The sequence below is a fragment of the Peptoniphilus grossensis genome (assembly GCF_001940285.1).
Lineage (GTDB): Bacteria > Bacillota > Clostridia > Tissierellales > Peptoniphilaceae > Peptoniphilus_A > Peptoniphilus_A faecalis.
On sequence record NZ_MJIH01000001.1, the window covers coordinates 1,787,814 to 1,845,484 of the forward strand.

At 30.9% G+C, this 57,671-nt stretch carries 56 protein-coding genes, 1 riboswitch and 1 other annotated feature (1 of these 58 only partly in view); of the genes, 44 read left to right on the top strand and 12 right to left on the bottom strand.

Annotated features, from left to right (window positions below):
• Positions 1–6 precede the first annotated feature (6 nt).
• The 18 genes from BIV18_RS08590 to BIV18_RS08675 all read left to right on the top strand — a co-directional run bounded on the left by BIV18_RS08590 (position 7) and on the right by BIV18_RS08675 (position 16,125).
• Positions 7–1,203 (top strand): M20 family metallopeptidase, encoded by a 1,197-nt coding sequence (locus BIV18_RS08590; protein ID WP_075660192.1) that lies wholly within the window; start codon positions 7–9, stop codon positions 1,201–1,203.
• 53 nt (positions 1,204–1,256) lie between these two features.
• On the top strand, positions 1,257–2,312 hold the full coding sequence (locus tag BIV18_RS08595; protein ID WP_075660193.1) for an L-threonylcarbamoyladenylate synthase: 1,056 nt from the start codon (positions 1,257–1,259) through the stop codon (positions 2,310–2,312).
• Between the two features lie 8 nt (positions 2,313–2,320).
• The gene (rpiB, locus tag BIV18_RS08600) at positions 2,321–2,752 is read left to right on the top strand and encodes a ribose 5-phosphate isomerase B (RefSeq protein ID WP_075660194.1); all 432 of its coding nucleotides are present in this window, start codon (positions 2,321–2,323) and stop codon (positions 2,750–2,752) included.
• Position 2,753: 1 nt separating this feature from the next.
• A complete protein-coding gene (gene upp / locus BIV18_RS08605) occupies positions 2,754–3,380 on the top strand; it encodes a uracil phosphoribosyltransferase (protein ID WP_075660195.1) in 627 nt (208 codons plus the stop codon).
• 9 nt (positions 3,381–3,389) lie between these two features.
• The gene (locus BIV18_RS08610) at positions 3,390–4,418 is read left to right on the top strand and encodes a glycosyltransferase family 4 protein (protein WP_075660196.1); all 1,029 of its coding nucleotides are present in this window, start codon (positions 3,390–3,392) and stop codon (positions 4,416–4,418) included.
• Complete coding sequence (wecB, locus tag BIV18_RS08615) at positions 4,419–5,522, top strand: non-hydrolyzing UDP-N-acetylglucosamine 2-epimerase (RefSeq protein ID WP_075660197.1); 1,104 nt, start codon at positions 4,419–4,421, stop codon at positions 5,520–5,522.
• Positions 5,523–5,592: 70 nt separating this feature from the next.
• Positions 5,593–6,006, top strand: coding sequence for a MaoC family dehydratase (locus BIV18_RS08620; protein WP_075660198.1), 414 nt, complete (start codon positions 5,593–5,595; stop codon positions 6,004–6,006).
• Between the two features lie 13 nt (positions 6,007–6,019).
• The gene (locus tag BIV18_RS08625; RefSeq protein ID WP_075660199.1) at positions 6,020–7,207 is read left to right on the top strand and encodes an acetyl-CoA C-acetyltransferase; all 1,188 of its coding nucleotides are present in this window, start codon (positions 6,020–6,022) and stop codon (positions 7,205–7,207) included.
• A gap of 1 nt (position 7,208) precedes the next feature.
• The gene (locus BIV18_RS08630) at positions 7,209–7,985 is read left to right on the top strand and encodes an enoyl-CoA hydratase-related protein (protein ID WP_075660200.1); all 777 of its coding nucleotides are present in this window, start codon (positions 7,209–7,211) and stop codon (positions 7,983–7,985) included.
• Positions 7,986–7,995: 10 nt separating this feature from the next.
• Positions 7,996–8,832 (top strand): 3-hydroxybutyryl-CoA dehydrogenase, encoded by an 837-nt coding sequence (locus BIV18_RS08635; protein WP_075660201.1) that lies wholly within the window; start codon positions 7,996–7,998, stop codon positions 8,830–8,832.
• A gap of 53 nt (positions 8,833–8,885) precedes the next feature.
• Positions 8,886–9,173: a hypothetical protein gene (locus BIV18_RS08640; protein ID WP_075660202.1), complete on the top strand. Its 288-nt coding sequence runs from the start codon at positions 8,886–8,888 to the stop codon at positions 9,171–9,173.
• A 305-nt stretch (positions 9,174–9,478) separates the two neighbouring features.
• Entirely contained in the window at positions 9,479–10,315 is an 837-nt protein-coding gene (locus BIV18_RS08645; RefSeq protein ID WP_075660203.1) for a DUF2599 domain-containing protein, read from the top strand.
• 324 nt (positions 10,316–10,639) lie between these two features.
• Positions 10,640–10,930, top strand: a complete 291-nt coding sequence (locus BIV18_RS10545) for a thioredoxin domain-containing protein (protein WP_144015213.1) — start codon at positions 10,640–10,642, stop codon at positions 10,928–10,930.
• 373 nt (positions 10,931–11,303) lie between these two features.
• Positions 11,304–11,615 (top strand): hypothetical protein, encoded by a 312-nt coding sequence (locus BIV18_RS08655; RefSeq protein ID WP_075660205.1) that lies wholly within the window; start codon positions 11,304–11,306, stop codon positions 11,613–11,615.
• Positions 11,563–11,892, top strand: coding sequence for a hypothetical protein (locus BIV18_RS08660; RefSeq protein WP_144015214.1), 330 nt, complete (start codon positions 11,563–11,565; stop codon positions 11,890–11,892). Before BIV18_RS08655 ends, BIV18_RS08660 begins: the two co-directional genes overlap by 53 nt.
• A 927-nt stretch (positions 11,893–12,819) precedes the next feature.
• Complete coding sequence (locus BIV18_RS10550) at positions 12,820–13,560, top strand: sensor histidine kinase (protein WP_144015215.1); 741 nt, start codon at positions 12,820–12,822, stop codon at positions 13,558–13,560.
• Positions 13,532–14,134 carry a DNA-binding response regulator gene (locus tag BIV18_RS08670; RefSeq protein ID WP_075660208.1) on the top strand — a complete coding sequence of 201 codons (603 nt, stop codon included), beginning with the start codon at positions 13,532–13,534 and terminating at the stop codon, positions 14,132–14,134. Before BIV18_RS10550 ends, BIV18_RS08670 begins: the two co-directional genes overlap by 29 nt.
• A gap of 584 nt (positions 14,135–14,718) precedes the next feature.
• Complete coding sequence (locus BIV18_RS08675; RefSeq protein ID WP_235860821.1) at positions 14,719–16,125, top strand: radical SAM/SPASM domain-containing protein; 1,407 nt, start codon at positions 14,719–14,721, stop codon at positions 16,123–16,125.
• A 94-nt stretch (positions 16,126–16,219) separates the two neighbouring features.
• Here the strand turns inward: BIV18_RS08675 and BIV18_RS08680 are convergent, their stop codons facing one another.
• The 6 genes from BIV18_RS08680 to BIV18_RS08705 all read right to left on the bottom strand — a co-directional run bounded on the left by BIV18_RS08680 (position 16,220) and on the right by BIV18_RS08705 (position 21,134).
• The gene (locus tag BIV18_RS08680) at positions 16,220–16,918 is read right to left on the bottom strand and encodes an HAD family hydrolase (RefSeq protein WP_075660209.1); all 699 of its coding nucleotides are present in this window, start codon (positions 16,916–16,918) and stop codon (positions 16,220–16,222) included.
• Complete coding sequence (gene ribH / locus BIV18_RS08685; RefSeq protein WP_075660210.1) at positions 16,911–17,378, bottom strand: 6,7-dimethyl-8-ribityllumazine synthase; 468 nt, start codon at positions 17,376–17,378, stop codon at positions 16,911–16,913. Before ribH ends, BIV18_RS08680 begins: the two co-directional genes overlap by 8 nt.
• Before the next feature lie 32 nt (positions 17,379–17,410).
• Positions 17,411–18,616, bottom strand: a complete 1,206-nt coding sequence (locus BIV18_RS08690) for a bifunctional 3,4-dihydroxy-2-butanone-4-phosphate synthase/GTP cyclohydrolase II (protein ID WP_075660211.1) — start codon at positions 18,614–18,616, stop codon at positions 17,411–17,413.
• A 16-nt stretch (positions 18,617–18,632) separates the two neighbouring features.
• Positions 18,633–19,277, bottom strand: a complete 645-nt coding sequence (locus tag BIV18_RS08695; RefSeq protein ID WP_178385787.1) for a riboflavin synthase — start codon at positions 19,275–19,277, stop codon at positions 18,633–18,635.
• Positions 19,270–20,385 (bottom strand): bifunctional diaminohydroxyphosphoribosylaminopyrimidine deaminase/5-amino-6-(5-phosphoribosylamino)uracil reductase RibD, encoded by a 1,116-nt coding sequence (gene ribD / locus BIV18_RS08700; protein WP_075660212.1) that lies wholly within the window; start codon positions 20,383–20,385, stop codon positions 19,270–19,272. The genes BIV18_RS08695 and ribD overlap by 8 nt, the downstream gene beginning before the upstream one ends.
• Positions 20,386–20,431: 46 nt before the next feature.
• Positions 20,432–20,543, bottom strand: a riboswitch (FMN riboswitch).
• A gap of 54 nt (positions 20,544–20,597) precedes the next feature.
• Positions 20,598–21,134, bottom strand: coding sequence for a guanylate kinase (locus BIV18_RS08705; protein WP_075660213.1), 537 nt, complete (start codon positions 21,132–21,134; stop codon positions 20,598–20,600).
• Between the two features lie 112 nt (positions 21,135–21,246).
• Between BIV18_RS08705 and pyrB the strand changes: the two genes are divergently transcribed.
• From pyrB to BIV18_RS10680, 11 genes are all read left to right on the top strand, one after another.
• On the top strand, positions 21,247–22,158 hold the full coding sequence (gene pyrB, locus BIV18_RS08710; RefSeq protein ID WP_075660214.1) for an aspartate carbamoyltransferase: 912 nt from the start codon (positions 21,247–21,249) through the stop codon (positions 22,156–22,158).
• On the top strand, positions 22,155–22,586 hold the full coding sequence (locus tag BIV18_RS08715; protein ID WP_075660215.1) for an aspartate carbamoyltransferase regulatory subunit: 432 nt from the start codon (positions 22,155–22,157) through the stop codon (positions 22,584–22,586). Before pyrB ends, BIV18_RS08715 begins: the two co-directional genes overlap by 4 nt.
• Position 22,587: 1 nt before the next feature.
• Positions 22,588–23,289 carry a dihydroorotate dehydrogenase electron transfer subunit gene (locus BIV18_RS08720; RefSeq protein ID WP_075660216.1) on the top strand — a complete coding sequence of 234 codons (702 nt, stop codon included), beginning with the start codon at positions 22,588–22,590 and terminating at the stop codon, positions 23,287–23,289.
• Positions 23,279–24,184 carry a dihydroorotate dehydrogenase gene (locus BIV18_RS08725; RefSeq protein WP_169969131.1) on the top strand — a complete coding sequence of 302 codons (906 nt, stop codon included), beginning with the start codon at positions 23,279–23,281 and terminating at the stop codon, positions 24,182–24,184. Before BIV18_RS08720 ends, BIV18_RS08725 begins: the two co-directional genes overlap by 11 nt.
• Before the next feature lie 70 nt (positions 24,185–24,254).
• Positions 24,255–25,379 carry a hypothetical protein gene (locus BIV18_RS08730; RefSeq protein WP_075660217.1) on the top strand — a complete coding sequence of 375 codons (1,125 nt, stop codon included), beginning with the start codon at positions 24,255–24,257 and terminating at the stop codon, positions 25,377–25,379.
• A gap of 890 nt (positions 25,380–26,269) precedes the next feature.
• Positions 26,270–27,640, top strand: a complete 1,371-nt coding sequence (locus BIV18_RS08735; protein WP_075660218.1) for a sodium/glutamate symporter — start codon at positions 26,270–26,272, stop codon at positions 27,638–27,640.
• A gap of 34 nt (positions 27,641–27,674) precedes the next feature.
• Positions 27,675–29,075 carry an amidohydrolase gene (locus BIV18_RS08740; protein WP_075660219.1) on the top strand — a complete coding sequence of 467 codons (1,401 nt, stop codon included), beginning with the start codon at positions 27,675–27,677 and terminating at the stop codon, positions 29,073–29,075.
• Position 29,076: 1 nt separating this feature from the next.
• Positions 29,077–30,255, top strand: a complete 1,179-nt coding sequence (locus tag BIV18_RS08745) for a M20 metallopeptidase family protein (protein ID WP_083635567.1) — start codon at positions 29,077–29,079, stop codon at positions 30,253–30,255.
• 149 nt (positions 30,256–30,404) lie between these two features.
• Positions 30,405–31,361, top strand: coding sequence for a threonine ammonia-lyase (locus BIV18_RS08750; protein WP_075660221.1), 957 nt, complete (start codon positions 30,405–30,407; stop codon positions 31,359–31,361).
• Between the two features lie 10 nt (positions 31,362–31,371).
• Entirely contained in the window at positions 31,372–32,553 is a 1,182-nt protein-coding gene (locus BIV18_RS08755) for a pyridoxal phosphate-dependent aminotransferase (RefSeq protein WP_075660222.1), read from the top strand.
• A gap of 23 nt (positions 32,554–32,576) precedes the next feature.
• Positions 32,577–32,735 (top strand): hypothetical protein, encoded by a 159-nt coding sequence (locus tag BIV18_RS10680; RefSeq protein WP_178385788.1) that lies wholly within the window; start codon positions 32,577–32,579, stop codon positions 32,733–32,735.
• A 15-nt stretch (positions 32,736–32,750) separates the two neighbouring features.
• Here BIV18_RS10680 and BIV18_RS08760 read toward each other — a convergent pair whose 3' ends face one another.
• Both BIV18_RS08760 and BIV18_RS08765 read right to left on the bottom strand, forming a co-directional pair.
• Positions 32,751–34,466 carry a vWA domain-containing protein gene (locus BIV18_RS08760; protein ID WP_075660223.1) on the bottom strand — a complete coding sequence of 572 codons (1,716 nt, stop codon included), beginning with the start codon at positions 34,464–34,466 and terminating at the stop codon, positions 32,751–32,753.
• Positions 34,456–35,367, bottom strand: a complete 912-nt coding sequence (locus tag BIV18_RS08765; protein ID WP_075660224.1) for an AAA family ATPase — start codon at positions 35,365–35,367, stop codon at positions 34,456–34,458. Before BIV18_RS08765 ends, BIV18_RS08760 begins: the two co-directional genes overlap by 11 nt.
• Positions 35,368–35,478: 111 nt before the next feature.
• Here BIV18_RS08765 and BIV18_RS11295 point away from each other — a divergent pair, with 111 nt between their 5' ends.
• The 15 genes from BIV18_RS11295 (at position 35,479) to gltX (ending at position 53,028) form a co-directional block, all read left to right on the top strand.
• The gene (locus tag BIV18_RS11295; protein WP_268875154.1) at positions 35,479–35,601 is read left to right on the top strand and encodes a hypothetical protein; all 123 of its coding nucleotides are present in this window, start codon (positions 35,479–35,481) and stop codon (positions 35,599–35,601) included.
• A 273-nt stretch (positions 35,602–35,874) separates the two neighbouring features.
• Positions 35,875–36,037: a binding site (T-box leader), on the top strand.
• A gap of 39 nt (positions 36,038–36,076) precedes the next feature.
• Entirely contained in the window at positions 36,077–37,363 is a 1,287-nt protein-coding gene (gene serS / locus BIV18_RS08770) for a serine--tRNA ligase (RefSeq protein ID WP_075660225.1), read from the top strand.
• A gap of 205 nt (positions 37,364–37,568) precedes the next feature.
• Positions 37,569–40,268, top strand: a complete 2,700-nt coding sequence (locus BIV18_RS08775) for a calcium-translocating P-type ATPase, SERCA-type (RefSeq protein WP_075660226.1) — start codon at positions 37,569–37,571, stop codon at positions 40,266–40,268.
• A gap of 231 nt (positions 40,269–40,499) precedes the next feature.
• Positions 40,500–41,510, top strand: a complete 1,011-nt coding sequence (locus tag BIV18_RS08780) for a CPBP family intramembrane glutamic endopeptidase (RefSeq protein WP_075660227.1) — start codon at positions 40,500–40,502, stop codon at positions 41,508–41,510.
• A gap of 114 nt (positions 41,511–41,624) precedes the next feature.
• A complete protein-coding gene (gene yfcC / locus BIV18_RS08785) occupies positions 41,625–43,337 on the top strand; it encodes a putative basic amino acid antiporter YfcC (protein WP_144015216.1) in 1,713 nt (570 codons plus the stop codon).
• Positions 43,338–43,347: 10 nt separating this feature from the next.
• Positions 43,348–44,535, top strand: coding sequence for a beta-aspartyl-peptidase (iadA, locus tag BIV18_RS08790; RefSeq protein ID WP_075660229.1), 1,188 nt, complete (start codon positions 43,348–43,350; stop codon positions 44,533–44,535).
• 94 nt (positions 44,536–44,629) lie between these two features.
• Positions 44,630–45,322 (top strand): AzlC family ABC transporter permease, encoded by a 693-nt coding sequence (locus BIV18_RS08795; protein WP_075660230.1) that lies wholly within the window; start codon positions 44,630–44,632, stop codon positions 45,320–45,322.
• The gene (locus BIV18_RS08800; protein ID WP_075660231.1) at positions 45,315–45,620 is read left to right on the top strand and encodes a branched-chain amino acid transport AzlD family protein; all 306 of its coding nucleotides are present in this window, start codon (positions 45,315–45,317) and stop codon (positions 45,618–45,620) included. The genes BIV18_RS08795 and BIV18_RS08800 overlap by 8 nt, the downstream gene beginning before the upstream one ends.
• Before the next feature lie 119 nt (positions 45,621–45,739).
• Entirely contained in the window at positions 45,740–46,120 is a 381-nt protein-coding gene (locus BIV18_RS08805) for a GntR family transcriptional regulator (protein WP_075660232.1), read from the top strand.
• Positions 46,117–46,956 carry an ABC transporter ATP-binding protein gene (locus tag BIV18_RS08810; protein ID WP_075660233.1) on the top strand — a complete coding sequence of 280 codons (840 nt, stop codon included), beginning with the start codon at positions 46,117–46,119 and terminating at the stop codon, positions 46,954–46,956. Before BIV18_RS08805 ends, BIV18_RS08810 begins: the two co-directional genes overlap by 4 nt.
• Positions 46,953–47,573 (top strand): hypothetical protein, encoded by a 621-nt coding sequence (locus tag BIV18_RS08815; RefSeq protein WP_075660234.1) that lies wholly within the window; start codon positions 46,953–46,955, stop codon positions 47,571–47,573. The genes BIV18_RS08810 and BIV18_RS08815 overlap by 4 nt, the downstream gene beginning before the upstream one ends.
• Positions 47,570–48,208, top strand: a complete 639-nt coding sequence (locus tag BIV18_RS08820; RefSeq protein WP_075660235.1) for an ABC-2 transporter permease — start codon at positions 47,570–47,572, stop codon at positions 48,206–48,208. The genes BIV18_RS08815 and BIV18_RS08820 overlap by 4 nt, the downstream gene beginning before the upstream one ends.
• Before the next feature lie 139 nt (positions 48,209–48,347).
• Positions 48,348–49,673: an NCS2 family permease gene (locus BIV18_RS08825; protein ID WP_075660236.1), complete on the top strand. Its 1,326-nt coding sequence runs from the start codon at positions 48,348–48,350 to the stop codon at positions 49,671–49,673.
• Between the two features lie 303 nt (positions 49,674–49,976).
• Positions 49,977–51,539: an S-layer homology domain-containing protein gene (locus BIV18_RS08830; protein WP_075660237.1), complete on the top strand. Its 1,563-nt coding sequence runs from the start codon at positions 49,977–49,979 to the stop codon at positions 51,537–51,539.
• 13 nt (positions 51,540–51,552) lie between these two features.
• Complete coding sequence (gene gltX / locus BIV18_RS08835; RefSeq protein WP_075660238.1) at positions 51,553–53,028, top strand: glutamate--tRNA ligase; 1,476 nt, start codon at positions 51,553–51,555, stop codon at positions 53,026–53,028.
• Positions 53,029–53,471: 443 nt separating this feature from the next.
• Here the strand turns inward: gltX and BIV18_RS08840 are convergent, their stop codons facing one another.
• The 4 genes from BIV18_RS08840 to BIV18_RS08855 form a co-directional block, all read right to left on the bottom strand.
• The gene (locus tag BIV18_RS08840) at positions 53,472–54,479 is read right to left on the bottom strand and encodes a polysaccharide deacetylase family protein (protein WP_075660239.1); all 1,008 of its coding nucleotides are present in this window, start codon (positions 54,477–54,479) and stop codon (positions 53,472–53,474) included.
• A gap of 63 nt (positions 54,480–54,542) precedes the next feature.
• Entirely contained in the window at positions 54,543–56,561 is a 2,019-nt protein-coding gene (locus BIV18_RS08845) for a YcdB/YcdC domain-containing protein (protein ID WP_075660240.1), read from the bottom strand.
• A gap of 75 nt (positions 56,562–56,636) precedes the next feature.
• Positions 56,637–56,846 (bottom strand): DUF1858 domain-containing protein, encoded by a 210-nt coding sequence (locus BIV18_RS08850; RefSeq protein ID WP_075660241.1) that lies wholly within the window; start codon positions 56,844–56,846, stop codon positions 56,637–56,639.
• A gap of 32 nt (positions 56,847–56,878) precedes the next feature.
• Positions 56,879–57,671, bottom strand: the 3' portion of a protein-coding gene (locus tag BIV18_RS08855) for a stalk domain-containing protein (RefSeq protein WP_075660242.1). Its footprint extends 116 nt past the window's final position; only the last 793 of its 909 coding nucleotides appear in the window; its start codon lies beyond the right edge, outside the window — the gene reads right to left on this strand; it ends in the stop codon at positions 56,879–56,881.

The following is a 57,671-nucleotide window of genomic DNA, read 5'->3' on the forward strand; positions in this document are numbered from 1 at the left end:
TGAATTATGGAGATATTAAAAAAAGTTGAAGAAATTTCAGAGGAATTAGATGAGCTTAGAAAATTTATTTACGAAAATCCAGAACTCGGATTTGAAGAGTATAAATCTTCAAAGGCACACATTGATTTATTAAAGAAGCATGGCTTTGAAATAGAATTTCCCTACATGGGATGTGAAACTTCTTTTAAGGCTGTGTATGATTCAAAAAAGAAGGGGAGGACAGTTTCCTATTTATCAGAATACGATGCACTTCCAGGTATTGGTCATGGATGTGGTCACAATATTTTGGGAGCAACTGCAACGGGAGCAGGCATTGTCCTTTCTAAACTAATCGGTGAAATTGGTGGAAGAGTAATAGTTTTTGGAACTGCAGCAGAAGAAGTTGGAGGCACGAAAATTGAAATTGCAAATTCAGATGAATTAAAGGATGTAGATGTTGCAATTGAAATGCATCCAGCCTCCTATAATTCACTTACGCCAAATTCACTTGCCCTTTCTACAAGAAGATTTGAATTCTTTGGCAAAACTTCTCACGCATCAGATGCACCTGAAAAGGGAATTAATGCACTAGATGCACAAATAGTCTTATTTTCTGCAATAAATGCTCTAAGACAAGAGACTAAAGACGGCACGAGGATCCACGGAATAATAAAGGATGGTGGCAAAGCTGCTAATATCATCCCAGATTACACGGACTCAAGATTTTACGCAAGAAGTCCAGAGAAAAAAGACTTACTAGAAATTTTAGAAAAATTAGAAAATTGTGCAAAGGGAGCAGCCCTTGCTACTGGTTGTGAAGTTAAAATTTCTGAATACGAAAAGGGAAATGATAATACAGTTAGAAATAATGCCTTTAATGCAGTTTTAAAAGAAAAATTAGAAAAATATCTCGACGAAGAGATAAAGGATATTGAACTCAACAAGGGTTCTACTGACGCTGGGAATTTTTCTCACGAAGTGCCAACTATTCATGGATATTTTAAAATTGCAGATGAAAGTGTAAATGGACATACAGTGGAACTTAGAGATGCAACTATGACAGATTATGCTTTTAGCCAAATGAAGAAAGTAATTGCTGCCATAGTTGAAGTTGGAATTACAATTTTAACTGATGATGAAGCCTTTGAAAAAATAATGGAAGAATTCAAAGAAAATGTGAAAAGTGGAAAAATTATCCCACACAGCAAATTAAATAAGGATTAACTATTAAAAAACACTTCTCTTCTTGGTATAATGTAAAAGATAGAGGTGTTTTTTTGAAAACAGATATTATTAAATTTAAAGGAAATGCAAAAGATAAAATTTATTTAAAGAAAATTAGTGAAACTTTAAGTGATGGAGGTCTAGTTGTTTTCCCAACGGAAACAGTTTATGGACTTGGAGGAAATGGACTCAACAAGAGAGCTTGCAGAAAAATATACGAGGCAAAGGGTAGACCAAGTGACAATCCACTAATACTTCATATTGCAGAAAATTCACAACTTGAGGAATTAGTTTTAGAAATTCCCGATGTGGCAAAAAAGTGCATTGAAAAATTTTGGCCAGGACCTCTTACTATTATTTTTAAGAGATCTGAAATTATACCAGATGAAGCAACTGGTGGACTTGAAACTGTTGCAATAAGAGAGCCTAATAATAAAATTGCTCATGATATTTTAAAATCAGTAAATTTTCCAGTGGCAGCTCCTTCGGCAAATTTATCAGGTAGGCCATCCCCAACTAAAGTTGAACATGTTATAGAAGATTTGGAAGGTCGAGTAGATATAATAGTAGATGGTGGTCATTCTGTAGTTGGAATTGAATCCACTGTGCTTGATGTAACAGTTGATCCGCCAATGATTTTAAGACCAGGGAAAATTACTTTAGAAGATTTAAGAGAAATCGATAAAAACATTACAATAGATAATGCGACAATTGATTCGAAAAGTGGAGTAATCCCAAAATCTCCAGGACAAAAATATAGGCATTATGCACCAAGGGCAGAGGCAATTTGTTTTGGAGGAAGGCTAGATAAAGTTGTAAATGAGATCAAAAAAAATATTGGAGAAAATAAGGACAAAAAGATTGCAGTTCTTGCAACTGATGAAACTTATGACCAGTACAAAAATCTAGATATAAAACTTTTAATAAACCTTGGATCAAGAGAACATCTTGAAGAAGTGGCATCAAATTTATTTGACGCATTAAGAAGATGTGATGAAGAAAATGTAGACATAATTTTTGCAGAGGGTTTTGAACTTAGAGGGATTGGTCTTAGTATTATGAATAGATTATTGAAGGCTTGCAGTGGAAAAGTTGTCATGAGAATTTAGGAGAAAAAATGAAAATAGCAATAGGTTCTGATCATGCAGGATTTTATTTAAAAAAAGATGTAATAAAACACTTAGAAGAAAGAAATATTGAAGTTAAAGACATGGGACCTTTTGATGATAATCGTGTAGATTATCCAGATTATGGGCATGCAGTTGGACACGCCGTTATAGACAATGAAATGGACTTTGGAATAGTTATTTGTGGTTCAGGAATTGGAATTTCAATTTCTGCAAATAAAGTTAAGGGGATAAGAGCTGCACTTTGTTCTGAGCCCTATTCTGCTAAACTTGCAAGGCGACACAATGATGCAAATGTGCTTGCAATGGGAGCAAGGTTAATTGGTCACGACATGGCAATAGAAATTGTAGAAGCCTTTTTAAATGAAAAATTTGAAGGTGGAAGACATATCAACAGAGTAAACAAAATTGAGGAGGAATAACATGGGATATACAATAATAAAGCACCCACTTATCGATCACAAGATGACAATAATTAGAAAAAAAGAAACTAGTTCCATGGAATTTAGACAAATTGTAAATGAAATTGCAACATTAATGGGTTATGAAGTAACGAGAGATTTAGAAACAGAAGATATTGAAATTGAAACTCCCATTGGAAAAGCTATTGGAAAAAGAATTTCCGGCAAAAAAATTGGAATAGTGCCTATATTAAGAGCAGGTCTTGGAATGGTGGAAGGACTTCTTACAATAATGCCAGCAGCAAGAGTTGGCCACATTGGAATGTACAGAGATCCCGAAACTTTAAAGCCAGTTACTTATTATTCAAAATTACCTAAAGATGTAGCATCTAGACAAATGATTATTGTCGATCCAATGCTTGCAACAGGCGGATCACTTATAGAAGCTATTGACGAATTAAAGAGAAATGGTGCAAAAAATATTAAATCAATAAATTTATTAGCTGCACCAGAAGGGCTAAAGGCAGTGCAAGAAGCTCATCCTGATGTAGAAATTTATATTGCTGCACTAGATGAGAAATTAAATGAAGATAAGTATATAGTACCTGGACTTGGAGATGCAGGAGATAGATTATTTGGAACAAAGTAAGAGGTAAATATGTATAATTATTTAGTTCCTTTTTTTGCAGCTTTTATTTTGACTTTTTTACAAATGCCCTTTGTTATAAAAATTGCAAAAAAAAATGGGTTTTTAGATGTGCCAAAGGATACAAGAAGAGTTCATAAAAAGCCAATTCCAGTAGGTGGTGGCATTGCTATGGTAATAAGTGTAACTATTTTAATGCTTGTTTTTTTACCTATAAATAAAACACTTATCTTTACTATAATTAGTTCTCTTGTGATCGCATTTTCTGGATTATATGACGACAAATATGACATTAGTCCAAAATTAAAATTTGGTTATCAAATTATTGCAGCCATAATTCTTGTGGCAGGTGGCATGAAAATTGAATTTTTAACAAACCCCTTTGATTATGAGGATGCATTACTCATTTTAAATATGCTTTCTATACCGGTTACAATTTTTTGGGTGTGTGGAATAACAAATACAATAAACTTGATAGATGGATTAGATGGACTTGCATCGGGAGTATCAATGATATGTGCCATTTCCATGTTTTTTATAACATATCAAATGGGGAGATTTGATGTTAGTTTAGTATGTGTACTTGTTGCAGGTGCTTGTCTTGGGTTTTTGCCTTATAACTTTAATCCTGCAAAAATATTTATGGGAGATACGGGAGCATTGTATCTTGGATTTATGCTTTCATATATAAGCATTTCCGGATTTTTAAAACAAGCAGCAATACTTATGATTTTTGTGCCAGTATTAATTTTAGGTGTGCCAGTATTTGACACAGCTTTTGCAATGTTAAGGCGTAAACTTTCTGGAAAGTCAATGGTTCAAGCTGACAAGGGACATCTCCATCACAGACTTTTAAAAATGGGCTTAAACCAAAGACAAACCGTTGTGATTTTATATTCAATATCGGCGATATTTGGGATACTTGCAAATGTAATTTCAAAGTTTCATTCATCAATTGCACTTATTATTTCAATAGCAGTTATTTTAATAATACTCCTAACGGGAATAGCTGCTGGAATGCTAAAAAATAAGGAGGAATAAATGAAGGTATTATTTGTATTTGGTACAAGACCTGAGGGCATTAAGATGGCTCCAATTATAAAAGAGATTGAAAAAAGACACGATCTTGAGAGCTACACTTGTGTAACAGGTCAGCACAGAGAAATGCTGGACCAAGTGCTAGAAATTTTTGATATAAAACCAGATTACGATTTAAATATTTTTAAAAAAGGTCAATCCTTAACAGATGTAACAACAAAAACACTTTTGGGACTTGAGGATATTTTAGAAGAATTAAAGCCAGACATACTTATGGTGCAAGGTGATACCACTACAGTATTCGCCGCAGCACTTGCAGCTTTCTACAAGAAAATAAAAATAGGACATGTGGAAGCTGGACTAAGATCAGGAAATTTGTACTCACCTTATCCTGAAGAGGCAAACAGAAAACTCACAGGTGTACTTGCAAATTATCATTTTGCACCAACAGAGTCTAATAGAGAAAATCTTTTAAAAGAGGGTTATGATGACAAAAATATTTTCATTACTGGAAACACTGTAATTGATGCACTGAAGTATTCTGTTAAAGAAGATTTTGTATTTGACGATGAAATTTTGAATAATTTAGATTATAATAAAGAAGTAGTATTACTTACTGCGCATAGGAGAGAAAATTGGGGAGAACCAATGGAAAATATTTTTTCAGCAATTAGGAGAGTAATCCTTGAAAGAGAAAATGTTGAAATTGTATTTCCAATTCACTTAAATCCAATTGTTAGAAGTACTGCAAAAAAATATTTTTCTGATTTAGACAGAGTTCATCTTATTGAACCACTTTCCTATATGCCTTTTTCAAATTTAATGGCAAGGGTAAAATTTGTAGTTACAGATTCTGGTGGCGTGCAAGAAGAAGCTCCAGCTCTTGGCAAACCTGTTTTAGTTCTTAGAAATGAGACTGAAAGGATGGAAGGAGTAGAAGCAAAGACAGCTAAACTTGTGGGTACAAATTCACAAGATGTCTATGATAGTATAATTAATTTATTAGATGATAAAAATTTGTACGAAAAAATGTCAAAGGCTATAAATCCTTATGGAGATGGTCATGCTGCAAAAAAAATCGTTAATATTTTAGAAGGGATGGATTAATTTTAAAATATTAATTATTTTTTTAAAATTATGGGTATAGTTTTACAAAAGGCTTGAGGAGGTAGATCACATGGGAAAAACTATTAAAGAAATTAAAATTGGCGATACAGCTGAATTTACAAAGACAATTTCTGAGTCAGATGTATATCTTTATGCTGGTATTACTGGCGATTTGAATCCTGCCCATATAAACGAAGTTGAAGCTGGAAAGGGCAATTTTAAAACTAGAATTGCACATGGAATGCTAACAGCAGGACTTGTTTCTGCAGTTCTTGGCATGAAACTTCCTGGTCCAGGCACTATTTACATGGGTCAAGAAATGAAATTTACTAAACCTGTTTATTTCGGGGATACAATTACAGCTAAAGTTGAAGTGATTGAGATAATTAAAGAAAAAATATTGAAGCTCAAGACAACTTGCACAAATCAAAAGGGAGAAATTGTTTTAGACGGTGTGGCTACTGTATTGCCACCACGCGATTAATGAGGAGGAAAAAATGGAAGATAGAATTGTTATAGCATCAGCTGCAAGAACGGCTGTAGGAAGTTTTGGAGGTCAATTTAAGACGGTTTCAGCAGTGGAACTTGGAGTAGTGGCAGCAAAAGAAGCACTTAAAAGAGCAAATGTAAAATCTGACATGGTTGATGAAGCTTATATTGGCAATGTTCTTCAAGCAGCTCAAGGACAAAATGTTGCAAGACAAGTTGTTCTAGGAGCAGGAATTGACATTAAGACTCCAGCAGTTACTATTAATGCAGTATGTGGATCTGGTCTTCGTGCAGTAAGTTTAGCAGCTCAAGTTATTAAAGCTGGAGATGCTGAAATTATACTTGCAGGGGGAACAGAATCAATGTCAATGGCACCATACGCTCTTACTAATGAAAGATGGGGAGCAAGAATGGGAGACAAAAAAGTTGTTGACACAATGATTAAAGACGGTCTTTGGGATGCTTTCAACGATTATCACATGGGTATTACAGCTGAAAATGTGGCTGAAAAATATGGTATTACTAGAGAAATGCAAGACGAACTAGCTACAAGATCTCAAAACAATGCAGAAAGAGCAAGAAAAGAAGGAAGATTTAAAGACGAAATCGTTCCTGTAGAAGTTAAAGATAGAAAAGGCAATGTAACAGTTGTTGACACAGATGAACATATTAGAGAAGGAGTAACAGTAGAATCTATAGCAAAATTAAAACCATCTTTCAAAAAAGATGGCGGTACAGTTACAGCAGGTAACGCATCTGGAATCAACGATGGAGCAGCAATGCTTGTAATAATGAAAGAATCAAAGGCAAAGGAACTTGGAGTAGAACCTCTTGCATATATTATTTCTTATGCAACAGCAGGTGTTGATCCTAAGATCATGGGTACGGGACCTATTCCATCATCAACTAAAGCCCTTGAAATTGCAGGACTTAAAGTTGATGACCTTGACTTAATAGAAGCTAATGAAGCTTTTGCAGCTCAAGCTTGTGCAGTTAACCAAGTTATGAAATTTGATATTAATAAAGTAAACGTAAATGGTGGAGCTATTGCAATTGGACACCCTATTGGAGCAAGTGGAGCTAGAATTTTAACAACACTTCTGTTCGAAATGCAAAAGAGAGATGCTAAAAAAGGTTTAGCAACACTTTGTATAGGTGGAGGAATGGGAACTGCTCTTATCGTTGGAAGGGACTAATATGGATTATAAATATTTAATTGTAGAAAAAAAGCCTCATGGAATTCTTCTCTTAACACTTAATAGAGAAAAAAGTCTTAATGCTTTAAATTCTGAAATGTTAAAAGAACTCCATAAATTCTTTGCACGTGTAGAAGACGATGTGAGATGTATCATTGTAACAGGTGCAGGAAAAGCATTTGTAGCTGGTGCTGATATTGGCGAAATGGCAAACTTTTCTGCCAGTGAAGCCTATGACTTTGCAAAACTTGGCATGGATACTTTTATGGAAATAGAAAGATGTAGAGTTCCAGTAATAGCAGCTGTAAATGGGTTTGCACTAGGTGGTGGATGTGAAATTTCCATCGCTTGTGATATTAGACTTGCGTCTACAAAGGCAAAATTTGGTCAACCAGAAGTAGGCCTTGGAATCACACCAGGATTTGGTGGAACACAAAGACTTTCTAGGACAATTGGACCTGGGTATGCAAAGGAATTGATCTACACAGCAGAAACTATTGATGCTAAAAAAGCTTTAGAAATTGGTCTAGTAAATAGCGTGTATGAACCAGATGAATTAATTGACAAAGCTCTTGAAATGGCAGAAAAAATTGCTAGGAATGCACCAAAGGCAGTAGAATATTCTAAACAATCAATTGTAAATGGATCTCAAACAGATATTGACACAGCAATGCAAATCGAAAAAACTCACTTTGGCCTATGTTTTGCAACAAATGACCAAAAAGAAGGCATGAAGGCATTTTTAAATAAGGGAAAAACTGAATTTAAAGGAAAATAAGGTGAATAAAATGAAAATAGCAGTAGTAGGATCAGGTACTATGGGAGCAGGAATTGCTCAAGTGCTTGCACCATATCATAAAGTAATTGTTAGAGATATTGCACCAGAAGCTCTTGAAAAAGCTATGGAAAAAATAAAAAAAGGTTACGAAAAAAATGTTTCTAAAGAAAGAATGACTAAAGAAGAAATGGAAACTGCTCTTTCTAATCTAACTACATCATCTGACATTAAAGATGTAGCAGATTGCGATCTTATAATAGAAGCAGCAACTGAAAATCCTAAGATTAAAAAAGCAATTTTCACAGAACTTTGTGAAATTTGTGAAGAAAAAACAGTTCTTGCATCAAACACTTCATCTCTTTCAATAACTGATATTGGTGCAGCTACTAAAAGACCTGAAAAAGTTATTGGTATGCACTTCTTTAATCCAGTTCCAGCAATGAAGCTAGTAGAAGTTATTTCAGGAAAGAAAACTGATCCAAAAGTTAAAGATATGATTATTGAACTTTCAAAAGAAATTGGAAAAACTCCAGTAGAAGTTGATGAAGCTCCAGGATTTGTTGTAAATAGAATTTTAATTCCTATGATTAACGAAGCAATTGGAATTTACGCTGAAGGAATTGCATCAGTAGAAGATATAGACACAGCAATGAAACTTGGTGCAAATCACCCAATGGGACCTTTAGCTCTTGGAGATTTAGTAGGACTTGATGTAGTACTTGCAATAATGGAAGTTCTTAATACTGAATTTGCAGATCCTAAATACAGACCACATCCACTTCTTAGAAAAATGGTTAGAGCAGGACTTCTTGGAAGAAAAACAGGCGAAGGATTTTACAAATATTAATTTAAAGAGATTAAGGGAAGGCAATAGCCTTCTCTTTTTTATAAGGTGACGAGATGAATTTTATAAAAATAAAAAATATTTTAATTTCATTTTTAATTTTGTTTAGCTTAAGTTTAGTTTTAGTTCTAGGAATTCCAAGAGAAAAGACTATTATAAAAATTAAAACTAGTTATGGCAGAAATTTCCCGCAAAATATTACATACAAAGGGGAAAAAGGTTTAATAAAATACAAAATTGATTTAAAATTAAATGAGAATAATATAAAAAAAGATCCAAATTCTGATAAATATTACGCAGAATACAGTGGAACAATAAGACCAGAAGCCTTTACCTTTAAATAAATATGCACAAAAGTTAACTGACAATAATTTATTAACAAGTATAATTTAATTATAGTATTATAAATTTTTTTCATTTATATTTTTATGATCTTTAAATTTACAGAAAGAAAATGTAATTTAAGGAAACTACATTTTTCATTAAAATGTCTTGACTGTGAATTTATTAAAGATTAAAAACTTTGCATAGTTTACATACAATAGTTTTAAATATAAAGGGTTAGAAATTTATGATTTAATATAAATTATTTTGTACACAAAATATAGAAGTCTTTAATTATTTTTTTAGAGGAATTAGGAGGTAGATTATGAAAAAATTTATTTTAGTTTTAACTATAATTGCAATTTTAGCTAGTTTTATTAATCCGACTTTTGCTGGAGTAGAAAAAAATATGGATGCTTTTAAGGCAAGAGGTTGCAAAAATTTTAATGGTGTAAATAAAGTAGATTTTCCTGAATTTAGCCTAAAGAATATAGATGGTCATTTATTAGATAATTCAATGAGTTTATCAAATAAAGATTTTTATAATAATGAATTAATTATAGAAGAATATTTAAATAGTGATAAAGAAAAATCTCTAGAATATGATATTGATTTTAAATCAGAATGTAAAATAATTTTTCCTGAGAGTGTAAAGGAGGATGGTAAATTAAATAACGATGGTTCGTATATTATCAAATCCAATAATAAAAATATTGGGCTTATTACTAATTTGAGTGCCATAGATGCAAATGGACAAAATTTAAAAATAGTAACTAAAAAAATAGGAAATAGAATACAACATAGTTTTATTAACGAAGAAGAAGTTATATATCCAGTAAAAATTACAGTGGGAATAAGTCAAGTTCTTGCAGGAAATTACTATAATTATTTTAGTGATGGATATTGGCAACATAGAACTGATGGAGTTTCATTATCACTATATCCAAGGAAAACATTTTATCTGGATTCAACTTTAGAAGATGCGTGGTCTGAAGTTATATATATGCATGGTTCTAGTCCTAATTGGAGCAATGAAAGAGGTATGTATAAACAATTTAAGTGTCATAATATGTATGCTCCAAACAAAAGACCTTGGAATTTAGAACCATGGAGACCAAATGTTTCTATGAGTCAAACTATATTAGCAGGTTGCAATCCTTAATATTGATATTTTATGGAGATTATTATGAATAGATTTAAAGATAGTAAAATTTTTTTATCCTATGCTTATGGGATATTAATAGTATTAATTTTTTATAACATCTATTTAAGAGGGTATTTAAGGGATTATTCAATTTATAATTTAAAATTCTTTTATATATTAAATTTATTAATATTTCCATCTATTATTCTTTTATATTTATTTTTAAAGTTTAATTTTAAGAAATTAAAAAGTATACTTTTTTTATTATTAATATTCTTGTCTTTTCTAAATTTAACTATATGTTATAAGGCAAAAAAAGAGATCAAGGAATACGAATATGGTATGATAAATTCAGTTAAACTCATAAGTTTAAAAGAAAGCTATATGGGAAAAATATATTTTTATAGAGATGATTGTCCTGCTTGTAAAGTTCTTACAGAAAAAATAAAGTGGTGTAATAAAAAGGGAAAAGAAAAAATTTTAATGTATAATACTAATAGCGATTTAAAAAACAAAAGGAAAATAATAAAAAAATACAATATTTCAACTGTACCTATTGTAATAAATATTGATAAATATGGTAATGTAAAAGATATTACTACTGAAATTATTAAAAAATTAAATAATATATAGGTTTTCATATTATGCATTATATTAAAAATGAAAAAATATTTATTATTATTTTTGTTTTATCAGGTATTATTTTGTTTTTGATTTAAAAAGAAGAAAAAGGTTGTAAAAATTGAGACAAGCTATTAGATTGATATGTATAAAGAAAAAAGGATTTGTTGGGATTTAAATTGATTTAAAATTAAATGAGAATAATATAAAAAAAGCTCCAAATTCTTAGAAGTATTACGCATAATACAGTGGAACAATAAGACCAGAAGCCTTTGCCTTCAAATAAATATGTACAAAAGTTAACTGACAAAATAATTAGAAATAATATAATTGAGTTATAGGATAATAAGCTAACTTAGTGAATTAATATTAAAAGGAGGATTTTATGAAGAGATACTTTGTTAGTTTTTTAGTTTTATTTGCTCTTATGACGACTCTTGTATATCCAGTATTTGCCAATGAAAATATATTAGGTTTTGATGATGACACAATATATGTAAGGGTAGTAAGGCATAGATATGATAGGAGTTTTCCATCTTCTATTTTTTATACTGAATACAGAGCGGGAAGAAAATTTAGAGGTAATTTAAACATTGATTGGAACTCTGTTCAAAGAGAAAGCAACAATATGTATAGTGCAGTTTATGAAGGTATATTGTATGATGTGGGGTATGCTAGTTATGTGTTGGATTACTAAAAATAAAAAAATAATATTCTTTGTTTTATTTATTATATTAGCATTATCATTTTTGTTTAATGGTTTTAAAAGTGAAATGGAAGTTACAAGTGTAAAGAGGAGATACGACGCCTACAGCTTTCCTGAATACATAACTTATAAGACAAATAGGGGCTTGGTAAAATATAGAGGAGACTTAAAATTCAATCCAGACTCAGTTAAAAAGGATAAAAATATTTATTATGCTGAATATTTTGGCACAGTGAAAAGGGATGGATATTCTTTTTTTAATAATTAGATTTACAAAAGGTTCTATTAATTTAGAGCCTTTTAAATTTTAAAATAAAATATATAATAATTATATCTAATAAAAATTGTAAGGGAGGGGAATATGACTAGTGACAAAAAAATTTTGAAGGCAAGTATTTTAACAGCTTATGTTTTTATAGGGTTTTACATATTATTTTATTCTGTAAAAATTTATATCTTTAGAGATTTTAATGGAATGTATTTTTTATTTTTTCTAAGCCTGATAAACAATATTTCTCTTCTAACTTTTTTACTAAGAGATGACAGAAAAATCATTGTGGATCACAGTTCTTTAGTAGTTATATTTTCACTTTGGATTTTATTTGACTATATTTTTCTTTACAAATACAAAATAAATTTTAAATATAGTTCTGAAGTTAGCTTGTCCTTTATTTATCTTTTAATTTTTTATAACTTTTATATATTTTTAAGTAGTGTGAAGGAGATTAAGTGGAGGTATATAAATTATTTTGCACTTATTATTTTGTTAGTGTCCTTTATTTTAAATTATTTTAATAATTACTTTTACATAGGATTATTAAAATTTTCTAGATTTATGATTGCAATTTTTTCAATTCTTCTTATCATTACATATAGAAAAGAAATAAAAAAATATAGTTACAAATTGCTTTTAAATGTAGGGTTTATAAGCTTTATATATTTTATATTATTTATTTTAATGAATATCTTAAAAATGAATATCTTAAAAATTTTTAGATATATTTATATTAGGGAATTTATTATTTTATTTGTGGCAGAAATTTCAATTTTAATTTTTATAATTTCTATAGATAATAATTTAAAAAATACAATTTTTGATTTTTATTCTAGTCCCTTAAATTTTATATTAATTATTATTTCTACAATATTTTTTAAAAACTTTGTCAAAAGTTATAAGTTAGCCTTGCTTTTTGCAATGATTTTTTCATTAAATATTGCAAATATTGAGCTTATAATTAAATTTAGGCAAATTGCAAATAATGAGGCATCTTATGAGAAATTTTTATACAATAATAAAATGGCAAAAGAATTATCAGAAAATTTTGAGAGAAGAAACATTAGTTTTTTGCACGATGATATTTTGCAAGATATAATTTTGTCGAAAAAATTTTTAGAAGAGGCTACGAAAAATATTGACAAGTCCCTAGAAATTCATCATATTTTGATAAAAAAAATTAGGTTTAAAATCAACTTAATAGATCCAGTTTTTAGAGACGGAATAAATCACTATGAGATTTACAGCGAACTTATAAATTCTTTAAAAGAAATGTATGCAAAGGACAAATTCATTGAATTTTATTGTGACAAAAATATTTTTTTGCCAAAGCCCTATGAAAAAATAATTTATAAATTTATTCACGAAATGGTTACTAATTTTTATAAACATTCAAAGGGTTATTTTTCAGACTTAATACTAGAAATTAAAGATGGAATAATATTTTTGACTATTAAAAATTTTGGAGACTACTTAGATGAAGATTTTAACAAGATAAATCACTTGGGAATTAGATTTATAGAGGAGAGCTTAGATATTTACGGCGGAGACTTAATGCTTAAAGATAATGACTCAAAAGGCCAAAACTATGTGAAATTTATTATTGAATTGCCCATTCAAGAGGAGATTGTAAATGAAAATTTTATTAATAGAAGATCATAAGATGATGGCAAGGTCTTTAAAGGAATTTCTAGAAAAGGATAATTTTTTTGAAATTGATTTGTTAGGGGATTTGAAAAAAATAGAAGACATTAAATTTTTAAGATCTTATGATATTTTAATCATTGACATAAATTTAAAGGGATTTGAAGAATCTTTAAATGGTTTAGGTTTAGCAGAAAAAATTTTAAAGACAGATAAAAATATAAAAATAGTAATTTTATCTGGTTACGATTTATTTTTTTATACAGAAAGAGCAAAAAATATTGGGGCCTATGCCTTTATTTCTAAGGAGGAAGATATGGAGAGCCTTAGAATTAAACTAAAAGAAGTCTACTTATATGATAAAAAATTTTTTAAAGAAAAAGAAATTTTAGAAAACTTGACAGAAAAGGAAATAGAAATAGTTAAGCTTTATTGTTCTGGTTTAAATAGGAGTGATGTTGCAAAGAAACTTTTTATTTCCGAAAGGTCTCTTGCAGTTATGTTAAATCGAATTTATCAAAAGCTCTACATCAACAATTACCAAGAACTTATGAAAAAAGCTATTGATCTTGGAATAATTGATTCCTTTTAGACTTTAAGAAGAAATTATATAAAGTGGTAGTTCGACTAAAATTTTGTGTATTAAAGCTAATTGATAATTTTTTATTATTTATATAATCTCGAGCTTGACACTTTGAAATTAAAAAAGCTCTGAAAGGCACTTCAATAGTGTATTTCAGAGCTTTTAATGTTTTTAAATAGTAGTATTTTTATTCTTTATTAAAATTAAGTTTCTCACCTAGATCCAATTGATTTAATTAAAAGAAACATCAACATAAACTTTTTTCTAATTTAGTAAGATTTTTAGCTTCAGTTTTTGGCAAAGTATTACACTATCCTCATTATTATCAAACTTGGTAGAAGAGAAGTCATAGTACCAAATTTAAACACATACTTTATAAGCTTTTATTTTTTTAAAACTAAAATATATTTCAAATTAATTTTTATATTTTAAATAAATACTATAAATATCTTTTAATTTTATTAATTTTGTAGTAAAATATAGATAACAAAATGAACAATGTTCAAAAAGTAAAATTAAAGTTTTAATACATATAATATTAAACACCAATTCAATATAAAATATTTTGATATTTATAATTATGGAGGTATTAAGTGACTACTGCAATTAAGGAAAGAAAAAGTGAAAAATTATTCTCAATGGCTGTAAATCTTGCCTATAAGAGATTAAAAAAAGATCCACAAAGAGGAATGGTGGAGATAGTAAATGTTTTTGACAAATATTTAATGCCTGAATCAAGTGAAACAAATAGTGGCAAAAATGGGTTGGAAAGAGTAAGAAATGAACTTAATGATCCAAATTCAAAATGGGTTTCTTTTGGGACAGATATTGTAAATGGAATCGACGAAAATATTGTAAAGACCTCTGTGAGAACTATTGGATATAACGCTGCTTACAAGGGAAATGCTCTTCGAAATAAATTACAGAAAGAATATAATTGTAATATTCCTTGGATAATTTTATTTGACCCAACTTCTGCTTGTAATTTAAAATGCACAGGTTGCTGGGCTGCTGAATATGGACATAAAAATAATTTAACTTATGATGAAATGGCAAGTATTGTAAGACAAGGAAATGAACTTGGCACATACTTTTTTATTTTAACTGGAGGAGAACCTCTTGTTAGAAAAGATGACATCATTAAACTTGCTAAAGAATTTAATGAAAGTGCTTTTCATATTTTTACAAATGGCACTTTAATCGATGAAGAATTTTGTGAAGAAGTAAAGAAAGCGGGAAATATTTCTTTTGCACTTAGTATTGAGGGTACTGAAGAATCTACTGACCTTAGAAGGGGCAATGGAGTATTTCAAAAAGTTATGAAGGCAATGGACTTAATGAAGGAACACAAGCTTTTATACGGGGCTTCAATTTGTTACACAAGTCAAAATTATAAATATGTTACAGATGATGACTTTATAAAAATGCTCGTGGATCATGGATGTAGACTTGCTTGGTACTTTCACTACATGCCAGTTGGAAAGGATGCTGATTTAAGTTTATTACTTACCCCAGAAGAAAGGGAGTATGTTTATCATAAGGTTAGAGAAATTAGGTCAAGTGAATATCCACAAAATATTTTTACAATTGATTTTCAAAATGATGGTGAATTTATAAATGGTTGCATTGCTGGAGGCAAAAATTATTTTCACATAAATTCTCTTGGCGACATGGAACCTTGCGTATTCATTCACTATTCTGATTCAAATATAAGAGAAAAGACTATCAAGGAATGTCTAATGAGTCCACTTTTTATGGGATTTCACGATAATCAACCTTTTAATAAAAATTTGTTGAAGCCATGTCCAATGTTGGAAAATCCTGGTAGACTTACTAAGATTGTAAAGGATTCTGGTGCCAAAAACACAGATATGATTGCACCTGAAAGTGCTGAGGAATTGCAAGTCAAGACTACACCTTATGCAAAAGCATGGAATAAAAAGGCAAATGAACTTTGGGAAGTAAGTAAAGAACAAAGAGAAAAAGAAGCTTGTAATTAAAAAGGAGGACGCAAAGTCCTCTTTTTTAGTGAAATTTTAAGCTTTTAATAAATTATTGGTTTAAATTTTTATTATTTAATTGTGATGATTATTTTTACAAGATATTTAAAATCTCGCTAATGGAATTTATTTTGTAGTCTGCGTTTTTTCCTTCTTCTTGACTGCCAAAGCCATAGCTGCAAAAAATGCTCTTAATATTATTTTTCCTGGCAGCTTCCATGTCGTGATGTCTATCGCCGACAAATATTATTTTTTCTTTTATATAATGCCTTTCTTTTTTTAAAATTTCATCCTTTGGTATGAAGCCAAAAGTTTCTGCGGCAAAACATTTATTGAAATATTTTTTTATTCCATAAACTTTTAACGCTAAGTCAAGATAAGATTCACGACAGTTGGACAAAATGTATAGGTCATAATTTTTAGAAAGCTTGTCAAGAATTTTTATAGAATCATCATAAAGTTCTCCAATGCCATTTTTCATATTTTCATCCATTTTTCTGCCAACGTGTTGCATTACTTTTTCTTTTAAATTTTTGTCTGAACCCTTTGCGATGAGATCGTAGGCAAAATTTGGTTTTTCTCCTAAAAATTTTGAAACATTTTTTTCGTTTAAGTTAAAATCTTTTGCAAAGCCATATTCTCTTAAAATTTTAACACCAGATGTAAAGGCAGGATAATAAATTTTTATTGTATTGTGAAGGGTGCCGTCAAAGTCAAAAATTATGCTTTTAATATTTTTTAACCCCTCTTTTTCATTAAAATTAAAATCTTTTTGCTTGCTTAAATTATCCACGGATTTCACCTAGCAAGTTTGCCATTTCAATTGCAGCTGTTGCTGCATCAAAGCCCTTGTTGCCAGATTTTGAGCCAGCTCTTTCAATTGCTTGTTCGATATTTTCTGTTGTGATTACTCCAAAGATAATTGGTATACCAGTTTCAAGTGAGGATGATGCGACTCCCTTTGCAACTTCTGTTGAGACAAGCTCGTAATGAGTTGTAGCACCTCTTATAACTGCTCCTAGAGCAATTATTGCATCGTATTTTTTTGTAAGAGCGAGAGATTTTGCTGCAAGTGGAATTTCAAAACTTCCTGGAACCCAAATCACTTCTATTTCTTCGTCTTTTACACCATGTCTTTTTAGTCCATCGATACATCCATCTAATAATTTTGAAACTATAAATTCGTTAAATCTTGCCAAAACTATTGCGTATTTTTTCCCATCGGATTTTAAATTTGCACTGTAAATTTTCATATTTCCTCCAAATTATTATTTTAAATTAGATATTATTTACTAAATTCAGATAAGATGTGATTCATCTTTTCAGCTTTTGTTCTCAAATAAAATTCATCATGCTCAGTTGAATGAATTTCAATTGGAACTCTTTCTTTTATGATCATTCCAAATTCTTGTAGTGAATAAACTTTGTCGGGGTTATTTGTCAAAAGTCTAAGTTCTTTAACGCCAAGATCTTGTAAAATTTGTGCACCAGTGGAATAATCTCTTGCATCTTCAGGAAAACCAAGTGCCAAGTTTGCCTCAACTGTATCCATACCTTTATCTTGTAGGGCATAGGCTCTAATTTTGTTCACAAGTCCAATACCTCGACCCTCTTGACGCATATAGAGAAGAATTCCCCTTCCTTCTTCATCAATTTTTTTCATTGCAAGGTGAAGTTGATTTCCACAGTCACATCTTGATGAGCCAAAGCAATCTCCAGTTAGGCATTCTGAGTGAACTCTTGTAAGGACATCCATGCCATTGCCAATTTCGCCTTTAACTAGAGCGATGTGGTGTTCACCAGTAACTTTATCGATGTAAGCATGTGCTCTAAAGTCGCCAAATTTTGTTGGAAGTTTTGCTTCGGCAACTTTTTCTACGATTTTTTCATGTCTTTTTCTATAAAGTAAAAGTTCTTCTGTAGTTGTAATTTTCATGTTCAATTTCTCGGCGAGTTTAAATAAATCTTCACCTCGCATCATATGACCATCATCTTGCATAATTTCGCAACATAGTCCAACTTCTTTTAATCCAGCAATCTTTAAAAGGTCAACAGTTGCCTCAGTGTGTCCTCGTCTTACAAAAATACCATCTTTTTTTGCAACTAGAGGAAACATATGACCAGGTCTTCTAAAATCTTCTGGTTTTGCATCATCTTCTGTTAGTTTATAAGCAGTTAGGGCTCTTTCCCAAGCTGATATTCCAGTAGTTGTGTCCCTATGATCCACAGAAACTGTAAAGGCAGTTTCATGATTGTCAGTGTTGTCGGCAACCATTTGATTTAATTTAAATTTTTCGGCGTAGGTCTTTGACATAGGCATACAAATTAGTCCCTTTGCAAGAGAGGCCATTGTGTTTAGACTATCTCCAGTAGCAAATTCTGCAGCTTGAATCATGTCGCCCTCATTTTCTCTATCGGGTTCATCTGTTACGATAATTATTTCGCCTTTTTTTAAAGATTCGACAACTTCTTCGATTGTGTTAACTTTCATTTTTTCTCCTCTTAAATTAAAATCCATTTTCTATTAAAAAATTTTTGGTTATTTTGTTTTCGCTTTTTGTATTTATAAAATTGTAGACGTAGCGACCAATTATATCGGTTTCTATATTTATTTTTTCGCCAATTTTTCTGTCTATAAGATTTGTGCATTTTATTGTCGTTGGAATAATTGAAACTTCAAAATAATTTTCACCAACCTTGGAAACTGTTAGGCTAATGCCATCAAGGGCAATGGAACCCTTTTGGGCAATGTATTTAAAATTATCTGAAATAAATTTTATTCTATAGACAATTTCATTACCTCTTTTTAAAATATTTATGATTTCTCCAACTCCATCCACATGACCTTGTACTATGTGACCGTCAAGTCTTTTTGATGGACTAAGTGCACGCTCTAGGTTTAAACTTTTACCACTTTTTAAGTCTTTAAAAGTTGTGGAATTTATTGTCTCTACCATGACTTCTGCTTTGTAAAAATCACTTCCAAGTTCTGTTACAGTTAGACAGATGCCATTTGTTGCAATGGAGTCGCCTATTTTTGTGCCTTCCAAAACTTTTTGACAAGATATTTTTAGCGTAAATAGGTCATTTTCCTTTTTTACATCCTTAAGTTTTCCAACTTCTTCGATTATTCCCGTGAAAATTTTAATCACACCTTCCAGTAATAAGTATGTCATCAAATAATTTTTCGCATTTCATGTCCCTTATCTTTATCGCACCCTTTAAATTTTTAATTTCTAAATCGCCAATTGCAGGGATGCCCTTTGAACCGAGTAAAATTGGAGCCATGAAAATGTAAAATTTATCCACTAAATTATTTTTTAGCATTTCTGCTGCTAAAGTCCTTCCACCTTCAAGAAGGATGGAGGAAATGTTAAATTTCTTTAACCTTTCCATTAAGTCAGTTAAATCAACTTTATTATTTTTTTCTCTACAAATTAAGACTTCAACATTTTTCATTTTCTTTAGTTTTTCAAATTTTTCTCTATTAAAATTTTTTGTAGTTGCAATTATTGCAATAGAATCTAAATCACTTGACAGCACCTTTGCATCTAGGGGAATTCTAAGTTTTGAATCAGTAATAATTCTTATTGGATTTACCCTGTATTTTCCGTGGCGAACATTTAGTGTTGGATCGTCTACAAGAACTGTTTCAATGCCAACCATTATGGCGTCAAGTTTTCCACGAAGTTCGTGGGAATAGGACCTAGAAAATTCTGATGTAATCCATTTTGATTCACCCTTTTCAGTTGCAATTTTTCCATCGAGAGACATTCCAGATTTAAAAACAACAAAGGGCCTTTTCTTTTTTATATAAGTAAAAAATCTTTCATTTAAACTCATACATTCTTCAAGACATACGCCTTCTGTTATAGAAATTCCACTATCTTCTAAAAATTTTATTCCCTTGCCAGAAACCTTTTCAAAGGGATCTGGAGTTCCAATGACAACTCGCTGGATGCCTTCTTTCACAATTCTTTTTGCACATGGTGGAGTCTTTCCAAAGTGAGAGCAAGGCTCTAAATTAACATATAGAGTTGCACCTTTTATGTCTTCTCCGCGATTTTTTGCATCTTCTATTGCATTTACTTCAGCATGGTTTTCTCCAAACTTTAAATGTGCTCCTTCGCCAATTATCCTTTCATCTTTTACAATTACACAACCAACTAGGGGATTGGTTTTTGTATGACCAATGCCCAACTTTGCAAGTTCAATTGCACGTTGCATATAAAAGCTGTCGTTAAAATTTTCTATATACATATGATCTCCTACAAAAAAGAGCCCACGCAGGGCTCAAAAATTTAAAATTAATCTTCTTTCATCCAGACTATACTGTCGGTATTGGAATTGCACCAATTCAGCTTTCGCTCGCGGACTTTACCGCCGGTGAGGAATTTCGCCTCGCCCTGAAGAGTTTATTAACTTATGAATTTATAATATCACTATGGATACATTTGTCAAGGAAAAGAAAATCACTTTACTACACTATGGATTTTAATAATTTTCAAAACATCACTTAAAACTATATCCATATCTTCATCGCTGTCGATTATATAATCTGCATATTCATCTAAATTTTCTAAAACAGAAAGCCTTTTTTCTATAACACTTTCATCTTCGCATCTCTTAATCATTCTTTTTTTCAAAATTTCTTTGGAACATTTTAAATAAATTGAAATAACATTTTTAAATTCTTTTTTTATAGCGATGATTCCCTCTTTGTCTACAACAATTACACAATCATTTAAATCATTATTGTTTTTTTCTAGGTCTTCTTTTAATGTAGAATAAAAATTTCCAGCATAACAAGTTGAACCTATAAATAAATTTTTTTCTTCCATTTTTTTAAATTGAGATTTGTCAATGAAATTGTAATCTACTCCATTAATTTCCCCTGGTCGAGGAGTTCTCGTGGTATAAGTTATTATTTTATTTAAGCCTTTTTTTGTAAGGGCCTCTCTAAGAGTACTCTTGCCAGAGCCTGAATGTCCAAATATTAAGTAAATCATAGCTTCTCCTTTAAATTTTATTATTACAAGTATAACATATATGTCAAGACACTTTACAAATTATAATTTTTGAAGTAATATAAAAAAGATAAAATATTAGATGGAGGTCAAGATGAAACATTTAATAGAGCCACTAGATTTTACAACTGAAGAATACGAAGAAATTTTTAGTCTGGTTGATGACATTATCGCAAATCCTATTCATTATTCTCATTTTTGCGAAAATAAGTTATTGGCCAGTCTTTTTTTTGAGCCATCGACTAGAACTAGACTTTCCTTTGAGACTGCAATGTTAAGACTTGGAGGAGGAGTAATTGGATTTTCTGATGCAGGAGTTAGCTCATCAACAAAGGGCGAGACTCTCCTTGACACAATAAGAGTAGTAGAAAATTATGCTGACATATGTGCTATGAGACATCCTAAAGAAGGTGCTTCCCTTTTAGCATCAAAGGTAGTTACCAAAATGCCAATAATAAATGCCGGAGATGGAGGTCACTTTCATCCAACACAGACATTAGCAGACTTAATAACAATTAGACATTATAAAAAAACCTTTGACAATTTAACTGTGGGACTTTGTGGAGACTTAAAATTTGGAAGGACAATTCACTCACTTGTAAGAGCCTTAAATCGCTACGAAAATGTTAAATTTGTATTTATTTCTCCAGAAGAATTAAAGATGCCAGAGCCTTTTAAAAATTTTATAGAAAAAGAGAATTATTATGAAACTAGAGAACTTACAAGTGCAATTTCTAATTTAGATATTCTTTATATGTCAAGGGTGCAAAAAGAAAGGTTCGTTTCATCAGATGAATATGAAAGATTAAAGGATTACTATGTACTTACAGAAGAAAAATTAAAATCAGCAAAAGATGACATGATAATTCTTCATCCACTTCCAAGAGTAAATGAAATTGCACCTGAAGTGGACAAGGATCCTAGAGCAGTTTACTTTGAGCAGACAAAATTTGGAATGTATGGAAGAATGGCACTTATTATAAAACTTTTGGGGGATGCAAAATGATAAATGTTTCAAAAATAAAAAAGGGCATTGTCCTAGATCACATCGAAGCAGGACGTGCTCACGTACTTTACAAAGCTTTGGAGCTAGAAAAAGTTACTGATGCAGTTGTTCTGATGCAAAATATCTTTTCAACTTCCATGGGCAAAAAAGATTTAATAAAAATAGAAACAGATTACAATTTAGACTTCACAGTATTGGGACTCATTGCGCCTCACACTACTGTGAACTTCATAGAAGATGGCGAAAGAGTAAAAAAATTTCGCATGGAAATGCCTGAAGTTGTGGAAGGTGTTTTGAAATGCAAAAACCCAAGATGTATTTCAAATAGCGAAAGAGAATTGGCAGGACATAAATTTTATCTATACAATAGAAATAAAAAGGAATACAAGTGCGAATATTGTGATACAGTAACCCTTTATGGAGAGTAAAATGGCAAAAATTTTAGAAAATAGAAGTATATGCAAAGATTATTTTATACTTAGAACAGATTTAGATATTAAAGTTTATCCAGGACAATTTTTTATGATAAGAGCTTGGGATAATTACCCAACACTTTCCAGACCAATTTCTATCTACGATTTTACAGATGGAGTAGATTTTTTAATAGAAAAGAAGGGAATTGGCACAGAAATTCTTGAAAAACTAAAAGTTGGAGACGATATAAAACTCTACGGCCCCTTTGGGAACACTTTTTACACAAATGTCGATGAAGTTGCCTTAGTTGGAGGTGGCGTTGGAGTTGCTCCTTTTCATTATTTAATTAAAGAAATTCAAAAATTAAAACCAAAGTCAAAAATCACATTATATATTGGAGAGAGAGAAGAACTTGAACTTGAAAAGTGTTTTGAAGATGTAAATTGCGACATAAAAGTGAAAAAGGGAGGCTTTATAACTGATATTATTAATTTCGAAAGTCATAAATTAATTTACGCTTGTGGAACAGAAATTATGATGAAAAAAGTTGTAGAGCTTGCCAAAGCTTGCCATATTAAGGCTTATGTTTCTCTTGAAAAAAGAATGGGATGTGGCGTTGGTGCATGTCTTTCTTGTAGCTGTGACACAAAAGAGGGAAGAAAGAGAGCATGTAAAGAAGGGCCTATTTTTGAGGGGAGTGATTTAATTGACTTCTAGAATGGAAATAAATTTAGCAGGTATAAAATTAAAAAATCCAATAATCATGGCAAGTGGAACCTATGGATACGGCGAAGAATTCAAAAATTTTTATGAACCAAAAATTCTCGGAGCAATTTCATCAAAGGGCATTACTAGGCATCCAAAAAGGGGAAATGAAGGCATAAGAATTTGGGAGACACCTTCAGGAATATTAAATTCCATTGGACTTGAAAATCCTGGAGTTGAAGAATTTGTAAAAGAAAAAATTCATTCAATGCAAAAACTTGGGACAGAAATTTTTGTAAATCTAGGTGGAAATACCATTGAAGAATATATTGAATCTACAAAGATCTTAAATAACTATGAATTTGCAGCAATTGAACTTAATATTTCTTGTCCAAATGTAAAAGAAGGCGGAATGGCTTTTGGAATGGATAAAGATTCAGCAGCAAAAGTTGTAAGAGAAGTCATGAAAGTAACAAATAAAAAAGTTTTTGTAAAACTGTCTCCAAATGCAGGCGATATTGTGGGAATTGCAAAGTCTGTGGAAGCGGAAGGTGCAACGGGACTTTCACTTATAAATACAATTCTTGGCATGGCAATCGACTTTGATAGAGAAGAAATTGTATTTAAAAACACTTATGCAGGGCTTTCAGGTGCAGCAGTAAAACCAATTGCACTGAGAATGGTTCACCAAATAGCAAGAGCAGTAGATATTCCAATAATTGGCATGGGTGGAATCACAAATTATAAAGACGTACTTGAATTTTTAATGGCAGGAGCAACAGCAGTTGAAATTGGAACTTATAATTTTATGAATCCAAATGCAGGTGCAGAAATAATAAGTGATCTTGAAAAATATTTAGAAGAGAAAAATAAAAATATAAGGGATTACATTAAAAAATTAGTTTAAAAGGGACTTTCTAGAGTTTAGAAAGTCTTTTTTTTGGGTAACTATTTAATATATTAAAGGAGGTGCTAATATGTTTGATTTGTATAAAGATATATATGATGCTCAGATTAATTTATTAAAATCTTTTAATCAGGGAAAGGAAAAAAATGATAAGGAAAAATTAAGCCTTGAAGATTACTTTAGAGAAATGGCAAGAATAAATGAAAAAATGGTAGATAATATTTATGATATCCCTAAAAAGTACATGGATGAAGTAACAAAGTTTAATCCTTTTAAAGATAATTTTAGTGAAAGCATGAAGGGACTTTTTGAAGTCAATCCATATTTCGAAAACTTTATGAATTTTCAAAAATTTTTTGCCGACAATTTAAAGGATCCAAAAAAAGTTTATATCGATTTTATGAATAACTTTAAAAATTATTTTCCAATGTTAAGTGCAAATGGAAAATTTATGGAAGATTATAGTAGCGCTGCCAAAGAACTATTTAATAGTTACAATAAGTATCAAGAAAATTATATGAATATTTTTATGCCAGAGTCTATGAGGGAAAGAGCAAAGGAAATTATGGACTTTAACCAAAAGGTTTTTGGCAACTTTAACTTTATGATTCCTAAATTTGGAAACATGCTTTTTATGATAGAAGGCTTCTTTGGTAAAATTGATTATTTCAAAAACATGGAAAAATTTTCTAATCAAATGTTGAAAAATTTGGAAGAGTATGAAAAATTATTTGGCGACAATAATTATTTTGCAAGCACTTCAGGCGTTATAAAATTTCAAAAAGCTTTCATAGAAAAATCTATGAAGTATTTCGAAGTTTATATTAATTATTACAAGGATATTTATACTGAAATCGCAAAAATTTCTGAATTTACTTTTGAAAAATATAGAAGTGATCTAGAAGAATTGGCACTAAAGAAAGATCCACAAGAAGTTTATGACTTTTTTGAAGAGAAAACTAAGGAACAATACAAAAAATTATTTGATGTAGACAAATTTAAAGAAATTTATAAAAAAGCAGAGGAAGACACAAAAGAACTTCGAGAAGAACTATTTAAAATAAATATGGATTATATGAATTTTGTAGAACCATCAAGCAAAGAAGATGTAAAGGATTTAAAAGAACAAATAACAAAAATGTCCAATAAAATTGACAGTTTAAATAAAGAAATAGAAAGACTAAAGAGCGAATAAAGCTTAAAAAACCAACAATAATTATTAAAAATAGATATTTAGTGATCTCGACTTGTGTCGAGATTTTTATTATAGCATAATCACTGAAAAACAAAAAAGTACAACTTAAATAAATTAACAATCTATTTTACTAAAATATTGTTTTAATTTTAGTGAAACTCCGATATAATATTGTCATCTAGTAAAGATTTTTTGGAAAATTTTTATAAGAAATAAATATTAAAAAGGAGATGATTTTATAGATTTATTAGGTATTTTAAATTAAATTATTTTATCTATCGATAGATATTTTGCTATTATTTTTTGTAGGTGTATCTTTTTATAAGAGAAAAATAATAGAACTAAGGAGCTAAATATTTTACAAAATAGGCCAATTTACTAATGAGATCTTGTGTTATTTTTTTAATTAATTATTTGCTGCTATAATTTATTTTATTACAATACTGTATAGATAATTATAGTATATAGCTCTAGACTTTAAGTAACAAGCTAGTTTCATTATAAATTTAAAGTCAGCTAACGTATAGTTAAGGGGCTTAATTTATTAGAGTATGAAGGCTTTTGAAATTATAATATTAAGCGTTATTGGAGCAATAATATTTGTCATTAATATTGCAATTATAGCTTGAATTTTTTAAGGTATTTGCACTAAAAAGAATACATACAAACATGCTAAAAGCAAGAAAAAAGGGAAACCTTTTTTGACAATTATTGTAAGTATGCTAATAAATGTTATTTGTTTAAAATTAGCTTTAAGTTAAATATAATATTGTTAAATACTTTATCTCGAGCTTTGCACTTGTAGAAATAATGGCAGCAGTTAAACGATGGAAAATTCAAGGGAGCTAGACTTAAATATTTATTAAAAATTAAAAGGAGGAAAATTTATTATGACAGGTGCTATGTTTACAACACTATTTCAAAGCATATGCTTTCTATCACTATTTTTATTAATAGGATTCTTTTTGAGAGCAAAGGTTAAAGCTTTTCAAGAAACATTTATACCAGCAAGTGTAATTGGTGGTTTTATACTTTTATTACTTGGACCTATAGGTTTTGGAATACTCCCAATACCAGAAGAATGGATTAAGATTTGGTCACTTATTCCAGGCATTTTAATTGTGCCAGTTGTTACGGCGACACCACTTGGTTTAGATCTTGGTGGAAAGAATGCGGCGAAGAAATTTAAGCCGGCAATACCATTATTTTTTATAATGTTTGCTACTTATTATCTTCAAAATGCAATTGGATTCGGGACTAATAAATTATTTAGATCAATGGGTCAAGATTTATACGACACATTCGGTTGGGAACTTTGCATAGGTTATACTGGTGGTCACGGAACTGCGGGTATTCTTGGCAATATGCTTAACGAACTAAATATTCCTTATTGGGAAACTGCTCAAGGAGTTGCAGTAACTATGGCAACTTTTGGTCTTGTTGGTGGGATCTTAATAGGTATGGTTTTAATTAACTGGGCAGCTAGAAAGGGAGAAACTGCAATATTAAAAGAGCCTGGAGATATTCCAAAGGATGTTAAAATAGGTTATGAAAGAGATGTAACAAAACAAGGTTCTATTGGTAGAGAAACGACAAAATCTGCATCTATGGATACAGTAACTTTTCACGCTGCAGTAATTTTTTTAGGTTGTCTAATTGCTTATGGAATATTAGCTGTATCTAAAAAATATAATATTCCTGGGCTAAAATCTATTTCAGTTTGGGCATATGGAATTTTAGTAATGTTTATTATTTGGGCAATTATTAAAAAATTAAATCTGGACTTTTTAATCGATAGTAATGTCAAGGGTAAAATTACAGGATCTCTTACTGAATTTGCAGTTATTGGAGCTGTAGCTTCACTTCCACTTAAGACGGTTTTCACATATTTTGTTCCAATAATGGTAATGGTAATCTTAGGATATATTGGAACTGTAGGCATCCTCATGATATTATGTAAGAGATATTTAAAAGTTGATTGGTTTGAGCATATGATAGCAACTCTTGGAATGAGTACTGGTGTATTTTTAACAGGATTATTGCTATTAAAGATTTGTGACCCTGATTCTGAAAGTACTGCACTTGGAAATTATTCAATTTCCTTCTCAATAATTTCAGCTGTTACATTTGCTTTAATGCCATTAGTATTAAATATAATATTAACTAAAGGACCAGGAACTGCATTTATATTAACTTCTGGTCTAACAGTTGTTGGAATAATAGCAACAATGATTTCATCAAAATTACTTTTAAAGGATTGATGAATTGGACTAGTAAAATTTTAAGGAGAATGATATGGATAAATATAACGACGAGCTTATTAAACTCGCTAAAAACATTTGGGAATTTGCGGAAATTAAGTGGAAAGAATATAGATCTGTTGAAGCTCAAAAAGAAATTTTAAAAAAACATGGATTTAAAATAAAAGAAAATTTGGCTGATTTGCCGACTGCTTTTAGTGCAGAATTTGGCGATGAAGGTGGAATAAGCATTGGACTTTTGGGAGAATTTGACGCATTATCTGGTCTTTCTCAAGTTGAAGACTTGGCTGAGAGAAAAGAAAAAGTAAAGGGAGAATGTGGTCACGGCTGTGGTCATCATCTTTTGGGAACGGCATCTATTGGTGCTTCCTTAAAAATTAAAGATTATATAGAAAAAAACAATTTTAAGGCAAAAGTAATTTACTTTGGTTGTCCAGCTGAAGAAGGTGGAAGTGGAAAAGCATTTATGGCAAAGGCTGGTTGTTTCGATGCTCTTGACATTGCAATTACATGGCATCCTTTCACTGGGAATGCAATATTTACTGGTTCGCTACAAGCTAACAAACAAGTATATGTTAGATTTAGAGGTAAGGGAGCTCATGCGGCAGCATCACCTCATCTTGGAAGATCTGCCCTTGATGGACTTGAACTTGTAAATATTGGAGTTCAATTTTTAAGAGAACATATGCAAAGTTTTGAGAGAATTCACTATTCAATAGTTGATCCAGGTTCTGCGTCCCCAAATGTAGTTCAACCCTATGCAGAAGGATTATACCTAATCAGGTCAAAAAATACCGAACATGTAAATAGACTTTACGAAAGATTTGAAAAAATTGTTGAAGGTGCAGGTCTTATGACTGAAACTGAACCAGAAATAATTTTTGACAAAGCTTGTTCCAATGTAATTCCAAATCCTGTAATCGAAGAAGAACTTTATAAAGCTTTTTTGGAAGAAGGACCAGTTGAATTTACAGAAGAAGAAATAAATTATGCAAGAAAGTTTAGAGAAACTTATCCTCAAGAGAATATTGAAAGCGAAAATACAATTGGCTTTGCTGAGGACAAAAATGCTGAATTAAATTATCTAAAAGAAAATATATTATATGACAAAATTTTAGATTACAAACATTCCAACGAAATAGTAATGGGTTCTTCAGATGTTGGAGATTGCTCTAATGTAGTGCCAACAGCACAAATAATTACAGCTTGCTTTGCTATTGGAACGGCTGCTCATTCATGGCAAGAAGTAGCTCAAGGAAAATCTTCTATAGCAATGAAAGGAATGCTAAAGGCTGCTGATGTAATGGCAAGGGCAGCTATTAGCTTCATTGAAAATCCTGAGCTTGTTAAAAAAGCAAAAGAAGAATTTATAAAGGTGCGTGGAGAAAAATTTATTTCACCAATACCTGATGGATCTAAACCAAGGATGGATTAAGATGAAAGATATTTTAAAAAAGTCAGAAGAAAATCAAAAACTTTTAGTGGATATTCGGAGAGAACTTCATATGAATGCTGAAACCTCACAAAATGAAGTAGAAACTTCAAAGATAATTATGAAATATCTTGACAAGTTTAATATTCCCTATATTAGTGAGGTAGGGGGACATGGCATTATCGCAGAAATTACTGGTTCTGAACCTGGTAAAGTTGTTGCATTAAGAGCCGATATGGATGCTCTTGAAATGGAAGAAGAAAGAGATATAAGCTTTAAATCCAAAAATAAAAATGTAATGCATTCTTGTGGTCATGATTCACATATGACTTTTCTTCTAGGTGCTGCAAAATTGTTAAATGAAAATAAAGATAAAATAAAGGGAAAGGTGAAACTTGTATTTCAACCGGCAGAAGAGTTATCGCCAATTGGTGGTGCACCAAAAATTTTAGAATCAGGTTTATTAAATGATGTCGACGCTATTTTTGGATCTCACGTTTGGCCAGATCTGCCCTTTGGGAAAATTGCAATAAAAGAAGGAGCCATGATGGCAAATTCTGATCACTTTACAATAAAATTTATTGGAGCATCATCTCACGCAGCAAAACCTCACGAAGGTGTTGATGCTATAGTAATGGGTTCCCAATTTATAAATGCTATGCAGACTTTAATTTCAAGAAATACTGATCCAATGAATTCCGCAGTTTTAACTGTTGGAAGATTTATTGCAGGAACTAGATATAATGTAATGGCTGAAGAAGCTTTGATAGATGGTACTTGTAGAACTTTTTCAAAGGAAGATAGAACGAGAATTTTTAAAGATATGGGAAATCTTGCTAGAGCAATTGCTGAAGTTAATCATGGACATTGTGAATACAATTATGGGTTTGGATATCCAGCTGTTATGAATGAAAAAAATTCTGTGAAATTAGTGAAGAAAAGTGTAGTTGATTTATTTGGAGAAGATTCGCTTTTAGAAATTGATAAACCAGCAATGACAGCAGAAGATTTTGCTTTTTATCTTCAAAAAATTAAAGGAGCTTTCTATTGGGTAGGAATTGGAAAAGAAGGAGAAAAGAATTATCCTCTTCATAGCAAAAAATTCTATCTAAATGAAGATATATTATATAGAGGCGCTGCTCTTATGTGTGTAATTGCATTAAACTTCTTGAATGAGAATTAATATTTTATTTTTTTAAAAAGCTTTAGGTCTCCTTGGAGACCTTTTTATTAATATAATTTATAAAAGCACTTATATTTTACAAATTTACTATAGAATATTATAATTTAATAAAGAGTATTGAATTTAGGGTGTTTTACAAAGGAGAAAAAATGGACTACAGAAATGGATATAAAGAAACTATTAAGGCGAGAGAGCGAATAAGAGATTATGTGTATGATACACCTCTTGTAAGGCTTGATTATATTTCTGAAATTTTAGGCACAAGTGTTTATGCAAAGTTAGAAAATATGCAAAGAACAAATTCTTTTAAAATCAGAGGTGCGTTAAATAAAATTAGGAAACTTTCGCATGAAGAGTTACAAAGGGGAGTTGTTACTGCTTCTAGTGGCAATCATGGTAAGGCAATAGCGACTTGTGCAAAGATGCTAGGGATTCCTGCAAAAATTGTTCTTCCAGATACTTCTACTGATATAAAGAGACAGATGATAAGAGATCTTGGTGCTGAAATTGTTATTTCAACTGTGGAAAAAAGATTTATTGTTGCAAAGGAAATTTCTGAAAGGGAAGGAATGACTTTTATTCATCCCTTTGATGATTTAGATGTTGCTGAAGGTCAAGGTACTATTGCTGTTGAAATTTTAAATAAAATGGATCACTTGAAGATGATCGTGCCTATTGGAGGCGGTGGACTTATTTCCGGAATAGCTATGTACACTAAGGGAGTAACTAGATGGGCAAAGGTAATTGGTGTCGAGCCAGAAAATGTAGCAAGATATACAAATTCTTTAAAGGAAGGGAAGCCAACTGAAGTTAATAGAGGCGAGACTCTCGCCGATGGATTGTTATCAGTTAAACCTGGAGAAAGTGTTTTTCCTATTGTAAGAGATTTGGTTGATGATGTTGTAACTTGTGAAGATAAAAGTATTAAAAAAGCTTTGGATTTGTTGTATAATAAAGAAAAATTAATTGTTGAACCGTCTTCTGCTATTGGACTTGGAGCAATTTTAGAAGGAAAAATAAAATACGATGAAAGAGACAAATTAGTTTTAATCATCACAGGTGGTAATGTGGAAGGTAGAGTAATTGAAAAAATAATTAATTCTTAAGGAGGAAGCTATGAGGGATTTTATTTGTAGTAAATTTAGTAATGTAGAACCATCTGGAATTAGAAAAATTAACGAAAAAACTCTTGAAATGGAAAGAGAAGGAAAAAAGATCTACCATTTTGAAGTTGGCAGACCTGATTTTGATACTCCAAAGGTTATAAAGGATGCAACTATAAAAAGCATTGAAAGGGGAGATGTTTTTTATACTTCAAATTTTGGAATTATGCCACTGAGAGAAGCTGTTGCTGAAAAATTAAGAGAGGATAATAATTTAGATTATTCTGCAAAGGAAATTCTAATAACGGCAGGTGCATCTGAAGCAATTTTTGACACTTATTCATTAATTTTAGAAGAAGGAGACGAAATCCTAATTCCAAATCCATGTTGGCCAAATTATGTAAATGCGGCTCATATCATGAATGCAGTGCCAGTTAGATATAGTTTGTCAGAAGAAAATGATTTTCAAATTGATTTTAATGAGTTAGAAGAACTTGTTACAGAAAAAACTAAGGCAATTGTAATTATCACGCCATCAAATCCAATTGGATCTATGCTTTCAAAGGAAACTTTAGAAAATCTTGCTGATTTTGCAAAAAGGAAAGATATTTTAGTAATTTCTGATGAAATTTATGAAAAAATTGTCTACGGAACTAAGAAGCACTATTCTATAGCATCCTTTGATGAAATGAAAGAAAGAACTATTACTATTAATGGTTTTTCAAAAACATATTCTATGACTGGTTTTCGTCTTGCATATATTGCAGCACCAGAGGAATATATTAGAGTTTTAAATATTATTCACCAACACAATACATCTTGTGCAACATCCTTTGTGCAACATGCAGGTATCGTTGCTCTAAAAGAAGGGCAAGAAGGTGCACAAAAAATGTTGAAAGAATACAAGAGAAGGCGTGATTATATTGTTGAAAAAGTTAATTCAATAGATGGGCTTAGCCTAAATAATCCTGACGGGGCTTTTTATGCTTTTATTAACATCAAGGGAGTTGGAGTTAGTGCAGAAGAATTTTGCAAGTATTTACTTGACGAATTATGTGTTGCACTAGTTCCAGGTAATGTATTTGGAACAGCAGGAGAAGGCTTTGTGAGACTTTCCTATGCAAGTAGTTATGAAGACATTGTTGAAGGTCTAGACAGGATAGAAAAAGCTTGTAAACATTTTATGAATAAGTAGAAAGTTTTTGTCAATATAGAAAAATGGAAAAAATTTTCGTTATTATTTTAAATGTAATTATCTTTGGACTAATGTCAATTTTACTTTCTAGGATTGGTAGAGAGGGGAGTCTACTATTAAAATTGATTTATTCAATAATTTTAGTCATGGCAGGATTTAATATAGCAAATAAAATAGAGTAGGCTTCATTATGAATCCTACTCTATTTTATTTGCGTAAGTTTTTAAAAGTATGCCAACGACTTTATGAAATCTTGCGATATTGGTAATATAAGCGTAGTCGTTGCCATAAATTTTTTTGATGTTTAAGCTCTCCGATTCTTCACCAGTGAATACTCCAAAGGTATTTATACCCATTAATCTTGTCAAGAGAACTTCCTTTGATGTGTCCATGACTGCTTCGTCATCCTTATAATTTTCGCCGGGAATTTTTGATGTACCCACAATTCCTATGTCAATTTCATCAAAGGGAAGTCCATCAGTTAAAATTATTAAAAATCTCCTTGAATCATAATTTTTTGAAATTAAATGTCGCATGAATTTTATTGCAAGGCCATCTCGGTTAGAGCCGCTGGGTGAATACTTGAAGATGTTCATGTTTTTAATTTGAGGGTCATTGTAATCTCTATATTTTTTTATAACGAGATAATTGTAAAAATTATTGTAAGAAAAAATCCTAGTTTTTATATTTAAGCTTGTTAGAGACTCTGCAATAATGTAGCTTTCTGTTGCTACAATTTCTTTTCTTTTGTTTTGGGATGCAGAGGAGTCTAGCAGAATGTCAACAAAAATTTCGTTGGAATCCTTGTGATTTATTTTATTGAAAATTTTATAATCGCTAAGTTCCTTTGATTTCCAAATTTCAGAGGCAATAATTTTTCCCTCATTTGATTTTGCAATTTCATCTTCAGATTCTCTCAGCAGAGAATTTTTTATTATGCTTGAAAGTTCACGAATTGCACGTTGATTTTGGATTTTGTTGTCTTCGTAAAATTTTAAATTTTCTAGGTAATTATTATTTTCTTCTTTGGCAAAATAGGAATTTTTATTTTTAAATTCGCCACTGGGAAAATAAATTTTAATATCATTATGAATGTCTGTTGCGATTTTTGACGCAATTTTATCGGCAGTATGCCTTTTGATTTTTTCTATACCATAGTGTTTTTCTAATGCGTCGTAAATATTTTGGTCGCCAAAATTATTTTTAAAATTGTCTTCTTTTACATTTATATCTCTATAATCGTCGTTAAAGAAAGTAAACTCAGCAGATTCAATATTGTACCTTTCGAGAAAAGTGTTGTCCACAAATTTTTTTCTTTTGTAAGGGCGATTGTTATTTGAAGAAGAGTTGGACTTTGCTTCCTTTTTTAATTTCTCATAACTTTCGTCAATGTCATTTGGAAGATTTTTGTTAATGTGAAAATACTTTTTGAATAAATATTTTAAAAATTCTAGGTACTTAAATGTGTCTAAGCTTTTAAAACCATAAATTTCATCTAACATTTCTTCTAAAACTTTTTGAACCTTTGGGAATTTTCCTCTTTCTTTTCTAATGTATCCAATTTTTAACTCTGTTGTTAAAATTATTTTTTGTCTATTCAAGTGTTTTAAAATTTCTTCATCGTGAGATTTTTTGAAATCCAAAGTGCCAGGTCTTTCTAAAATCATTTCATGTGAAAAAATATTTTCAATAATTAGTTTTGAAATTTCCCATAAATCTTTTTTATTGTTTAAATTATTTATATATCTTTTGAAAAAGTCATCAATTGTATAAAAATAAAAATATTTCGACGCATAGCCAAGGATTGCAGCTTCGTAGGAGTCCTCTGGTTTTAGCGAGAATTTAAAAATATCGAAGTTATAAAGATCTGAAACAGTCCAAAATATATTTTTTAGTCTATTTTTATCCTTCAAATAAATCAGCTCTTTCAATATTTTTTATAAAGAGAGTGTCTATTACATCTGTAACGATTTCTCTCTCGTAGGAGTCAAAGGTTTTATCTACAATTCCAAGTTCAAGGGAATCTCTAATGCCTAATCCTTTATTCATAAGTTCAATGCTAGAAAGGAGTCCGCGAAGATCAATTGCCTTTGAAGAAATTTCTGAGTTAAGGGATTTCTCTTGCAAGTCCAAAAATAATTTTGTGAAAATTTTTATTGCATTTTTATTTAAATTTGTATTTTCTTTAAATAATTTTTCCAAATCGCTTTCTGCTATTGTTGGCATATCAATTACCAAAAACCTTGATACCAAGGCTTCGTTTAAATCACGAGTGCCAATGTAACCGTAATTCATTGTTGCTATAAATCTCGTTGCATCATTTAAGTTTAGTCTTCCATAACCAGAAACATCGATAACTCTCCTGTAATCAAGAGTTGAATGCACAACAGAGAGTGCTTCGTTTTTTGCCATATTTATTTCGTCAAATACTGCAAAGCCACCTTGTTCTGCGGCTTCGTAGACTGGTCCTTTTTTTAGGATAACTTCATTATTTTTAAAAGTATCAGAACCAATAAGACTTGAAGGGTCTGATGTAATGTTTAGAGAAATCGTCCAAAGAGGTCTCTTAAAAAGATAGGCAAGATTTTCTGCTAAAACATTTTTGCCCGTTGCCTTTGGTCCAGATAGAAGGATGTTATCGCCAGATAAAATTGCTGCGATTGCCTTCTCCCAAGTTTTTTTGCCATAATATTTATATTTAATTTTTGGAATTCTATATCTATATTCTTCATTTAATTCATGTTTTTCTATAAATTCATCCACTCCATTGAGTAGATCTTCTGAAACGCCTTGTGAAAGTAAAAACTTTCTCATTTCATCACCTCTAGCATATTATAACAAAAAGAAAAAATTTTATCTTAAATAATAATTTGTAAGAAATTGAAAAATTATTCTATGATATAATAAAATAAAAGGGGGATTATTATGGCTTGTGTGTCTAAATCTATAATAAGTTTAATAATAGGTTTTGGATTTTTTGTTGCAGTTTTTGTCCTTATAATATTGGCAATAATTGCCTTAATAAAATATATAAAAAACAATAGATGAACTAAAAATTAAATATATGACAATGGAAATGTTTTAATTTTACCATAACCTTTTATGATAATTAGTTGTTTTAAATATTTAATTTTACAAGGTTGTATGATATTGTAAATGTTAGGATTTATAACTAGGTTCAAAATATCAACGATTATTTTTATTTACAAAGAAATATTTTGATTAATAATCTTTTAACATAGTATTATTTAATTAGTTGACTTTACTTTACACGCTAAAGACTTGAACTTATTTTTCCTTGTGGTATAATATTAAAAACTAAAAAAGGCGATAATTGAGAATAGTAATTTTAAAAAGTTTTTTAGAGAGCAGGTGGTAGGTGCAAATCTGTAAACATTTAAAGTGAATCCACCTCATAGTCTATGAATTTTTAAGTGAACCATTTGGTTAATTAGGGTGGCAACGCGGGTCTCTCGTCCCTTTAGGGATTGAGGGGCTTTTTTTTTATTTTAAGGGAGGATTTATGTTAGACATTAAATTTGTAAGAGAAAACCCAGAAGCAGTTAAGGAAAACATCAAAAAGAAATTCCAAGATGAGAAACTTCCACTAGTTGATGAAGTTATAAAAATCGACGAAGAACTTAGAGAAGCAAAAACTAAGGGAGATAATCTTCGTGCAGAAAAAAATCAAACTTCAAAAGAAATAGGAAGCTTTATACAAAAGGGTGAAAAGGATAAAGCCGAAGAAGCTAAAAAAAGAGTTGCTGAAATAAATAAAGAAATCACAGAATTAGAAGCAGCTGAAAGAGATCTTGGCGAAGAACTTAAAAAAAGGATGCAAATTATTCCACAAATGATTGATGATTCAGTGCCAATAGGAAAAGACGACAGTGAAAATGTGGAAATCGAAAGATTTGGTGAACCAGTTATACCGGATTACGAAGTACCCTATCATGTTGATATCATGGAAACCTTTGATGGAATTGATTTAGATTCAGCTAGAAATACATCAGGAGCAGGATTTTATTATTTAAAGGGCGATATTGCAAGACTTCACTCTGCAATTTTATCCTATGCAAGAGATTTTATGATTGATCGTGGATTTGAATATCACATTCCACCATTTATGATTCGTTCAGATGTTGTTACTGGTGTAATGAGTTTTGCTGAAATGGAAAATATGATGTATAAGATTGAAGGAGAAGACCTTTATCTAATTGGTACATCAGAACACTCAATGATTGGTAAATTTATTAATACAATTACTCCAGAAGAAGATATGCCACTTGCATTAACTTCTTATTCTCCATGTTTTAGAAAAGAAGTTGGAGCTCATGGAATAGAAGAAAGAGGAGTTTATAGAATTCACCAATTTGAAAAGCAAGAGATGGTTGTAATTTGCAAGCCCGAAGATTCAAAGGATTGGTTTGTAAAATTATGGCAAAATACAGTGGACTTCTTCCGTTCATTAGAAATTCCTGTAAGAACTCTTGAATGTTGTTCTGGCGACTTGGCAGATTTAAAGGTAAAATCTCTTGACGTTGAAGCCTTCTCTCCAAGACAAAATAAATACTTTGAAGTTGGATCTTGTTCAAATCTTGGAGATGCACAAGCAAGAAGACTTAATATTAAACTTCGTGGTAAAAATGGAACATATCTTGCACATACTTTGAACAACACAGTTGTTGCACCGCCAAGAATGTTAATTGCCTTCTTAGAAAATCTTCTACAAGAAGATGGCAGTGTAAAAATTCCAAAACCACTTCAAATGTATATGGGCGGAAAGGAAAAGATTGTTCCAAAAAAATAATTTAAGAGAATATTTTTGGGTAATATTAACTTAGATTGTTTTAGGCAAAATAATTTGATATAATTTATTCACTTAGGGGAGTAACTTTTAAATTTTCAGTCGTCATTACGGCATTGCCCGGCTGGAAAGCTTAGTATTAAGTATGTGAGACCGATGTAACAATCGGTCTCTTTTTTTATTTTATATGAAATTATAAGGAGGAATTATGGAAAAAAATTGGTATAATCAGTCGCCAGATGAGACCTTGAAAAATCTCTCGACAACAAAAGAGAAGGGACTATCTCATGAAGAAGCTCAAAACAGATTGCAAGAGTATGGAGAAAATGCACTTGAGGCAGAAAAGAAAAAATCCTTTGGAGAAAAGCTAAAGGAGCAAATCCTAGACCCAATGATAATTATTTTAATTGCAGCAGCAATTGTATCTGTTTTTGTAGGAGAAGCCCTTGATGCTGGAATTATCATTGCAATTGTAATTGTAAATGCCTTTCTTTCAATTTATCAAGAGGGAAAAGCAGAAGAAGCCATTGAAGCACTACAAAAGATGTCTTCGCCAAAGGCAAAGGTAATAAGAGATGGCGAACATGAAGAAGTTGATTCAAATAAATTAGTTCCAGGAGATATTATTGTCCTTGAAACAGGAGATATTGTTCCAGCAGATTTAAGGCTTATAGAATCATCAAATTTAAAAGTCGACGAATCATCACTTACTGGAGAATCTGTTGCTGTGGAGAAACACTATGACGCAATATATAGTGGAAAAATGGAAATTGGAGATAGAGAAAATTTAGCTTATTCTTCAACAATTGTAACTTACGGTAGAGGAATGGGAGTAGTTATTGAAACTGGACACAATACAGAGATTGGCAAGATTGCAACTTCAATTGCAACGGTAGGAGAAGAACAAACACCCTTGCAAAGAAAACTTGCAAAACTTTCAAAAACTCTTGGAATTTTGGTAATAGTAATCTGTGCAGTTGTAATGGCTGTTGGACTTTTATATAAACATGATCCATTAGATATGTTTATGACAGCAATTTCACTTGCAGTTGCAGCTGTGCCTGAAGGCTTACCTGCCATAGTAACAATTGTACTTTCAATTGGCATGGGCAAGATGGCAGAAAAAAATGCCATTGTCAAAAAACTTTTGGCAGTTGAAACTCTTGGAACAACTACAGTAATTTGTTCCGACAAAACTGGTACTCTAACGCAAAATGAAATGACAGTTGTAAAAGTTTTTACCGACGGAAATGTTTATGATGTTTCAGGAACTGGCTATGCTCCAGAAGGAGATGTAACTAAAAAAGAAGAGGTAGTTACAATAGAAGATGATGAAAACTTAAAAATTTTATCATCAATTGCAGCTCTTACTAATGATGCAAAATTAAAGGTGAAGGGCAGCGAAGCATCCATTACAGGAGATCCAACTGAAGGTGCGCTCCTTACTTTTGCAGAAAAAGCAGGAAATGGATTAGAAAATCTTTATAAAAAATTTGATAGGCTGGAAGAAATTCCCTTTGATTCAGATAGAAAGATGATGACAACTTTTCATGACAAAATTTTTGACGAAATCACATCTTTTACAAAGGGTGCACCTGATGTAGTATTAGATAGATGTAGTAAAATTTTAATTGGCGGAGAAGAAGTTGAACTAGACGATAAACTTAAAAAAGAAGTTTTAGATAAAAATTCAGAATTTGCAAGATCCGCTCTTAGATGTTTAGGTTATGCTTATAGAAAACACAAAACTCTTCCAAGTGAACTTACATCTGAAGTTGTTGAAAAGGATATGGTCTTCGTTGGACTTACTGGAATGATTGACCCATCAAGACCAGAAGTTAAGGATGCAATAAAAGAATGTAGAAGTGCAGGTATAAGACCAATTATGATTACAGGCGATTATCTTGAAACAGGTCTTGCAATTGCAAAGGACCTTGGTATTGCAAAATCAGATGATGAAGCAATAATGGGTAGAGAATTAAATGAAATGTCTGAAGCAGAACTTCGAGAAATAGTAAAGAAAAAATCTGTCTTTACGAGAGTTTCTCCAGAAAACAAAGTTCAAATAGTAACCGCCTTGAAACAAAATGGACATATAGCAGCTATGACAGGCGATGGTGTAAATGACGCACCAGCAATTAAAAAGGCAGACATTGGCATTGCAATGGGAATTACAGGGACAGATGTCGCTAAAAACACAGCAGAAGTAATTTTGACAGATGACAACTTTGCAACTATTGTAAATGCAGTTGAAGAAGGACGAATTATTTATTCCAATATTAAAAAATTTGTGGCATATTTACTTTCATGCAACTTGGGAGAAGTGTTAATAGTTTTAATTTCTATATTGATGAACTTGCCAGTGCCGCTTATTCCAATTCAACTTCTTTGGCTTAATCTTGTAACAGATTCTTTTCCAGCCTTAGCTCTTGGAGTTGAAAGAGGAGAAGCTGACATAATGAAGGAAAAACCGCGCGACCCTGACGAACCAATCCTAGACACAGAAATAAAAATAACAGTTGCAATTCAATCTATTGCAATAACAGTTGCAACACTTCTTGCATATTTTATCGGCTTAAAATGGTATGGATTAGGTGAAGGACTTCACCACGCAAGGACAATGGCATTTTCATCACTAATAATTTGTGAACTTCTTAGATCCTATACGGCAAGATCAATTGACAAGACTGTTTTTGAAATTGGAGTATTCACAAATAAAAAATTAGTAATGGCAACAGCATTTTCTTTCTTATTGATGCTAGTAGTAATCTATGTGCCAGTGTTAAACGATGCCTTTGGACTAATGGATTTAGGACCAAGAGAAATTGCAGTAGTGCTTGGCTCAGCAGTAATACCACTTTTAGCAGGAGAAATCCAAAAGAAAGTAAGATTTAGGAAAAATAAATAATTTATTATTAAATAAAATTTATAATGAAAAGCCGACATTGAAATTTAAGAGGTCAACTTAAATTTTTGTCGGCATTTTTATTATAAAATTTGTAAATAGAATTTTTATAATGCCTAAAAATCTTTAGCCTTTTTTATTGAAAATTTTAAATATCTTGACAAAATAAATACACGAGGTTAAAGTGTAGATATAAAACATATACACTTTAGATAAAAGGGGTTTGAGAAATTTATGAAAAAAGATTTAAAAATTTATATTGGCGTTTCATTTATTCTTCCATACATAATGGGATTTGCAATTTATTACTGCAAATTAAACAATATAAATACAAATATTTATCCTCTATTTCAAATGTTTATGCCATTTCTTGGTGTAGTAGCCTTATTGTACAGTGAGGATAAGAGTATTTTGAAGAATAGTGTAATTAAAATTTATATAATTACAAGTTTTATTTTATTTGCATTTTCAATAATAAATATTTTTTCTTCTAATTTTAATACAAGCTTTTCAGATTTTATAATCTTGATATCTGCGATTCCAATGATTATATGTATTTCAACTATGGATAAAAATCTTAAAAGAAAATTATGTTTAGACAATCCAAATAAGAAAACAACATTGTTAATTTGTCTAGTTTTTATAATTATTTATTTTCTAAGATTATTTTTGGGAGGTATATTACAGGGAGAAACAAGAGAGATAATAAAAATCTTAAATATTAATAGTGTAAAAATTCTTGTTTCAATTTTTATTTTTTCTTTTTTAAATATCGTGCCTTTTATAGGCGAAGAATATGGTTGGAGAGCATATTTAGCACCAAGGCTAAAGGAAATTTATGGATATAAAAAATCTATTCTGATTACGGGCTTTATTTGGGGGATATGGCATTTACCACTTAATCTTTTCTACTATTCCGATGGTCAGTTAGCATCACAGATTTATTCAATACTTGGGCAAATTGTATTTTGTACATTTTTTGGAATATTTTTAACTTATGCTTATAATAAAACAAAATCTATTTGGGCTCCTGTTATGATACACTACTTAAACAACAATTTGGCATTATTATTTATTACAGATATTTCCAAGGATATTTTTTCTGGTCAACATTATGATTTAAAAGGATTTTTATTTACAAGTATAAGTTCAATTATATTTTTTGGAATCTTTATATTTTTTAATCACGTTAAAGATGAAAGCCTTTGGGAGAAATCGGTATTTGAAAACATAAAAGAAGACTAATTTTTAGTTTTTTTACCTAAATAATAATTAAAATAAATTAAAATAGTTTTAGCATAGAAAAAATGTATAATAAATTTAGGGGTTAATTATTGAATTATGAAAGGAGAGATAATTATGAAAAAGAGAGATTTGACAAAGTTTAAAACTCCACATACATATGCGATTATATTTTTCGTGGTAGTTTTATCTTGGATTCTTACTTTTTTAATTCCTGCTGGTAAGTTTTCAACTCATGAAGTTGAATATGAAAATGCAAATGGAGAAATTAGTTCAAGAACTGTATTGCAAACTGAAACATTTAGGTACATGCATCCACTAGACAAAAAATTTTTATCTGAAAATTTAAGTAAGTTATTTGAAGATAAAGAAGCTCTAGAAGAACATGAAATTGACGAAGATGGTTTTGCTCTACTTTTAAAAGAGCCAGCAGATTCTTGGACGGTAGAAAGCTTAGCTGAAGTTGGATTAACAGATGATACTTTATATGAAATTTATGGAGAAGATTTCTATGACACTTCAGTTAAATTAAATAAAACTGCAACTGTATGGGGTACAGAGGACTTCAATGGTTTTGGTTTTCTAAACTTTTTATTTGAAGGTTTAGTATCAGGTGACAAGTATGGATCAGCGGTTGGTATAATTGCTTTACTACTTGTTGTTGGGGGAGCCTTTGGAATTATAATGAATACTGGAGCAATTGATGCTGGTATTTATGCAGTAATAGACAAGACAAAGGGACTTGAAAAATTTGCAATTCCCATTTTATTTTATTTATTCTCACTTGGTGGAGCTACATTTGGAATGAGCGAAGAAGTTATACCATTTTCTATGGTAATGGTCCCCTTTGTAATAGCCCTTGGTTACGATTCAATTGTCGCTGTAACAGTTACCTTTGTTGCATCTCAACTTGGAAATGCAGTTTCATGGATGAGTCCATTCTCAGTTGCAATTGCACAAGGTATTGCAGGTATTCCTGTACTTTCAGGGGCTGGATTTAGACTTATATGTTGGGTAGTAGTTACAGGACTTGGTGCAGCTTATACAATGTTATATGCACAAAAAATTTACAAAGATCCTAGAAAATCTGTAACTTATGAAAATGACAATAAATTTAGACTAAAATTACAAGAAGATACATCTGCAAAAGAATTTAAACTTGGTCACAAGATTATATTATTAGAAATGCTTGCAGTTTTAATTTGGATTGTTTGGGGAGTTATGAAAAAGAGTTACTATATTCCAGAAATAGCATCTCAATTCTTCGTAATGGGTCTTGTTGGAGGTATAACAGCAGTTATATTTAAGCTAAACAACATGACAATTAATGATATGGCTTCAAGTTTTCAATCAGGAGCAGCTGACCTTGCAGGCACAGCAGTTGTAGTTGGTATGGCAAAAGGAATATTAATTGTACTCGGCGGCAGTGATGCAAATAGTTTTTCAGCATTAAATACAATACTTTATTCTGTGGGCAATGCCTTTTCAGGTGTACCTAAGACTTTAGCTGCCATAGGAATGTATTTATTCCAATCACTATTTAACTTAGTAGTAACATCAAATTCTGGACAAGCTGCTCTTACAATGCCGATAATGGCTCCACTTGCAGATCTTGTTGGACTTTCTAGACAAATTGCAGTACTTGCTTATCAAATGGGTGCAGGATTTATGGACGCCTTTACTCCAGTATCTGCAAGTTTAATTGGAGTACTAGGTGTTGCAGGAATTGATTGGTCTAAATGGGCAAAATTCCAAATAAAAATGCAAACCTTCTTCTTTATTATAGGCTCAGTAATACTTATTATTGCCGTAGCAATTAATTTTCAATAGGAAGTGGAATATGATAAAAATAATTAGAAATGTAAAAGTTTATACTCCAAAAAACATTGGCAAAAAAGATGTGTTAATACTTGGAGATAAGATTGCTTCAATAGAAGATAAAATTGATATAAACATTTCCTCAATGGAGGTTGAAGAAATAAAGGGAGAGGGCAAAATTTTAACTCCAGGATTTATTGACTGTCACGTTCACATTTTAGGTGGTGGAGGCGAAGGAGGTTTTAAGACAAGAACTCCTGAAATAAATCTTACAACTTTAACTACAGCAGGTGTTACAACAGTTGTTGGAACACTTGGAACAGATGGAGTATGTAGAGATATAGAGTCATTACTTGCAAAAGCACGTGGACTTGAAGAAGAAGGAATAACATCATATATTTATACTGGTTCCTATCAAGTGCCTACTCCAACTTTAACAGGAGATATTATGAAGGATATAATGTCAATTGATAAGATAATAGGAGCAGGAGAAATTGCACTTTCAGATCACAGATCATCACAACCAACTTTCGAAGAATTTATTAGACTTGCTGCAAATGTGAGAGTGGCTGGCATGCTTTCAGGAAAAGCTGGAATAATAAATATCCACATGGGAGATGGAAAGAAAAACTTAGATTATTTAAATAGAGCAGTAGATGAAACTGAACTTCCAATTACACAATTTTTGCCAACACATTGTGGCAGAAATAAGGAGCTTTTTGAAGAAAGTATAAAGTACATGAAACGCGGTGGATATTGTGACTTTACTGGAGCGGATGACCCTGATTTGTGGGAAAGAGAGTATGGAGAAGTTAGAATATCGAAGGCAATTAAGAGAATAATCGAAGAAAAAATATCCATAGATAATTTCACATTTACATCTGATGGACAGGGAAGCTTTCCGATGTTTAACGAAAAAAATGAATACATTGGACTTGGTATGGGAAAATCAAGCTGTCTTTTAGAAGCAATAAAAGAATGTGTATTTAAAGAAGACATACCACTTGAAATTGCACTTCGAGGAATAACATCAAATCCTGCAAGGATTTTATCATTAACTAATAAGGGAAATATAAAAAAAGGATTTGATGCTGATATTAATTTGCTTGACGAAGAAACATTAGATATTGATACAGTAATTGCAAAGGGTAGGATTATGTTAAGAGATAAATTGCCCATAGTATTTGGAACCTTTGAAGAAAATAAATAAATAAATTTAGAAAACCTCGATTGCTCTCGGGGTTTTATATTTATATTATTTTTTAAATATGTTATAATTCTAAAAAACTTTAAGGGGTGAAAAGATGATTAAAAATTTAAAAAAGACCTTTCCCTATACTATTCCAATATTTATTTCTTTTTTATTTATAGGAATTTCTTTTGGGATATTCACTTCATCAAAGGGATATGCACCATGGGTTGCTCCACTTACTTCTGTTGTGATTTTCTCAGGATCAATTCAATTTGTTGTAGTTGAGGCAATGTATGCAGGTATGAATTTACTTTCTTTTGTTTTAATTGTTGCAATGATGAATATTAGACATTTCTTTTATGCACTTACTTGCCTTATAAAGTTTAGAGGTATGAGCGAAGGAAAGAGAATTTATTCAAATTATGCTCTTTGTGATGAAGCTTATTCAATGATAATGGGCGTGCCTGTGCCAGATGACATGAAAGAAGAAGATTTTTATTTTTCCATAATAATTTTACTTCAAGCATACTGGTTTTTGGCTACGACACTTGGCGGAGTCCTTGGAAATTTTGTAAAGACAGAAATTCTAGGAATAGATTTTATACTTACGGCTTTATTTTTAGTAATATATTTAAGTCAATGGAATCAAACGACTGACCACTTTCCTGCTATTATTGGAGTTGTGGCTTCGGTATTTTCATTAATTATCTTTGGAGAAAATTTTATTCTCCCCGCAATGATTATAATCCTAATTTTTTTATACATTGACTTTAAGAAAAGAGTGGGAGGAAATAAAAATGCTTAAATATATTTTTATCGCAGGTTTAATAACTGTGATGGCGAGATTTCTTCCTGGAATAATTTTTAGAAAGAAAAAATTAACAACCTTTATTGAATATCTTGGAGAAAAGCTTCCCTATGCATTAATGGGACTTCTCCTCGTATTTTGTATTAGAAAAGTTAATTTTTTAAACCCAACAGAAGTAATACCTGTTGCAACATCCTTTGCAGTGATAATTTTAAGTTTTAAATTTATTAAAAACTTTTTCTTGTCCATTGCACTGGGAACAGCAGTGTATATGGGATTTTTATATTTAATTTAGTTTAAAAACTGTCCTAATGGGCAGTTATTTTTTTACAATTTTTATTGACAAAGATATTTATAAGATATATACTGTAAATATAAAATATATACAGCAGATATTAGAAATTCGGTGATGATATGAAAATAATTATTTCAAATGACAGTGGTCTTCCAATTTATGAGCAAATAAAAAATCAAATCAAGGCGCAAATTGTATCGGGAGATTTACATGCTGATGCACCTCTTCCAGGGATGAGAACTCTTGCCAGCGATTTAAAGGTTTCTGTTATAACTACAAAACGTGCTTACAACGACTTGGAGCAAGAGGGCTATATTTATTCTATGCCAGGGAAGGGTTCCTTTGTAAAAAAATTAAATGAAGAAGTTGTAAGAGAAAATGCCATGGCTGAAATTGAAAAACATTTTACTGATGCCATGACTATTGCAAAAGTTGCAGGAATAAGTTTAGATGAGTTACAAGAAATTTTAAAGACCTTAAATGAGGTGGACATATTATGAAAAGTATAGAGATAAAAAATTTAAAAAAAGATTTTAAGGATTTTGAACTAAATATTGACAGTTTGGACATACCAGAGGGTGCCGTTATTGGACTTATTGGCGAAAATGGTGCAGGCAAAACAACTCTTTTAAAATGTATTTTAGATTTATATCAATATGATGGCGATATAAAAGTCTTTGGAGAAAAGATCCACAAGGAATCTTTTGAAAAAATTGGGGCAGTTTTGTCAAATTCTTTTTTCAACGAAAGCTTCAAAGTAAAAGATGTTCTTGATATTTTAAAAGTTGCCTACAAAAATTTTGATGAAGAGATGTTTTATGACTGTGCAGATAAATTTAAGATGCCAAGGGATAAAAAATTAAGTGAACTTTCTACAGGTAACTTGATGAAATTAAAAATAATTTCTGCAATTTGTCACAAGCCAGAATTATTAATTTTAGACGAGCCAACTTCTGGGCTTGATCCAGTTATTCGCGATGAAATTATTGGATTTTTATTCGACTACATGAAAGATGGCGACAGGACAATTTTATTTTCTTCTCATATCTTGTCTGACATAGAAAAAATTGCCGACTATATAATTTACATTCACGAGGGAAAAATTATTTTATACGATGAAAAGGACGCCCTAATAGAAAAGTATGGAATCTTAAAAACTTCTGAAGATAATTTAGAAAAATATGGCGATTTTATCTTAAAAACGAGAAAAAATAAATATTCCACAGAAGCTCTCATAAAAAATGTTGAAGTCTTTAAAGAATTTTATCCAAATGAAGTTGTTGATAAAGTAAGTGTAGAGGACATAATGATATTTTTATCAAGAGGTGGACAATGAAAGCAGTTTTATACAATGATTTTAAAGTTATAAAAAAGATTGCACTCCCCATGACAATTTTTGTTGGAGCTATACAGGCAATAGGTTTCTTTTTTACTGGAGAAGTCTTCAACAGATTCTTTATTCAGTGGGCATTTACAATGATATTTATCATGAGAGGGCAAGCTTTCTTTGGGGATAATTTTAATGATTTTGAAAAATTTATTACTATGCCAGTTTCCATAGAAGACTATTCTATCGCTAAAATAATAAAAAATTTTGTAATATTTTTTATTACCTCTATTATTTTTTGGGTTGGATTAATTATTAGCAATCAAGAAGTCAAAGTATCAATTTTAAATATATACCTAAATATATTTATTGCTTTAGACTTTTTGAGTCTAAGTTTAAGTCATATTTTATACGCAAAACTCCAAAAAGGAATTGTGATTTTATTTTACGGCCTATTAGTAATAGGATTTGGCATAGCTACCGCAATGGGATACGGAGCTTATTATGATTATTTAATAGATTACAAATCAATATTTATAATTGCTTCTGTAATAATTTTCGTCTTATCCCTATGGGCAGATTATAAATACTCCACAAAATACATTAGAGAGGGGCAAATAATATGAAAATACTTTTATTAAATGATTTTAAAATCAGAAAAAAGTTTATCATAGTTTATTTCATATTTATAGGAATAATTTTTGCCTTAAAAAGTCTTGGACTTTTCTCAGAGGAATTTTCTTTCTTTGCAGACAAAGCCTTTGCAGTATTATTTATGTCAGCCCTCCTAATTCACTATGCCCTATATATAATATCCAGCGAAGGAATGATATTGGACAAGAGCAAGCCTTACCTTTTGACACTTGGTGCATCAAGGAGAGACCTAATAAATGTAAAATTTCTAAAGGTTCTTATTATTTTTATAATAGATTCAATATTAGTTTTTTACATCATGCAAGAGGTTGAAATAAATGGCATGGACTTTAACCTAGGATTTTTTATTGTGCTATTTTTAATGGCCTATTACCTTATAAGTATTCCAATCTATCTTTACTTTGGACAAACAAGTGGTGTGGGAACAATGTTTACATCATCGCCTGCGCTTCTTCCTATATTAGATAAGTTTGGAAAAAATCCAACAGGATTTTTTATTGGAATAATTAAAGGAAGCAGCAACTTAGTCTTATCCTTATCTTTAATTATTTTCATTATAATAATTTATGCCGCAGCTAGAATAATAGCGGAGAAAAAAGATTTTTAAATATTAATAGACTCAAAGGACTTTTGATTTCAAGAGTCCTTTTTAATTTCAAAATTTATAAAATAAAAAGTTTACCATCTTTGTGCCATTTAATCTAATTTGTGATAGAATAAAAAAGTAATTTAATGAGGAGGAAAAAATGGAAACAAATTCAAGTTTTTTAGAAAAGACTTTTTCTCTTACTGAGAGAAAGACAAATGTCAAGACAGAGTTTTTGGCAGGACTTACAACTTTTATGACCATGTCCTATATATTAGTTGTAAATCCAAATATGTTATCGGAAACTGGAATGGACAAGGGTGGAGTTTTCACTGCGACTATTTTATCATCAATTATTGCAATGCTCTTTATGGGATTATTTGCAAACTTGCCCTTTGCACTTTCAGCAGGAATGGGACTTAATGCTTTCTTTACTTACACAGTAGTTTTAAGCATGGGCCACGATTGGTCCTACGCACTTACTGCGGTATTTTTGGAAGGTATTATCTTCATAATCATGAGTTTATTTAATGTTCGTGAAGCAATATTTACATCAATACCAATGTCATTAAAGAATGCAGTGTCAGTTGGTATAGGGCTTTTTATAACTTTAGTTGGACTAATATCTTCAGGAATTATTGTAAATAACGATGCAACATTAATTTCACTTGGAGAAATTGCATCAAGACCTTCAGTTGTTTTTATAGTTTCCCTAATGGTTATGGCATTTTTGACAGCTAAAAATGTCAAGGGAGCACTTTTATATGGAATAGTAACGGGAACAATTCTTGCACTTATTTTAGGAGTTACTCATCTTCCAGGAGGATTACTATTCTCACTTCCACCATCAATATCAAGTGTTGCCTTTAAACTTCACTGGGGAGATTTATTTACCTTTGATATGTTCTCTATAATGTTTACATTTTTATTCGTAGATTTATTTGATACAGTGGGAACTTTAACGGGAGTTGCGACAAAGGCAGGATTAATAGACGAAGAAGGAAATTTGCCAGGAGTTGGTCGTGCCCTTTTATCTGATGCCATAGGTACAGTTGTGGGAGCACTTCTTGGAACAAGTACAGTTACAACTTTTGTTGAATCTGCATCAGGAGTAGCAGACGGTGGTAGAACTGGGCTTACATCTCTATCATGTGCTTTCTTTTTCCTATTATCCCTATTTCTATTTCCAATCTTTTCAATAGTACCAGCACAAGCGACATCTGCAGCTCTTGTAATGGTTGGACTTTTTATGATTAGCCCAATTAATCAAATAAAATTAGATGATTACACAGAATCTGTGCCAGCATTTTTGACAATGGTTACAATGCCCTTTGCTTACTCAATTGCAGAAGGAATTTCTGTTGGGATGATTTCTTATGTAATTTTAAAAGTAGCAACAGGTCGTGGAAAAGAAGTATCACCTGTAATGTATATCTTGGCAATTATATTTACGTTAAGATATTTAAGACCAATTTTGCCATTTTAATGAAGAAAGGGACTTTAGTGTTTTAGATGCTAAAGTCTTTTTCACTTGATAAAATATTTTAAAGTATTTTTTAGCTGTAAAAGAGAGAATTTTAAGACAATTTTTTATAATATAAAGAGCCAAGGAAAATCCTTAGCTTTTTATATTATAGGTGTTATTTCAAAAAAATTGGCAAACTAATTAAATTTAAATATTAATAAACTATATTGCAATAATAAATATCTTCTAATTTATCCATTTATGTTAAAATATTTGTAGTTATTTTAAATAAACTGATATAATAAATATATTAAGGGGGATTTTATGAAAAAAATGCTTTTATACATAGTTATGACCTTTATACTTTTTGTAAATGTTTTTGCAGCCGAAGACATTCAAGTTGTATTGGAGCAACCTGCAGTTTCTGAGGCGAAGAGTGGAGATACTTTTAAGTATAATTTAATTGTAAATTTGCCAAAAAATTATAAGGAAAAATATTCTTCCTTCTCTGTTACACTTTTATTTGACAGTGCAATTGAAGTTAAAAGTACAAAACTTTTAGATGAAGAAGAGTCAAAGGGTAAACTAGATATTAGAGAAACCTCTATAAAGGGGAAAAATCAAAATATTGTAACTATAAATGCAAATGACTTATCAGTTATAAAGGGATATAAATTAAATCTTGAAATTATCACAAAGATAAAAAAGGATATAGGATCAAGTTCAAATTTAAAAAATTCCTTTGTTCTAAGTTATGTGGACAAGGGTGGAGAAACTAAGAGCGATCAAAAAAATTTAGAGTCGTCAACAAAGACGCAAAATGGAACTCTTTCAATAAAGGATGTATATCAAGATTCAAGCGAAATTGTTGGAAATACTGAAAAAAATGCAAGTGTTAGAGTTGCCATAGACAAAAAAGTTGTTGCCAATGTTAATTCTGATGAGAAGGGCAATTTCAAAGTAGAAAATTTAGATTTAAAAGAGGGTTCTTTAATTAGAATAGTTGCCGAAACTAAGGATAAAGAAGCAAGCTTGGATTACATCGTTAAGCCTAAAGTTGAGTCTAAAAAATCAACCGAGCTTGTAACTGAAAATAATGAAGAAAAAGATTTATATAGTACAATAAAAGCTCTTGAAAAATTAACTGATTATGTAGATTTTGCAAAAAATCTTTCCACTGCAAAGGCAAGCAATCAAAATGAAAAGAGAATTCGTGCGGCAATTGCATCAGCTGAATATGTAGTTGTAAAAAGTGAAGTTTCTACAGAAGAAATCAATAAATCTTTAGAAGAGTTGCAAAAATCAATCGAGGTTATTAGGCTTCCATATATGGCAGGTATCTCTAAGGATAAATTTGCCCCTAACGAAAAAATAACAAGAGCTGAGGCTGCTTCAGTTTTAAAGAGAATAATTGACGACAAGGCAATTGCCAATGACACAAGCTCTTTTAAAGATGTAGAAGAAGGCACATGGTATTACGACAATATAGTTTTTGTTGAAAAGGAAGGTTTAATTTCTGGATATTCTGACGGAACTTTTAGACCAAAGGAGGCAATGACTAGAGCACAATTTGCAAGTATGATGGCAAATTATTTGAAATTAGAAGAAGGAAATAATCCAATATCCTTTAAAGATGTAAAGGAGGGTTTCTGGGCAAGTAAAGCTATAAATACTCTATCAAGTCATGGCATAATGGTTGGAAAATCAAAAAATGAATTTAAACCAAATGATAAAATAACAAGGGCAGAAGCTGCTACAATTTTTAACAAAGTTTTAGACAGAAAGATAAATAAATCTTTCTTAGATAAATATTCAAAGAACACATTTAAAGATCTTAATAGAGATCACTGGGCTTATTACCAAGTTATAGAAATTACAGCAAAATAGAAAGGATGAAAAAATGTCAGATGTTAAAGTAAGATTTGCACCATCACCAACAGGCTATTTACACATTGGTGGACTTAGGACTGCATTATACAATTATTTATTTGCAAAAAAGAATGGCGGCAAATTTGTTTTGAGAATTGAAGATACAGATAGAACTAGATATGTCGAAGGTGCCATTGAAAATTTAATAGATTCTCTTGAATGGGCAGGCATTACACATGATGAAGGTGTCTTTGTAAAAGATGGAGAAATAGTAGATATAGGGGACTGTGGACCTTATATTCAATCCAATAGACTTGAAATTTATCAAAAATATGTCGATGAATTAATTGAAAAGGGCTATGCTTATTATTGTTTTTGCTCCAAGGAAAGACTTGATAACCTACGTGAAGAACAAAGAATAAAGGGAAAAGTACCTAAATACGATGGACTTTGCCGTAGTATACCTATTGAAGAAGCGAAAAAGAGAGTTGCAGCAGGTGAAGAATATGTCATAAGACTAAAACTTCCTAAGAACAGGGACATTACATTTCACGATGCAGTTCGTGGCAAAGTTACAATAAATACTGATGAAATTGATGATCAAGTTTTGATGAAATCTGACGGATTTCCAACTTATCACTTGGCTGTAATAGTTGATGATCACCTCATGGGAATTACTCATATTGTAAGAGGGGAAGAATGGCTTCCATCAACTCCAAAGCATGTATTTATGTATGAATGTTTTGGCTGGGATGCACCAGAATTTGTTCACCTTCCAACAGTTTTAAATAAAGATAGAAAAAAACTATCTAAAAGACAGGGCGATGTTTCAGTAGAAGATTTTAGAAAGAGGGGATACCTACCTGAAGGAATTGTAAATTACCTTGCACTTGTTGGTTGGTCTCCCGAAGATGGCGAAGAAATTATGACAATGGATGAATTAATTGAAAAATTCTCCTTTGAAAGAGTGGGAAAGAGCGGAGGAATTTTTGACACAGATAAATTAAACTGGGTCAACTCACATTACATTAAGTCCTACGATTTAGATAAACTTTCTGAACTTTCCATACCCTTCGTTACAAAATCTGGACTCTTATCTGAAGAAGAAATTAGAAGAAATTTTGAGTGGTACAAAATTTTAATCGATACAATAAGAGAGGGAATAGACAAATTAGAAGACATTCCTAAGCACATTGACTTTTTATTTGGAGATATTGAAATCACAGAGGACTCTGCTAAAGAAGAATTAGCACAAGATCATGTAAAGGGACTACTTGAATCCTTTATAAAAATTGTAGAATCTCATGATGAAATCGACATGGAAACTGCAAAGGGACTTATGAAAGAAGTGCAAAAGGATTCTGGAGTAAAGGGCAAAAAACTTTATATGCCAATTAGGGCAGCAATCTCTGGAAATATTCATGGACCAGAAATGCAAAATATTTTATATCTTTTAGGAAAAGATAAATTAATTGAAAGAGCAGAAAAAATAAAAAATACTCTATAAATTTTAATGAGATAATTAAATTATTTATAAAAATAAGAGGGAAAGAAGTGAATCTTCCCTCTTAAAATTTGCCATAAAAAACTATTCTTTAAAATATTTATACAATTTAGAAATATCACAAATAATAAGTATTCCAATAAATAGAATTATTTGTGTGATTAAAATTAAAATATGAATTAAAGTAAAAATAGAAAATCTAAAATTGTAAAATATACTTAAATCTTTTGAACTAATGCCGAGATAATTAATTAATAAATTCCACTTTGGAAAAATTGAAAAATTTTCGGATAATAATCCAAAACTATTTACAAATAACAAGTAATAGAAACACAAAAATCCAATTTTAATTATTTTGTTTTTTTAATCATTTGAGATCAACTACTTTATCAATTTTAATATAATTATAATCATTTTCTTGGCAAAAACATTGTTTATTTGATTTATTATTTTAAAACTCCAAATTCATAATCTCTGTCTTTAAAATATTTTATAATAGAACTTAGAGAATCTACTGTAAGTTGTTTATTTGTCGCATCATGTGCTAGCACAACTGCAATTTTTGTGTTTTTATTTTCATGAAGACTTTTATCTAGATAATTTACGAAACCGTCAACTGTTGTAGGTCTAACAGATTTTTTCTCTGCATCGCCAACGAGGCAGTTCCAGTCAATCCAGTGAATGCCCTTTGATTCTAGAAGTGCATTACTTGCATCAGTGTTTTGCCAGGACATTTCGCCGCCAGGGTATCTAAATACACTTGAGTGAAAATCTTCTCCGAGAATATTTTTTAACCTTGCATTAGTTTTTTGAATTTCTTCATAAACTCTCTCAGGGCTGACAACTCTACCTGGATATAAATATTCATAGTCATGACTAAAGGAGTGAGTTGCAATAGCATTTCCATTTCTCAGAATTTCACGAACTCGACCTGCCGTTTTATCTCCAATTGATTTTCCAACTAAAAAGAAAGTTGCACGAACATCTTCTTTTTTTAGAATATCTAAAACTTGAGGAGTAATAGTATTATTTGGTCCATCGTCAAAGGTTAGGAATACAATTTTTTTGTCGCCATCATAATTATTTTTCTTAATATATGTGCGTATTTCCTTTGCATCATAGGCGTATTTATCAGCTTTTTTCAAGTGATTAGATCCCTTTACTATAAATTCATCTTCAATTCGAAGTAAGGGATCAAGAGCCACATTAGATATATATTCAGGATCGTAATAATATTTTTTAGGTCTATCCTTATTGATTTCATTTGCGTAGTACCACATAAGTGCTGGGTAAGCTTCATCCTTTGGTTTTTTTATTGCAGAAAACAACCTAGAAAATACAAAAATTATAAGTACTATAAAGATTGAAATTGAAATTATTTGTCTTTTTCTCTTTCTTCTTCTAGCTCTTTGTCTTCTTTGTTTTCGTCTTGCATCGTAATTTGATTGGGTCATAAAAACCTCCCACTGATAATATACATCAGTGAGAGGAAACTTGCAATTACAAAAGAGTTACAATTACTTTATTGAATTATAGATAATGTACAAAATTTCTTCGAGATTTAGCTCTTTATCTGGGTTAATTTCATCGCCGATATAGCCAAAACCCCTTGCAATGATATAATAATTCTCATATTCCTTTAGTGATTTTTGATTTTTAAATAAATCATCTTTAAAAATTCCCTTGGCTTTTGTGAAGTCCTGTAAACTATTGTCTATTATTAAAAATTTAATTACATCTCTTTCAGGAATTTTTTTATCCTTAACTTTATTCATATCAAAACCATATCTGTTGTCGTCATAGTATTCCCAGCCATAATTTCTGCTAATCAATTCAATAAATTCTTTATAAGTTATTTTGTCAGATAATTTTTTGCCAATTGTTCCAATTTCCATGTCCTTTAAATAATTTATAGCTTCTTTATTTTTTGCATTATCAAAATCTTCATAGGAAATTTGATTTTTAAAGTTAACTACATTTCCAAACTTATCTCTCAAAATTTTATCTTCGCCAACTAGAGGGACAATATTTTTTATTTTTCCATAGAGAAGCTTAGGGCCCTCTTCAGTCATTTCATACTTGAGACCAAAATTTTTAGAATTTAAATAAATTTTATTTGCCTCATCCTTTGTAAGAGCTATATCTTTTGCCTTGCTAAAATCTGCTGTTGAAAAATATTTTTCATAGGTTACAACATTTTTCTCGTCATCGACCGCAATAGTTACGCCTTCACCAAGAACTGGAAGAGAGTTCACGAACCTTGGTATAAAAGGGATAGTAGTGTAGTCAAATTTCTTTACATCAATTTTTTCCAAATTAAGTTCAGTCTTGTCCCCATACTTTTCTAGGAAGTCAAGGGCAATTTTTTTAGCTTCTTCATCAGTGACCTTAGTCTTGACATCCCTTTTGTCATTATAAATATCTAAGCTGACTAATTTTAAAGTCTTGGCATTTAATAGGAGGCTGCCAGGATTTTTTTCATTTTCAAGATTTATTCTGTAATAATAATTATCCTTGTCGGAAGTTAGGGAAATACTTTCAACTGTATAAGACTTGCCAACGATTTCAAGAGCCTTGTCCTTAGCTTCAGATTTTTTCTTTAAATCCTTTAAGCCGTCAATTTTTTTCACTTCAACTTCACTTAAACCAGCTGAATCCTTTGCCTCTTCAGTAGCATAAGGCATGAAAGGATCTCTTAAATTATTTTTAAAAACCTTACCCGTAAGGGCATCAATATCCACTACATCACTTGAAAAAACTTTTTCTACAGACTTGCCGTCCTTAGTCACCTTGTAGGAGAGAGTGAGGGGTGATTTTTCTAAAAATATTTTTTGTGCATCTTCGAGGCTAATTTTTGCCTCCCCCTTAAAGTCCTCGTCTTTTAAAAATGTTATGGCATAGGAATTATCTCCCATGAGCATCATGTCACTTATTTCGCCAGTCTCAGTTGAAAAGCTTACATTCAAATAATTATCAGCAAGAGGTATTCCAGCTAAAAGCCTTTGATAAGTTAGGTCTATATAATCACTGCCAGGGCGGATACTATAATCGGATAAAATATATTTCTTGTCAAAATCTTTGATTGCCTTTTTTAAAATATTTTCTGCAGCCTTTAGAGCGTTATCCTTTGAATATTTTTTCTTATTATTTTCTTCATTGGAACTCGTCCACTTGCTATAAGAAATAAATTCTCCATCGCTAGTGTAGGAGACGCTGAGCTCGCCTAATTTTTCGTCAGACCACCTGTAAGTTGTGATGGACTTATTTTTTATGAGCTTGTTTAAGTAATCACTTCCGCTATCACTATTCATTGGGTCACTTAAAATAGTAAAGCTTTCATAATCTCCACTTATATTAAAAATCTTTTTTATTTCTTCAACTTTTTTCTTTTCAACATCTGTAACTTCTAGGGTCACTGCCTCATCTGTTTCAATATATTTGGAGCTATAATTTACTGCAAGGTCTTTATTTATACTTGCATAGACACTGCCAGTTACTAAAATCAAGGCAAGACCAAAAATTATTTTTTTATTCATATTTACCTCCTTATTAAAGCCTTAAAGTATTTATGTAAAAAAAGAAGAGGCACTGCCCCTTCTTTAGCTTAAAAATTAAGCATCTGCTTCTTCTTTACTGTCTTTATTAAGTGCAGCTACAAGAATATTAGGATCTATGCCATGAACCATTGCAGCTTCTTCAAGGGATTCCATTTGAGAAGATGGGCACATAATACAACCCATTCCAAAACTCATTAAAGTTCCAATTGATTCAGGTTTTTTTGAAAGGATTTCTCCAATTAACATATCTTTTTTTATTTCCAAAGTTAACACCTCCTAAATTATTATACCCAAAACTATTTATAATTAAAAGATGAGTATTCAACAAAATTATCACTTATATTTGTTCCAAGGCTAATTTTAAATTCGCTTGTAGGGTCAAAGCCCCTTGATGTTAAAGTTTTTGCAACTTCAAAATTACCTTCATAAGGGAAAACTTCAGATTTTTTATCTTGAGTTATTCTTATATAAGGTTTGTATGTGAATTTTCCGTTGAACTTTGTTGATAAAGGAATTACTTCTACTATATTTTCAGATTTTACATATTGAACATTGCCATTGATTTGTCCAGAATCTTTAGTTGCAAGTATATTATTGTTAATATTTTTTAAAAAAACATTGATGTCTAAAATAGGGTCCTTTAGGATGTCCAGTTCTTTGTCTTCGTAACTTGTAGCATATTCGACTATTTTTATGTCCACTTGATTTTTTACAAGAGATTTTGGTTCAATTGCCTTGGAGTCAATTATAACACTATTAGTTTTTTCGTCAAAATTCACGTCAAATCCAATAGTTTGACCTAATTCTCTTAGTTTAAAATAATTATATCCGTCAATAGTGTATACACTAAAGGAATGTCTTATTCCATTCACATATACATTGTGTTTGGAAACCTTAACTTCACTGTCGCTATCCTTTAGTGGAGTTAAATCACCCTCAACTTTTTTATAGTCTGATTTGCTATTTATCATTACAGCAGATCTATCCTCGTCATAACTTACATTGAACTCAGCATCTTTGCCATCTAAAAGTGCAGCAACATCTCTAAGCTTAAAATAATTATTGTCTTCAATATTGTAACCCTTTATT

Excerpts from the sequence above, each read along its gene's own strand:
- BIV18_RS08755 (WP_075660222.1), top strand. The coding sequence starts at position 31,372 with ATGAGGGATTTTATTTGTAGTAAATTTAGTAATGTAGAACCATCTGGA.
- BIV18_RS10680 (WP_178385788.1), top strand. The coding sequence starts at position 32,577 with ATGGAAAAAATTTTCGTTATTATTTTAAATGTAATTATCTTTGGACTA.
- BIV18_RS08820 (WP_075660235.1), top strand. The coding sequence starts at position 47,570 with ATGAAAATACTTTTATTAAATGATTTTAAAATCAGAAAAAAGTTTATC.
- BIV18_RS10545 (WP_144015213.1), top strand. The coding sequence starts at position 10,640 with ATGATAAATTCAGTTAAACTCATAAGTTTAAAAGAAAGCTATATGGGA.
- BIV18_RS08645 (WP_075660203.1), top strand. The coding sequence starts at position 9,479 with ATGAAAAAATTTATTTTAGTTTTAACTATAATTGCAATTTTAGCTAGT.
- BIV18_RS08730 (WP_075660217.1), top strand. The coding sequence starts at position 24,255 with ATGTTTGATTTGTATAAAGATATATATGATGCTCAGATTAATTTATTA.
- BIV18_RS08765 (WP_075660224.1), bottom strand. The coding sequence starts at position 35,367 with ATGAGAAAGTTTTTACTTTCACAAGGCGTTTCAGAAGATCTACTCAAT.
- rpiB (WP_075660194.1), top strand. The coding sequence starts at position 2,321 with ATGAAAATAGCAATAGGTTCTGATCATGCAGGATTTTATTTAAAAAAA.
- BIV18_RS08640 (WP_075660202.1), top strand. The coding sequence starts at position 8,886 with ATGAATTTTATAAAAATAAAAAATATTTTAATTTCATTTTTAATTTTG.
- BIV18_RS10550 (WP_144015215.1), top strand. The coding sequence starts at position 12,820 with ATGATTTTTTCATTAAATATTGCAAATATTGAGCTTATAATTAAATTT.
- BIV18_RS08750 (WP_075660221.1), top strand. The coding sequence starts at position 30,405 with ATGGACTACAGAAATGGATATAAAGAAACTATTAAGGCGAGAGAGCGA.
- BIV18_RS08780 (WP_075660227.1), top strand. The coding sequence starts at position 40,500 with ATGAAAAAAGATTTAAAAATTTATATTGGCGTTTCATTTATTCTTCCA.
- BIV18_RS08735 (WP_075660218.1), top strand. The coding sequence starts at position 26,270 with ATGACAGGTGCTATGTTTACAACACTATTTCAAAGCATATGCTTTCTA.
- BIV18_RS08840 (WP_075660239.1), bottom strand. The coding sequence starts at position 54,479 with ATGACCCAATCAAATTACGATGCAAGACGAAAACAAAGAAGACAAAGA.
- BIV18_RS08845 (WP_075660240.1), bottom strand. The coding sequence starts at position 56,561 with ATGAATAAAAAAATAATTTTTGGTCTTGCCTTGATTTTAGTAACTGGC.
- pyrB (WP_075660214.1), top strand. The coding sequence starts at position 21,247 with ATGAAACATTTAATAGAGCCACTAGATTTTACAACTGAAGAATACGAA.
- iadA (WP_075660229.1), top strand. The coding sequence starts at position 43,348 with ATGATAAAAATAATTAGAAATGTAAAAGTTTATACTCCAAAAAACATT.
- BIV18_RS08630 (WP_075660200.1), top strand. The coding sequence starts at position 7,209 with ATGGATTATAAATATTTAATTGTAGAAAAAAAGCCTCATGGAATTCTT.
- BIV18_RS08660 (WP_144015214.1), top strand. The coding sequence starts at position 11,563 with ATGAAGGTATATTGTATGATGTGGGGTATGCTAGTTATGTGTTGGATT.
- BIV18_RS08670 (WP_075660208.1), top strand. The coding sequence starts at position 13,532 with ATGAAAATTTTATTAATAGAAGATCATAAGATGATGGCAAGGTCTTTA.
- BIV18_RS08635 (WP_075660201.1), top strand. The coding sequence starts at position 7,996 with ATGAAAATAGCAGTAGTAGGATCAGGTACTATGGGAGCAGGAATTGCT.
- ribD (WP_075660212.1), bottom strand. The coding sequence starts at position 20,385 with ATGTATATAGAAAATTTTAACGACAGCTTTTATATGCAACGTGCAATT.
- BIV18_RS08715 (WP_075660215.1), top strand. The coding sequence starts at position 22,155 with ATGATAAATGTTTCAAAAATAAAAAAGGGCATTGTCCTAGATCACATC.
- BIV18_RS08720 (WP_075660216.1), top strand. The coding sequence starts at position 22,588 with ATGGCAAAAATTTTAGAAAATAGAAGTATATGCAAAGATTATTTTATA.
- gltX (WP_075660238.1), top strand. The coding sequence starts at position 51,553 with ATGTCAGATGTTAAAGTAAGATTTGCACCATCACCAACAGGCTATTTA.
- ribH (WP_075660210.1), bottom strand. The coding sequence starts at position 17,378 with ATGAAAATTTACAGTGCAAATTTAAAATCCGATGGGAAAAAATACGCA.
- BIV18_RS08745 (WP_083635567.1), top strand. The coding sequence starts at position 29,077 with ATGAAAGATATTTTAAAAAAGTCAGAAGAAAATCAAAAACTTTTAGTG.
- BIV18_RS08825 (WP_075660236.1), top strand. The coding sequence starts at position 48,348 with ATGGAAACAAATTCAAGTTTTTTAGAAAAGACTTTTTCTCTTACTGAG.
- BIV18_RS08590 (WP_075660192.1), top strand. The coding sequence starts at position 7 with ATGGAGATATTAAAAAAAGTTGAAGAAATTTCAGAGGAATTAGATGAG.
- BIV18_RS11295 (WP_268875154.1), top strand. The coding sequence starts at position 35,479 with ATGGCTTGTGTGTCTAAATCTATAATAAGTTTAATAATAGGTTTTGGA.
- BIV18_RS08815 (WP_075660234.1), top strand. The coding sequence starts at position 46,953 with ATGAAAGCAGTTTTATACAATGATTTTAAAGTTATAAAAAAGATTGCA.
- BIV18_RS08690 (WP_075660211.1), bottom strand. The coding sequence starts at position 18,616 with ATGAAAGTTAACACAATCGAAGAAGTTGTCGAATCTTTAAAAAAAGGC.
- BIV18_RS08805 (WP_075660232.1), top strand. The coding sequence starts at position 45,740 with ATGAAAATAATTATTTCAAATGACAGTGGTCTTCCAATTTATGAGCAA.
- serS (WP_075660225.1), top strand. The coding sequence starts at position 36,077 with ATGTTAGACATTAAATTTGTAAGAGAAAACCCAGAAGCAGTTAAGGAA.
- BIV18_RS08620 (WP_075660198.1), top strand. The coding sequence starts at position 5,593 with ATGGGAAAAACTATTAAAGAAATTAAAATTGGCGATACAGCTGAATTT.
- BIV18_RS08610 (WP_075660196.1), top strand. The coding sequence starts at position 3,390 with ATGTATAATTATTTAGTTCCTTTTTTTGCAGCTTTTATTTTGACTTTT.
- BIV18_RS08775 (WP_075660226.1), top strand. The coding sequence starts at position 37,569 with ATGGAAAAAAATTGGTATAATCAGTCGCCAGATGAGACCTTGAAAAAT.
- BIV18_RS08810 (WP_075660233.1), top strand. The coding sequence starts at position 46,117 with ATGAAAAGTATAGAGATAAAAAATTTAAAAAAAGATTTTAAGGATTTT.
- BIV18_RS08830 (WP_075660237.1), top strand. The coding sequence starts at position 49,977 with ATGAAAAAAATGCTTTTATACATAGTTATGACCTTTATACTTTTTGTA.
- wecB (WP_075660197.1), top strand. The coding sequence starts at position 4,419 with ATGAAGGTATTATTTGTATTTGGTACAAGACCTGAGGGCATTAAGATG.
- yfcC (WP_144015216.1), top strand. The coding sequence starts at position 41,625 with ATGAAAAAGAGAGATTTGACAAAGTTTAAAACTCCACATACATATGCG.
- BIV18_RS08740 (WP_075660219.1), top strand. The coding sequence starts at position 27,675 with ATGGATAAATATAACGACGAGCTTATTAAACTCGCTAAAAACATTTGG.
- BIV18_RS08625 (WP_075660199.1), top strand. The coding sequence starts at position 6,020 with ATGGAAGATAGAATTGTTATAGCATCAGCTGCAAGAACGGCTGTAGGA.
- BIV18_RS08655 (WP_075660205.1), top strand. The coding sequence starts at position 11,304 with ATGAAGAGATACTTTGTTAGTTTTTTAGTTTTATTTGCTCTTATGACG.
- upp (WP_075660195.1), top strand. The coding sequence starts at position 2,754 with ATGGGATATACAATAATAAAGCACCCACTTATCGATCACAAGATGACA.
- BIV18_RS08795 (WP_075660230.1), top strand. The coding sequence starts at position 44,630 with ATGATTAAAAATTTAAAAAAGACCTTTCCCTATACTATTCCAATATTT.
- BIV18_RS08705 (WP_075660213.1), bottom strand. The coding sequence starts at position 21,134 with ATGATTTACTTAATATTTGGACATTCAGGCTCTGGCAAGAGTACTCTT.
- BIV18_RS08800 (WP_075660231.1), top strand. The coding sequence starts at position 45,315 with ATGCTTAAATATATTTTTATCGCAGGTTTAATAACTGTGATGGCGAGA.